General features: G+C 37.5%; 60 protein-coding genes, 1 tRNA gene, 1 pseudogene, 1 riboswitch and 1 other annotated feature (2 of these 64 cut by a window edge). Of the genes and pseudogenes, 14 read left to right on the top strand and 48 right to left on the bottom strand.

Annotation, left to right across the window (positions count from 1 at the left end; translation table 11 throughout):
* From walK to OS139_RS07080, 4 genes are all read right to left on the bottom strand, one after another.
* Positions 1-773 carry the start of a cell wall metabolism sensor histidine kinase WalK gene (gene walK, locus OS139_RS07095; protein WP_002332187.1) on the bottom strand. It extends 1,063 nt beyond the left edge of the window, so only the first 773 of its 1,836 coding nucleotides appear in the window; the start codon lies at positions 771-773; the stop codon falls past the left edge of the window.
* 4 nt (positions 774-777) lie between these two features.
* Positions 778-1,482, bottom strand: a complete 705-nt coding sequence (gene yycF, locus OS139_RS07090) for a response regulator YycF (RefSeq protein WP_002288850.1) — start codon at positions 1,480-1,482, stop codon at positions 778-780.
* Positions 1,483-1,671: 189 nt separating this feature from the next.
* Positions 1,672-2,532 (bottom strand): DegV family protein, encoded by an 861-nt coding sequence (locus OS139_RS07085; protein ID WP_002307150.1) that lies wholly within the window; start codon positions 2,530-2,532, stop codon positions 1,672-1,674.
* Positions 2,519-3,088, bottom strand: a complete 570-nt coding sequence (locus OS139_RS07080) for a DUF1836 domain-containing protein (RefSeq protein WP_002322652.1) — start codon at positions 3,086-3,088, stop codon at positions 2,519-2,521. The genes OS139_RS07085 and OS139_RS07080 overlap by 14 nt, the downstream gene beginning before the upstream one ends.
* A 380-nt stretch (positions 3,089-3,468) precedes the next feature.
* On the opposite strand from OS139_RS07080, the gene OS139_RS07075 reads away from it, so the two are divergent.
* Positions 3,469-3,541, top strand: a tRNA-Lys gene (locus OS139_RS07075).
* A gap of 496 nt (positions 3,542-4,037) precedes the next feature.
* On the opposite strand, the gene OS139_RS07070 is transcribed toward OS139_RS07075, so the two are convergent.
* The 5 genes from OS139_RS07070 to OS139_RS07050 are packed head-to-tail and all read right to left on the bottom strand — an operon-like array spanning position 4,038 to position 9,548.
* Positions 4,038-4,424 carry a DUF4064 domain-containing protein gene (locus tag OS139_RS07070; protein ID WP_002294609.1) on the bottom strand — a complete coding sequence of 129 codons (387 nt, stop codon included), beginning with the start codon at positions 4,422-4,424 and terminating at the stop codon, positions 4,038-4,040.
* Entirely contained in the window at positions 4,421-4,942 is a 522-nt protein-coding gene (locus OS139_RS07065; protein ID WP_002294608.1) for an RDD family protein, read from the bottom strand. The genes OS139_RS07070 and OS139_RS07065 overlap by 4 nt, the downstream gene beginning before the upstream one ends.
* A gap of 1 nt (position 4,943) precedes the next feature.
* Positions 4,944-5,978, bottom strand: coding sequence for a signal peptide peptidase SppA (sppA, locus tag OS139_RS07060; RefSeq protein ID WP_002332188.1), 1,035 nt, complete (start codon positions 5,976-5,978; stop codon positions 4,944-4,946).
* Between the two features lie 32 nt (positions 5,979-6,010).
* Positions 6,011-7,426 (bottom strand): HlyD family secretion protein, encoded by a 1,416-nt coding sequence (locus tag OS139_RS07055; protein WP_016628395.1) that lies wholly within the window; start codon positions 7,424-7,426, stop codon positions 6,011-6,013.
* Complete coding sequence (locus OS139_RS07050; protein WP_002307140.1) at positions 7,395-9,548, bottom strand: peptide cleavage/export ABC transporter; 2,154 nt, start codon at positions 9,546-9,548, stop codon at positions 7,395-7,397. The genes OS139_RS07055 and OS139_RS07050 overlap by 32 nt, the downstream gene beginning before the upstream one ends.
* A gap of 257 nt (positions 9,549-9,805) precedes the next feature.
* On the opposite strand from OS139_RS07050, the gene OS139_RS07045 reads away from it, so the two are divergent.
* Positions 9,806-10,024 carry a hypothetical protein gene (locus OS139_RS07045; protein ID WP_002332190.1) on the top strand — a complete coding sequence of 73 codons (219 nt, stop codon included), beginning with the start codon at positions 9,806-9,808 and terminating at the stop codon, positions 10,022-10,024.
* Between the two features lie 703 nt (positions 10,025-10,727).
* Here OS139_RS07045 and OS139_RS07040 read toward each other — a convergent pair.
* The 12 genes and pseudogenes from OS139_RS07040 to OS139_RS06985 form a co-directional block, all read right to left on the bottom strand.
* Positions 10,728-11,480, bottom strand: coding sequence for a response regulator transcription factor (locus OS139_RS07040; RefSeq protein ID WP_002307136.1), 753 nt, complete (start codon positions 11,478-11,480; stop codon positions 10,728-10,730).
* Positions 11,481-11,494: 14 nt separating this feature from the next.
* On the bottom strand, positions 11,495-11,686 hold the full coding sequence (locus OS139_RS07035) for a GHKL domain-containing protein (protein WP_256924862.1): 192 nt from the start codon (positions 11,684-11,686) through the stop codon (positions 11,495-11,497).
* Positions 11,687-11,698: 12 nt separating this feature from the next.
* A complete protein-coding gene (locus tag OS139_RS07030; RefSeq protein ID WP_002332191.1) occupies positions 11,699-12,778 on the bottom strand; it encodes a hypothetical protein in 1,080 nt (359 codons plus the stop codon).
* Positions 12,779-12,817: 39 nt separating this feature from the next.
* Positions 12,818-12,963 (bottom strand): annotated as a pseudogene (locus OS139_RS07025) (EntF family bacteriocin induction factor).
* A gap of 103 nt (positions 12,964-13,066) precedes the next feature.
* A complete protein-coding gene (locus tag OS139_RS07020; protein WP_002287810.1) occupies positions 13,067-13,378 on the bottom strand; it encodes a bacteriocin immunity protein in 312 nt (103 codons plus the stop codon).
* Between the two features lies 1 nt (position 13,379).
* The gene (locus OS139_RS07015; RefSeq protein WP_002304799.1) at positions 13,380-13,577 is read right to left on the bottom strand and encodes a class II bacteriocin; all 198 of its coding nucleotides are present in this window, start codon (positions 13,575-13,577) and stop codon (positions 13,380-13,382) included.
* 393 nt (positions 13,578-13,970) lie between these two features.
* Positions 13,971-15,698, bottom strand: coding sequence for an ABC transporter permease/substrate binding protein (locus OS139_RS07010; protein WP_002332193.1), 1,728 nt, complete (start codon positions 15,696-15,698; stop codon positions 13,971-13,973).
* Positions 15,691-16,884, bottom strand: a complete 1,194-nt coding sequence (locus tag OS139_RS07005; protein ID WP_002287805.1) for a quaternary amine ABC transporter ATP-binding protein — start codon at positions 16,882-16,884, stop codon at positions 15,691-15,693. Before OS139_RS07005 ends, OS139_RS07010 begins: the two co-directional genes overlap by 8 nt.
* A gap of 186 nt (positions 16,885-17,070) precedes the next feature.
* Positions 17,071-17,715: a GntR family transcriptional regulator gene (locus OS139_RS07000; RefSeq protein WP_002287801.1), complete on the bottom strand. Its 645-nt coding sequence runs from the start codon at positions 17,713-17,715 to the stop codon at positions 17,071-17,073.
* A gap of 93 nt (positions 17,716-17,808) precedes the next feature.
* Positions 17,809-17,943: a hypothetical protein gene (locus OS139_RS06995; protein ID WP_002290587.1), complete on the bottom strand. Its 135-nt coding sequence runs from the start codon at positions 17,941-17,943 to the stop codon at positions 17,809-17,811.
* A 1-nt stretch (position 17,944) separates the two neighbouring features.
* Positions 17,945-20,077: a ferrous iron transport protein B gene (gene feoB / locus OS139_RS06990; protein ID WP_002332194.1), complete on the bottom strand. Its 2,133-nt coding sequence runs from the start codon at positions 20,075-20,077 to the stop codon at positions 17,945-17,947.
* Positions 20,074-20,547, bottom strand: coding sequence for a FeoA family protein (locus tag OS139_RS06985; RefSeq protein WP_002287797.1), 474 nt, complete (start codon positions 20,545-20,547; stop codon positions 20,074-20,076). Before OS139_RS06985 ends, feoB begins: the two co-directional genes overlap by 4 nt.
* Positions 20,548-20,947: 400 nt before the next feature.
* On the opposite strand from OS139_RS06985, the gene nrdH reads away from it, so the two are divergent.
* The 3 genes from nrdH (at position 20,948) to nrdF (ending at position 24,505) form a co-directional block, all read left to right on the top strand.
* A complete protein-coding gene (nrdH, locus tag OS139_RS06980; RefSeq protein ID WP_002287795.1) occupies positions 20,948-21,172 on the top strand; it encodes a glutaredoxin-like protein NrdH in 225 nt (74 codons plus the stop codon).
* Between the two features lie 158 nt (positions 21,173-21,330).
* The gene (gene nrdE, locus OS139_RS06975) at positions 21,331-23,490 is read left to right on the top strand and encodes a class 1b ribonucleoside-diphosphate reductase subunit alpha (RefSeq protein WP_002319007.1); all 2,160 of its coding nucleotides are present in this window, start codon (positions 21,331-21,333) and stop codon (positions 23,488-23,490) included.
* Positions 23,491-23,539: 49 nt separating this feature from the next.
* Positions 23,540-24,505, top strand: coding sequence for a class 1b ribonucleoside-diphosphate reductase subunit beta (nrdF, locus tag OS139_RS06970; protein WP_002287792.1), 966 nt, complete (start codon positions 23,540-23,542; stop codon positions 24,503-24,505).
* Positions 24,506-24,593: 88 nt separating this feature from the next.
* Here nrdF and OS139_RS06965 read toward each other — a convergent pair whose 3' ends face one another.
* The 3 genes from OS139_RS06965 to nagB all read right to left on the bottom strand — a co-directional run bounded on the left by OS139_RS06965 (position 24,594) and on the right by nagB (position 27,711).
* A complete protein-coding gene (locus OS139_RS06965) occupies positions 24,594-25,733 on the bottom strand; it encodes an AI-2E family transporter (protein WP_002298514.1) in 1,140 nt (379 codons plus the stop codon).
* 309 nt (positions 25,734-26,042) lie between these two features.
* Positions 26,043-26,756 carry an MgtC/SapB family protein gene (locus OS139_RS06960; RefSeq protein WP_002319006.1) on the bottom strand — a complete coding sequence of 238 codons (714 nt, stop codon included), beginning with the start codon at positions 26,754-26,756 and terminating at the stop codon, positions 26,043-26,045.
* Positions 26,757-27,009: 253 nt separating this feature from the next.
* The gene (gene nagB, locus OS139_RS06955) at positions 27,010-27,711 is read right to left on the bottom strand and encodes a glucosamine-6-phosphate deaminase (RefSeq protein ID WP_002332195.1); all 702 of its coding nucleotides are present in this window, start codon (positions 27,709-27,711) and stop codon (positions 27,010-27,012) included.
* 233 nt (positions 27,712-27,944) lie between these two features.
* On the opposite strand from nagB, the gene OS139_RS06950 reads away from it, so the two are divergent.
* Positions 27,945-29,477 carry an ABC-F family ATP-binding cassette domain-containing protein gene (locus tag OS139_RS06950; protein ID WP_002290558.1) on the top strand — a complete coding sequence of 511 codons (1,533 nt, stop codon included), beginning with the start codon at positions 27,945-27,947 and terminating at the stop codon, positions 29,475-29,477.
* Positions 29,478-29,667: 190 nt separating this feature from the next.
* On the opposite strand, the gene OS139_RS06945 is transcribed toward OS139_RS06950, so the two are convergent.
* The 6 genes from OS139_RS06945 to rplK form a co-directional block, all read right to left on the bottom strand.
* Positions 29,668-30,870 (bottom strand): MFS transporter, encoded by a 1,203-nt coding sequence (locus OS139_RS06945; protein ID WP_002301341.1) that lies wholly within the window; start codon positions 30,868-30,870, stop codon positions 29,668-29,670.
* An 81-nt stretch (positions 30,871-30,951) separates the two neighbouring features.
* Positions 30,952-31,641: a TVP38/TMEM64 family protein gene (locus OS139_RS06940; RefSeq protein WP_002301342.1), complete on the bottom strand. Its 690-nt coding sequence runs from the start codon at positions 31,639-31,641 to the stop codon at positions 30,952-30,954.
* Positions 31,642-31,746: 105 nt separating this feature from the next.
* Positions 31,747-32,115, bottom strand: coding sequence for a 50S ribosomal protein L7/L12 (gene rplL / locus OS139_RS06935; protein WP_002294588.1), 369 nt, complete (start codon positions 32,113-32,115; stop codon positions 31,747-31,749).
* 52 nt (positions 32,116-32,167) lie between these two features.
* Complete coding sequence (gene rplJ, locus OS139_RS06930; protein ID WP_002291634.1) at positions 32,168-32,671, bottom strand: 50S ribosomal protein L10; 504 nt, start codon at positions 32,669-32,671, stop codon at positions 32,168-32,170.
* Positions 32,672-32,791: 120 nt separating this feature from the next.
* Positions 32,792-32,919 (bottom strand) — a sequence feature (ribosomal protein L10 leader region).
* Positions 32,920-32,997: 78 nt separating this feature from the next.
* Entirely contained in the window at positions 32,998-33,687 is a 690-nt protein-coding gene (gene rplA, locus OS139_RS06925; protein WP_002294587.1) for a 50S ribosomal protein L1, read from the bottom strand.
* A gap of 103 nt (positions 33,688-33,790) precedes the next feature.
* The gene (gene rplK, locus OS139_RS06920; RefSeq protein WP_002291638.1) at positions 33,791-34,213 is read right to left on the bottom strand and encodes a 50S ribosomal protein L11; all 423 of its coding nucleotides are present in this window, start codon (positions 34,211-34,213) and stop codon (positions 33,791-33,793) included.
* 342 nt (positions 34,214-34,555) lie between these two features.
* Here rplK and sdaAB point away from each other — a divergent pair, with 342 nt between their 5' ends.
* Together sdaAB and sdaAA are read left to right on the top strand one after the other, a co-directional pair.
* Complete coding sequence (gene sdaAB, locus OS139_RS06915; RefSeq protein WP_002307114.1) at positions 34,556-35,224, top strand: L-serine ammonia-lyase, iron-sulfur-dependent subunit beta; 669 nt, start codon at positions 34,556-34,558, stop codon at positions 35,222-35,224.
* Between the two features lie 12 nt (positions 35,225-35,236).
* Positions 35,237-36,109 carry an L-serine ammonia-lyase, iron-sulfur-dependent, subunit alpha gene (sdaAA, locus tag OS139_RS06910; protein WP_002294584.1) on the top strand — a complete coding sequence of 291 codons (873 nt, stop codon included), beginning with the start codon at positions 35,237-35,239 and terminating at the stop codon, positions 36,107-36,109.
* Between the two features lie 90 nt (positions 36,110-36,199).
* Here sdaAA and OS139_RS06905 read toward each other — a convergent pair whose 3' ends face one another.
* The 5 genes from OS139_RS06905 to rpmG form a co-directional block, all read right to left on the bottom strand.
* Positions 36,200-37,300: a lactate oxidase gene (locus tag OS139_RS06905; protein ID WP_002319574.1), complete on the bottom strand. Its 1,101-nt coding sequence runs from the start codon at positions 37,298-37,300 to the stop codon at positions 36,200-36,202.
* A 91-nt stretch (positions 37,301-37,391) separates the two neighbouring features.
* Positions 37,392-38,279, bottom strand: a complete 888-nt coding sequence (locus OS139_RS06900) for an alpha/beta fold hydrolase (RefSeq protein WP_002332197.1) — start codon at positions 38,277-38,279, stop codon at positions 37,392-37,394.
* Between the two features lie 76 nt (positions 38,280-38,355).
* Positions 38,356-38,901: a transcription termination/antitermination protein NusG gene (nusG, locus tag OS139_RS06895; RefSeq protein WP_002294580.1), complete on the bottom strand. Its 546-nt coding sequence runs from the start codon at positions 38,899-38,901 to the stop codon at positions 38,356-38,358.
* Between the two features lie 100 nt (positions 38,902-39,001).
* Positions 39,002-39,172, bottom strand: a complete 171-nt coding sequence (gene secE, locus OS139_RS06890) for a preprotein translocase subunit SecE (protein ID WP_002294579.1) — start codon at positions 39,170-39,172, stop codon at positions 39,002-39,004.
* 23 nt (positions 39,173-39,195) lie between these two features.
* Entirely contained in the window at positions 39,196-39,348 is a 153-nt protein-coding gene (gene rpmG, locus OS139_RS06885) for a 50S ribosomal protein L33 (RefSeq protein ID WP_002294578.1), read from the bottom strand.
* 161 nt (positions 39,349-39,509) lie between these two features.
* Here rpmG and cbpA point away from each other — a divergent pair, with 161 nt between their 5' ends.
* Positions 39,510-40,154 (top strand): cyclic di-AMP binding protein CbpA, encoded by a 645-nt coding sequence (cbpA, locus tag OS139_RS06880; RefSeq protein ID WP_002294577.1) that lies wholly within the window; start codon positions 39,510-39,512, stop codon positions 40,152-40,154.
* Between the two features lie 55 nt (positions 40,155-40,209).
* Here the strand turns inward: cbpA and OS139_RS06875 are convergent, their stop codons facing one another.
* Positions 40,210-40,713, bottom strand: coding sequence for a QueT transporter family protein (locus OS139_RS06875; protein ID WP_002294548.1), 504 nt, complete (start codon positions 40,711-40,713; stop codon positions 40,210-40,212).
* A gap of 12 nt (positions 40,714-40,725) precedes the next feature.
* Positions 40,726-40,772: riboswitch (PreQ1 riboswitch) on the bottom strand.
* 536 nt (positions 40,773-41,308) lie between these two features.
* Here OS139_RS06875 and OS139_RS06870 point away from each other — a divergent pair.
* Entirely contained in the window at positions 41,309-42,274 is a 966-nt protein-coding gene (locus OS139_RS06870; RefSeq protein ID WP_002294549.1) for a diacylglycerol/lipid kinase family protein, read from the top strand.
* 98 nt (positions 42,275-42,372) lie between these two features.
* Here the strand turns inward: OS139_RS06870 and OS139_RS06865 are convergent, their stop codons facing one another.
* From OS139_RS06865 to OS139_RS06855, 3 genes are read right to left on the bottom strand one after another with little or no spacing between them, the layout of a single operon-like run.
* On the bottom strand, positions 42,373-43,545 hold the full coding sequence (locus OS139_RS06865; RefSeq protein ID WP_016628387.1) for an ABC transporter permease: 1,173 nt from the start codon (positions 43,543-43,545) through the stop codon (positions 42,373-42,375).
* Positions 43,532-44,677: an ABC transporter permease gene (locus OS139_RS06860; RefSeq protein ID WP_002332199.1), complete on the bottom strand. Its 1,146-nt coding sequence runs from the start codon at positions 44,675-44,677 to the stop codon at positions 43,532-43,534. The genes OS139_RS06865 and OS139_RS06860 overlap by 14 nt, the downstream gene beginning before the upstream one ends.
* A 13-nt stretch (positions 44,678-44,690) precedes the next feature.
* Positions 44,691-45,623, bottom strand: a complete 933-nt coding sequence (locus OS139_RS06855) for an ABC transporter ATP-binding protein (protein ID WP_002332200.1) — start codon at positions 45,621-45,623, stop codon at positions 44,691-44,693.
* An 86-nt stretch (positions 45,624-45,709) separates the two neighbouring features.
* Here OS139_RS06855 and OS139_RS06850 point away from each other — a divergent pair, with 86 nt between their 5' ends.
* Positions 45,710-46,819: a sensor histidine kinase gene (locus OS139_RS06850; protein ID WP_016628386.1), complete on the top strand. Its 1,110-nt coding sequence runs from the start codon at positions 45,710-45,712 to the stop codon at positions 46,817-46,819.
* The gene (locus tag OS139_RS06845; RefSeq protein ID WP_002307099.1) at positions 46,816-47,445 is read left to right on the top strand and encodes a response regulator transcription factor; all 630 of its coding nucleotides are present in this window, start codon (positions 46,816-46,818) and stop codon (positions 47,443-47,445) included. Before OS139_RS06850 ends, OS139_RS06845 begins: the two co-directional genes overlap by 4 nt.
* A 109-nt stretch (positions 47,446-47,554) precedes the next feature.
* On the opposite strand, the gene OS139_RS06840 is transcribed toward OS139_RS06845, so the two are convergent.
* From OS139_RS06840 to OS139_RS06820, 5 genes are all read right to left on the bottom strand, one after another.
* Positions 47,555-47,782 carry a hypothetical protein gene (locus OS139_RS06840; RefSeq protein ID WP_002289596.1) on the bottom strand — a complete coding sequence of 76 codons (228 nt, stop codon included), beginning with the start codon at positions 47,780-47,782 and terminating at the stop codon, positions 47,555-47,557.
* A 102-nt stretch (positions 47,783-47,884) separates the two neighbouring features.
* Complete coding sequence (gene recD2, locus OS139_RS06835; protein ID WP_325066845.1) at positions 47,885-50,473, bottom strand: SF1B family DNA helicase RecD2; 2,589 nt, start codon at positions 50,471-50,473, stop codon at positions 47,885-47,887.
* Positions 50,474-50,492: 19 nt separating this feature from the next.
* A complete protein-coding gene (locus OS139_RS06830) occupies positions 50,493-51,152 on the bottom strand; it encodes a histidine phosphatase family protein (protein ID WP_002332203.1) in 660 nt (219 codons plus the stop codon).
* 48 nt (positions 51,153-51,200) lie between these two features.
* Complete coding sequence (gene trmL / locus OS139_RS06825; RefSeq protein ID WP_002289592.1) at positions 51,201-51,704, bottom strand: tRNA (uridine(34)/cytosine(34)/5-carboxymethylaminomethyluridine(34)-2'-O)-methyltransferase TrmL; 504 nt, start codon at positions 51,702-51,704, stop codon at positions 51,201-51,203.
* A gap of 220 nt (positions 51,705-51,924) precedes the next feature.
* Positions 51,925-52,791 carry a methyltransferase domain-containing protein gene (locus OS139_RS06820; RefSeq protein ID WP_002294559.1) on the bottom strand — a complete coding sequence of 289 codons (867 nt, stop codon included), beginning with the start codon at positions 52,789-52,791 and terminating at the stop codon, positions 51,925-51,927.
* Between the two features lie 108 nt (positions 52,792-52,899).
* Between OS139_RS06820 and OS139_RS06815 the strand changes: the two genes are divergently transcribed.
* Positions 52,900-53,541, top strand: a complete 642-nt coding sequence (locus OS139_RS06815; protein WP_002299366.1) for a copper homeostasis protein CutC — start codon at positions 52,900-52,902, stop codon at positions 53,539-53,541.
* Between the two features lie 61 nt (positions 53,542-53,602).
* Here the strand turns inward: OS139_RS06815 and mgtE are convergent, their stop codons facing one another.
* Genes mgtE through OS139_RS06795 form a run of 4 tightly spaced genes read right to left on the bottom strand, consistent with a single transcriptional unit; the run spans position 53,603 to position 57,362 of the window.
* On the bottom strand, positions 53,603-54,964 hold the full coding sequence (gene mgtE / locus OS139_RS06810; protein WP_002294561.1) for a magnesium transporter: 1,362 nt from the start codon (positions 54,962-54,964) through the stop codon (positions 53,603-53,605).
* A gap of 17 nt (positions 54,965-54,981) precedes the next feature.
* Entirely contained in the window at positions 54,982-55,881 is a 900-nt protein-coding gene (locus OS139_RS06805) for an RluA family pseudouridine synthase (RefSeq protein WP_002294562.1), read from the bottom strand.
* A gap of 1 nt (position 55,882) precedes the next feature.
* A complete protein-coding gene (locus tag OS139_RS06800; protein ID WP_002289847.1) occupies positions 55,883-56,680 on the bottom strand; it encodes an NAD kinase in 798 nt (265 codons plus the stop codon).
* Positions 56,658-57,362 carry a GTP pyrophosphokinase gene (locus OS139_RS06795; protein ID WP_002289848.1) on the bottom strand — a complete coding sequence of 235 codons (705 nt, stop codon included), beginning with the start codon at positions 57,360-57,362 and terminating at the stop codon, positions 56,658-56,660. The genes OS139_RS06800 and OS139_RS06795 overlap by 23 nt, the downstream gene beginning before the upstream one ends.
* Positions 57,363-57,498: 136 nt before the next feature.
* Here OS139_RS06795 and OS139_RS06790 point away from each other — a divergent pair, with 136 nt between their 5' ends.
* Positions 57,499-57,671, top strand: the 5' portion of a protein-coding gene (locus OS139_RS06790) for a CYTH domain-containing protein (RefSeq protein ID WP_002289849.1). 403 nt of this gene lie beyond the right edge of the window; the window shows 173 of its 576 coding nt (coding positions 1-173); the start codon lies at positions 57,499-57,501; the stop codon falls past the right edge of the window.

The raw sequence follows: 57,671 nt of genomic DNA, 5'->3' as shown, positions 1-57,671 counted from the left end.
GCTTCCATTGTATCTTGAGCTTCTTCAATACGTTCAGCTAACTGATTGAAGGTATCAGCCAGCTGTCCAAGTTCATCTTGTCCATGCACTTTGACTTTCCGACTGTAGTCTCCTCTAGCGATTCGAATGGCTTGTTCTCTCATTTCACCGATCGGCTGTGTAATCGAACGAGCAACTAAAACAGATACGATCATTGAAATAAATGCCGCAATTAGTGAGGCAGTAAAGAAAATGACTGCTGTGTTATTGATTTCCGAATATTTTTGTTCGATATTACTTTTGACGTAAAGAGCCCCGATAACGGCATCGCCGGTCGGGGACAGGATCGGTTGAACATTGATATTCACCCGTTTATCGTCGTTATCTAAAGCAACATAACGTTTAGTCGTGAAATCATTGATATCAACATAATCATTTTTCTTTCCCACAGCGCTTTGTTCATTGACGTCGGTTGTTCCTCGGATGATCCCTTTTTCGTCAATGACCCGTATTTCGATGATATCGCTAGTCGCACTGTTTTCAATAAATCTTTTGATATTCGCATTTACCTCTTCATCATCTACATTATCTTTTCGATTCAATTCCGGGCTGATTGTTGTTGCTAATGATTCCACCGTTTGATTCATATCTTTAATAAATGTATTGATCGTGGAACGTTCTAAACCACGTATAAAGTAGGCACCAATAATTTCGATCGAGATCAATAAAATCAGAATAAAGGTAATAGCGATCTTAAAATTGACTGATCGAAAAAAGCGGACTTTTCTTTTCATCCAATTACTCCTGTTCTGGGTTACGCAAATAGTAACCGACACCACGACGTGTCACTAAATAATTTGGATGGCTTGGATTATCTTCGATCTTTTCACGCAAACGACGTACAGTTACATCCACTGTTCGTACATCTCCAAAATAATCATAACCCCAAACCGTTTGTAATAAATGTTCTCTTGTCATCACTTGTCCAAGGTGCTTCGCCAAGTAAAAGAGTAGTTCGAATTCACGATGTGTTAACTCGATTGTTTCTCCTCGTTTCGTCACCATGTAAGCTTCTGGATGGATCGTCAAATCACCAATCGTCAATTCCGCAGGTGCTGCCTCTTCTGGTTCCTTCGCAGCCGTGGCACCGCGACGAAGATTTGCTTTGACACGTGCAACTAATTCTCGGTTGGAAAATGGCTTGGTCACGTAATCATCGGCGCCTAACTCTAAGCCTAGGACTTTATCAATTTCAGAATCTTTGGCTGTTACCATAATGATCGGCATATCATAAGTTTTGCGTACCTCACGAGCAACTTCTAAGCCGTCCATTTTAGGTAGCATCAAATCAAGTAAAATCAAATCAGGTTCTACCTCAGCAACTTTTTCCAAGGCTTCTTCCCCATCATATGCAGTATAAACATCATAGCCTTCTTTGGCTAAATTGAATTTGACGATATCCGAAATCGGCTTCTCATCATCGACAACTAAAACTTTTTTCATAAAGAGCCACCTCTTATATATTATTGTCATACCTTCTCATTATACCGTATTTCTGCTTTTGTTTCATCTTTGCCTATAAAACAAAAGAGAAAATTAAAATGAAAGTGCAAAATACTATATTATTTTTTGTTCTAACTTCAATAAAAAAGGAAAACACTGATTTTCACCTCAGTGTTTCCTTTTTTTGATTTATCCTTCTAAAACTTGTATACCGACACCCAATAATCCCGGACCAGTGTGGACTACTAATGCCGGAGAAATCTGGCCAAAGTAGATTTGGTTTGCTTGTGGGAACTCTCTTTTAAGTCTCGCTTCCATTTCAATTGCTTCTTCTTTCGCATCCCCATGGGCAACAGCTAAGTTGAAGACCTTTGCATTACCGATTTTTTCTTTGACGTAAGCAACCGTTTTATCCAAACTTTTTTTACGTCCCCTAGCTTTTCCTACTGTGTAATAAATCCCTTCTTCATTACATGAGATGATTGGGTTAAGTTTTAAAGCGGTTCCTACAATAGAAGAAACTAAACCGATCCGTCCACCTTTTTGAAGATATTCCAATGTCGCAACATTAAAGAAAACTTTTGTTCTTTCGACTAACTCATTCAGATTACTGATCAGTTGATCCCATTCTACTCCTTCTTCCAGCCATTTTGCTGCTTGGATCGCAGAAAAACCTGCACCAATACCAATATTTTTCGTATCTAGTACATATGCTTCCAATTCTTCTTGCTGTTGTGCAATTAAACGAACCACATTATATGTCCCGCTCAATCCACTGGAAATTGTTACCGCAAGTACCTTTTCATAACCGTCTTTTTTGATTTGCTCAAAGATTTCTGTGATCGACTCACCATCCGGCAAAGATGTACCAGGGATTTCCTCTGGCAAACGTTGATAGATCTCTTCAGGGGTAATGTCAATTTTATCTGTATATACCTGATCTTTATAAATAATTTTCAATGGGATCATATACATCTCGTATTTTTTTATCAATTCTTCTGGCACATCCGTACCTGAATCTACTAAAATTGCGATTTTATTGTTTTTCATTTGTTTTCTCCTCTTTTAAATATTCGGTTTCTAGAACAATCGTTTTTTCCGCAAGAAGTTTCATTGCAAACGATAAAGTTGCCGCTCTTACAGCAATATATTCTACAGGGGTTGCCTGGTCGAATTTTTGCGGATGAGATTTACCTTGTGCTAATTGGCTGACCATCCACACAGCTGCTTCTTGTTCATCGCAAAATAGATTATAGGCTTCACGAATTCCTACTGTTTTTCCTTGGAACAATATCCCTTCTTTGATTTCAGGAATAGTCAATACTTGTTTCAACGTAGTGATTGCAAGTAAAAATGCTACGTGTTCTTTGTTATATCTTTTTTTAACTGGTGCTGGTATCAAACCTAGTTTAACGTAATTGTTTACCATAGAAGAGGTAAGCAATGGATGCTTTTCTCCTTGTATCACAGGTGAAAGATAACGATCAACTAACGTTCTGACTTGGTCCATATAAAGTTCTAAGTCAGGGAGTTCTTCCCAGTGAGGCAGACGGAATGTTTCTAGTTCCTTCCCCCACTCCATTAATTGCTGACGCATTTTTTCCATCATAACCGCTCCTTTTTTCATTTCATAAACATGATATCAGACTTATGATAAACATTCAATCTAGTTTCTTTAACTAGGTGATTTAATTAGCGGGATTTCATGAAAACAAAAAACAAGAAGGCTAAGCCTTCTTGTCTTTTATCGTTAAGAACAGGAGACCCGCCGGGGAGACGGCGGGAAAGGAGTAAAAAATGAAAAAAGTGTTAGGGTTTGTTCTCTTGCAAGAACTTTGTTTGTTGGTATGCTTATATAATAGCGAGCAAATGTGAATAATCTATGAATGATTTCCTATAAGGAAGTAAAGATTTTTCTGATTTTCTTTAAATGTAGTCTTGCATTTTAAAATTCTTAGTGCTACTATTATTAAGTACTTTTTGTACGGGCCGTTAGCTCAGTTGGTAGAGCAGCTGACTCTTAATCAGCGGGTCGCGGGTTCGAGCCCCTCACGGCCCATTGGGTGCCAAACCCACGGAACAGGTAAATGTTGGTGCGAAAGCATTTCGAAAACATTTACGCTGTTCTTTTTTTATTTTTCAAAATAACTAGGGCTCTTTATTTTTAACTCAAAGTCCACTGTAGCCTTTTGGACTTTGAGTTAAAAAAGAAGCATAATTATGAACAGTAAAGTTTCTAATATAACAATAATTCGAGAAGCTTTGCAAAATCATGCTGCCAATGAACTCTCTAAACATATAGGATTAAATCTAAGTACTATAAAAGGTTAAAAAGTGGAGAAAATTTAATAGAAAAACTAAATTTACTTGCTGCTTTCCCCTTTTCCATTAATACAACAATCAGAGAGTGTCTTTTTTTCGAAAAAATTAGAATAAATAAAAGACACGTAGTTTTTTTATCTACATGTCTTCCATCGACTACAAGTTATCATTTCTCAAAACGTATTTAGCTTTTAATTGATTAATTCGTTTCACGTTGTCTACACATTGCCTAATTAAGACTTTCTTATTAGAAGCATCAATCCCGCAATAATACCTAAAACTCCAGGAATTACCCACAATAATGTTAAAAGAAAAAATGGAATAATAGATAAAATGAGTAAACTAATACCATAGACCACTGTTTTTTGATTTTTTCTTACTAAAAAACCTATTATGAAAATCATTATCGAAAAAACTAGGGTAATTCCTCCAAATAAAACAACATTCCCGCTTAGATTGACTAACATATCTATATCCTTACTGGTTAGTTCTGTAGTATTTAAAGTAGTTGAATCAATAGAAGATAGAAACATACCACCCATCAATGCTAAAAGACTACATAAAATCCCTGTTATTCCACTAATTAAAATCAAAATAAACTCTGTTTTTCTCTTATTCATTTAATTCTCTCCAGATTAAGTGTTTTAGAATTAGAAATTTTTTGACCATAGTTAATAGCTTCTAATGAACGAATAACAACCACTGACGTGTTAGAAAAATAATCCCCAATATGTTGTTTCTTGGGTGTGAAAGCAGCCACCAAATACCCAATTTGAAATACAAAATTTTTTAATATAAACCTACATATACACTCACGAATAAAGATAGTTTGCCAACTTAGCTCTTTTTCCTCAAAGCTCACTACTCTTATCCCAAAAATCATTTTCCCAATTGTTTGTCCTGAATTCAGCTTAGTCAAAAGTACAAAATAGGTTAAATAAATAGCTAATGACGCTATACCATAAAAAGTAATAATGGATTTGTCAGATTCCAGTCCCATGATTTTGTAAAAGAGACCTATAGTAGCATGGGTGATGATGCTAATACAAATTAAATCAATAAGAAAAGCAAAAAATCGTAACCAAAATCCCGCAAATACATAATTAGGCAAAGTTTCAATGCCACTCTTCTTATTCATTTTATAGCCCTCCATAGTAATACATTGGTTTTGGAGTATCAGAAAATCCAAGTTTTTCAAAAACTGAAATTACACGATCTGATGTAGTTGCCTTTAGCCCTTGCCATTCAGCAATCTTATTACCTAACCAAGAAGAAGCAAAGCCAGTTGTGTCATTTTTATATTCTATAACCGTCGCATCAGTTAATTTCTTCTCTTTTTTTAGGGAATCTAATGCATCTTCAGAGTAACCAATTTGATCCACCAACCCATTTTCTACTGCTTGGTTACCATCATAAATTCTTCCATCCGCAAGTTCTTTCACTGCATTAGTATCCATATTTCTTCCTTTTGCTACAACATTGACAAAACGATCATAAGCACTCATCACAAATTCCTGTATAACTTTATTCTCTTCCTCTGAAGGTTTGTGTTGAGGTGACATCATATCTTTTAATGCACCATTTTTATACGTCGCATCAGTTACGCCAAGTTTTTCTAATAAGCCAGAATAATTTAAACCAGAAATAATGACACCAATTGATCCAGTTGTTGTTTCTTCCGTAGCAAATATTTTATCTGATCCAGCAGAAATGTAGTAACCTCCACTTGCCGCTGTATTTTTAAATGCAGTATAGATAGGAATATCTAGCTTTTTAATTTTTGCCATTTCTTTAGCAATCTCAGCACTTTCATATATTCCTCCCCCAGGTGAATTTACTTCTAATAACACTCCCTTAACCGCTTTGTCTTCTTGAATTTTCTTTAGCTGTGTTAAAAAATTCTGATGGTTATATTGTTCCCTACTAAAAAGATTGCTTTCACCTGTATCTGCAATAACTCCATTGACGGATAGTTTGACAATCTTTTTATTTGATGCGCCTTCTTCTAACGTTTCTTCTGTGATTTCGTTAGATCCGTAAAAAATCTTATTTATTCCTGTTAGGGTTGTATTTGATGCTTCCTCTTTATCTTTTCCTGGAATTAGCGCGACGATAATGGATAGTAACAATAATCCGCACGCTACTCCCACAGCAATCCATCTTCTTTTATTCATATAAACTCCTCCTATATTCTTAGTAAAAATAATTATTTTTTATTTAGAAACACATCGACAATTTGTTGCCAATATGTTTTTTCTCCTACAATTAAAGACAACTCTCCAGTTAATCCATAACGAAACGGAAACGATTGAGTTGTTTTTAACGTTCCTTTCACTGCATAAAAAACACCTTTCTCAGTGGCAGTAGAATTTTCTGAAATTTCATCTAAAGTTCCGTCGATCGTAATCGGAGCTCCACCTTTTTGATCCAATTTAAAATGAACCTTCATCCCTTCTTTAATATAGTTACTTTCATTCGCAGGTAAAAGTGCTGTAAATTTCATTTTTGATTTTTCGTGGATCGGATAAATTTCTGCAAGCACTGTTCCTTTGGCTAGTTCTGCTTGTCCCTTTGTTTCTTCATTTAAATGAACCGTTCCAGATACAGGAGCTTTTAGTATTCCTTTTGAAAGTTGATCGTCCAAACTTTTGAGAACTGACTGGTTCTTCTCTTGTTTTTCATTTAGCTCTGTAACTGTTTGTTTTACAGTTGTTATTGCTTGTTCTAGCTCTTGCTTTCCTTTTTCCGTTTGACTAATTCTGTCATTCTCAGAAGTAGTTGGTTTAACTAATTTAGCTTTTTCTGACTGATACTGTTCTACTTCTTTTTTTAGTTGCTCAATTTGTTCATTTATGCTTGCTGAAATTGTCAGTTTCACTTGATTTTTTTGATCATCAGAAACATTATTTAGTTGTTCTTGCCAATTCTCATAGTTTGCCATCATTTCTTTTGAAAAATCTTTTAATGATTGATTATTACTCCAAGCTACCTGTACTTGTTGCCATTCTTGTAATTTACTATCTGAACTCTCAATTTGTTTTTCTAGTTGTCTTTTTGTCTTTTCGTATACTTCTAATTGCTTTTGATCATTTAATTCACTTTGCTTCAAAGCGTAGCGGAGTGATTCTTTTTCTGACAACATGCTCTTTAATTGATTACTGTAGCCAAAACTGTCATCCGTTGAAAATAAATTTTCTCCTTTACTTATACTTTCAATAAATAGCTGAGCCATCTTTATTTGTTGAGTAATACGTTGGTTTTCTTGTTCTATCTGAGCCTTTTCATTCTCTATTAAAGAACAATCCAATCTAACCAACACATCGTCCTTATGAACAAATTGATTTTCTTTTAGGAAGTTTTCCATTATTTTAGCTTCTAATGGCACTTGTAACTTCTCTATTTTTTCGGGGTTCAATTGAGCCGTTGTCCGAATAACAACCTCTTTTTTAGCAAAGGTTAAAAACAATCCAATAATACATAAAAAAAGAATTACAGGGTATAACACCCAACGGTAGAAACTATGATGTTGTTTAGTATAGATACTAGAATGTTCGAACCAATTATTATTCTGCATAAATTGTTTCCCTCTCCTAGATTTCCCATAATTTTTGATAGATACCATCGGCAAAACGAAGTTCATCGTGCGTTCCTTTTTCTACCAAATGCCCTTCATGGAGAACTAAAATTTGATCACATGCTTTTGCTATTGGTAAATGATGCGCAATAAAAATAATCGTTTTTTCTTTTAAATTGAGGAGATAATTCATAATTGCATGTTCTAACAAGGTATCTAATCCACTAGTTGCTTCATCTAAAATTAATATGTCCGGATTTTTTAATAAAGCCCGTGCTATGGCTAATCGTTGTCGTTGCCCTCCTGAAAGATTATTTCCACCTTCTTCCAACAATGTCTCGTAACGTAATGGCTGTTGATTAATAAATTCATTTAGTTGGACTATCTCACAAACTTCTATTATTTGTTCGAAACTTGGTGGGCTATCTAAACCGAATATAAGATTCTCAATGATTGTTCCACTAAAGAAAAATGACTCTTGAGGCAAATATGTGACTCGATCGCGTAATATCTGAAAAGGAATGTCTAAGTGATTAATGTTTCCATAATGGATCGATCCTTCTGATGCTTCATAAAAACGAACAAATAACTTTGCAAGAGTTGATTTTCCAGAACCACTAACTCCAACTATAGCCGTTTTACTGTGCGAAGGAATTGTACATGAAATTTCGTTCAACGTTGGGGCCTTCATGCTATACGAGAATGAAACGTTTTTTACAGTGATATCTTGTTGAAATAATTGTTCAGAAAGCATATATTCAAAAGACTGGTTCGATTTTTCTGAATCAATCGCGAAAATTTCATTTAAACGATTATTTGCAACTTGAGCCGTTTGCATTTTCACTTGTAAATTAATAATGTTTTGTAAAGGATCTGTGAAAAATACTAGTAAAGCATTGTATGTGATAAGTTGACCCAGACTAATTCTATTATCCATAACAAAATAAGAACCTAGCCATAAAATTAATGCACTGCTAATTAATTGAATCAAATGTTTAATTCCTTGTTGAATATTATCAAGCGTAACCGTACGAAATGATTTTTTCATTAATTTAACAAATTCATGGTCTATACGGTTATATACTTTCTCTTCACCGCTATATGCTTTAATTGTTTCTATTCCTTTAAGACTTTCTATGATACTAGAATTTACAGCTGCACCGGCTGCCATTTCTTCCCTGTTCGATTTTTCATAGCTTTTCACGAAAGCGAATATTGCAACTACATAAAAAGGCAAAGAGCATAGAGTGATTAAAAACAACGTACTATTCTGAATAGCTAACGTAACCCCAACAAGCAACACCATACCAATATCTAAAAATATTGATAACGTAGCACTTGCTAAAGCATCAATAATCTTACTGGCATCAAGAAAACGAGAAATAATTTCCCCTGATTTTCTCGTAGCAAAAAAATTCATTGGTAAAGTTAACACATGTTTGAAATACTGAAGCATAATTGCCATACTCATTCGCTGTCCTAAAATAATAAGAAGATAACTACGACTATATTCAAACAATACCCGAAATAAATAGACAGCGATCAAGCCAATGGAAATTATATTTAAAGTTGAACGTGCTTGATTAGGGATGAAAAAATCAAGAATACCTTGAAAATAATATGAGCTTCCTATGCCAAAAAACGTAATGAAAATCGATGCTAAAACGATGTGGAATACTAATCCTTTTTGTTTCCAAATTATAGGCAAAAAAGAACTTAATCCAGCTACTTTTTCTTTAATAGGAATATAAGTTTCTCTAGGCATAGGTAATAAAAGAATACCTGTCCATTCTTTTTGAAACGCTTCAATCGTTTTTCTATTTTTTCCATTAGCGGGATCTGCAATCCATAGTACGTTTCCCTTCGTTTTATAAATTACAACGTAGTGCATATAGCTGTTATCAACCAATATATGTGCAATTAATGGTAAGATAAGATCTCTTTCTTTCCAGATCTCACTATCTGCTTGAATAGCCATACAATCAAAAGACAATTTTTCAAATGTCTTTTTCAATCCAAATGCTGAAGTACCCTCTAAATCAGTCCCAGATAGGTCCCGTAATTTATGAATCGGGATATCAGTTTTAAAATATTTTAAAATCATCGAAAGGCAAGCAACACCACAATCTTTTTCATCTTGTTGCTGCACAAAAGGAAATGATTTTATCACTTATCTAACACAACTCCTTCTAAAAAATTTTTATAGAAAAATTCTCAATATAGCTTTAATACAGTGAAAATATTGTCTCATAATTCCACAAAAACTTTGAAAACAGTTCTTGAACACTAACTTTTTCATTCCTGAATCAAATTTATTTTGGAAATTTTACTATTCAAGAATAAACTTGATAAGTTTCAGGAAGATTTTTACTGTTAATCAAATACATATGTTACAGTAGCACCGTAAAAAATATTATTTAAAGAAGCGTGTTTAAACATGCAAAATGTAAAGGAACTAAGTATTGTGGAAATGCACAAACTGTTGGTGGAGGCAATAATGCTTGGGGAAAATTGGGGCAAGTTGTAGGTGGACTTACCACAGGGGCAGTAGGTGGTGCAGGTTTAGGAACAGCAATTTGTGGACCAGCTTGCGGTGTTGTTGGAGGGTTATTAGGTGCTGGATTCGGCATGTGGACCGGTGCGTAAACAATTAAAAAATATCAAACCTCAAGATTGGTTTGTGTCGATTACGAACATAGGTATGTTCTTTATCTTTTCAAAAGTTTGGAATGGACAGAACTTTTTACTAAAGCTTCTTGTGCTAGTTTTTATAATTATATTAAATTTTTATCTTTTATTAAAGTCAGATAAAAATTCTTTGGAAATGTAATGGTAGAGATATTTTTACAAAAGGACTTGGCGGCGCTGTAGTTGGTGCTGCAGGAGGACCTATTTCGGCCGTTACAGGAGGTATTGGTAATGTACTTGTCGGATGTGCATTAAAGCCTGTTCCTGCAAGTTAAATTTATAAAAACAGGAAAGTAATTATCTCAAATCCTATCAAGTACAATCATAGGATTGCACTTGACAGGATAAATTTTTTAACTAAAAAATGAAAAACACTTTCTAAAAATTAGTAGAATTTGCCAAATCTTTCGCATCTTCCACCATACATTTAATTTTAATTCCCCTTTATGGTACTTAATAAAAACAAGAAAAGAACTATTCATTTGGCCCTTTTTTGGTCCCAGACCATAGAAATATTCCTCCAGTAACTAATATTGCTGTTATGCACGTAACTAATAACAGCTATAAAAATTGGTACAACTTTAATAGGATTCAGAAAAATTTGCACTAGTGAAGGAATCTATTTTATTAGAAAAATGCAATCTCCCTAAAGAAAAAACCACTAAACAGTGCTTTCTTTCAACTTCTCCTTAATTTTTTGTGCTTTCCCTAAAGTAAAGTTTCTGGCCAACTCTGAATCAAAATATAGTGAACGTTTTTTAAAATCTATTTCTTTAACGTTAAAGATATTTACTAAACACGCTCGACTAATTCTTGTTAACATAGGATATTTCTTTTCAAGCTCACTAATTCTTCCATAAAATTCGTACTGCCCATCTTTAGTACACAATGATAATCTATGTGGTAATTTTGAAGCTTCTACAAAATAAATGTCATTTATATCAAAAGTAAATGTTTGAGAACCTATGGAAAAAACAAATGCTTGATTCGTAACCTGTTTTGTTGCATCTATCCTTTCTTGCGCTAATAACAATAACTCAACAATCTCGTTTCGATACTCATCTAGTGTTTGATCTTTTGTTACAAATCCTAACGTTTCAACTCTTCTTTTTATTGTTACGGGTAACATCTCATCATGAGTAGTTGTAAAAATGATTTTTGCTTGAACATCATATTTTCTGATTACTTCTGCTAATTCTATACCGTTAACTTCATGATTTAAATCAATATCTAAGAAATATATTCCTTGCTTTGGTCGGAATTGTTTGAGGTATTTTTTAACTTCTAACGGACTTTGTGTTTTCAATGCTATCTTAAATACTTCATCGTGAAAAAGAATGAAGTTATCAATAATTCGTTCTAACTGACTTAATTGTATAATTTGATCTTCACATAATATTATTGGATAACTCATAAATCCTCCTTCCCTCAAAACAACAAAATAACTTGAGTAGTAAATTGATACGGATCGTTTTGATAGTTCACAAACATATTGGGATTCTTTTTATTGATTTCCTCTATACTAGATAAACCTAACCCTTGATGTCCCTTTTTTGTTGTTATTCCTTTTTTCATTAGAGTATCTATAGAGAGTAGTATCTCTCTACAACTATTCGATATCGAAATTTCTATCTATTTATCATCTCGGTAAATAGCTAGAGACAGTTCTCTATCTTGACTCTCTATAGATGCTTCAATTGCATTATCGAGAATAATTCCAAGCACCCTAATACAGTCAAATATCGGAACAGGAACTTCAATAATAGTACTTGGACATTCGAATTTACAACAAATCTTATTGTTATTTGCTTGGTATAGCTTCGCTATCAACAAACTTTTCAAATATTCATTTTTTATATTTTTTAAATAACGATATTCAAACTTATTGGTTAGATAAGAATTAGAATAGATCTCTAATTCTTTTATTTCTTTTTCCAATATCGAATCATGGTTTTGATTAGCGATTTCTTTTAAACTCAGCAATAAATTTTTATAGTCATGTCTAAATCTGGCAAATTTTTCTTGATCTTTTTCCAGTGAATCAGTATATTTTTTTAGATAAACCAATTCCTTTCTTTTCAATTGCTGTTCATATTGTTCTCGTTGCCTAATAGTTATTCTAATAAATAAAAATAGAACAACAAACATTTGAATGATTAAAAATATTAAGACACCAAACACAAAATGATCAAATACTTGATATTGATGAGCAACATAAGAAACAAATAAACCAATTGTAAGTAAATAAATCATGAATATAGCAGTAAGTTTAGAACTGGACTGTTCAACAATCCTATTTATAGCTAATTTTCTATATAACCAAATAAACATCAGTAAGAACAAAGAATCAAGCATTATCTGGAATACTACATAACCATACCCTTTTATCCCTTCAAATGAAAACATATACGTCATAACCATGGAAGTAATAATAGATCTGAAATCATCAATAAGCATACATAATAGTAATTTATTTAAAAGCACTATATTAGTTTTCTTCTTTTCCTTTAATATAAAATAACTTCCGATTATAGGTATAGCTGCGGAAACATCAGTAAATAATTCAACAAAAAAAGTGAGTGGTATCAATAAACATACAAAAAAATATTTTCTTTTGTTAAGATCAGTATTAGTCATATAAAATAAGAGAAAAAAGAAAAAGTTTCCCACGAACATTCTTAATAGATAAGCTTTTGTATCGATAGTAATCAAGAGATCCCCTCCTGATTTTAGGATATCATAAAAAAAATTTTAGTTACACTTTTTAAATAATGAAAAAACACATTCCACTAAATTTGATGCCGGTTTTCCTTGAGGTTTTGTTCCAGCACCTCCTTTAATTTTTTAAGCTCTTGATCTGAACATTGTTTAGCATTTAGTCTATTTTTTTCTTCCATTACGATTCCCCCTACAAACTATAAATACTTTTATGGCACTGATTCAATATACCTATTTTTCTAATCAAAAAATTTTGAGACATATTTAATATTATAAGTATCATTAAAATTGAGATTTATCTCCATAATCTGCTCGATATAAACCATTTATTCCAGCAGTTCTTCCAATTTCACTCAAATTTCTTATTAATTCCTCTTGATATTCAGTGAATCTTATTTTATTAGTATAAGCAGTAAAATATAGATAATTCACCAATCTATTTATTAAAGGACTGGGATCTAATTCATATTTTTGTTTTTCTAATTTTAAATATACCTTTTGTAAAACCTCAAGAATATCAGAATATTTAGGATCTTTACTTATAGATATATCATTATATAATTCATGAACAATTTGCTTAGCATTTTTTTTCATTTTAGCACTTCCCTGGAATTGCTCCACCTAAAAAACCACCTATAGACATTCCTGCAATACAAGTAGTTGCCTTGGCCCAATCGACCGTACATTTATTTTTAGTGCAATACACTCCATTTCCATAATATTTTCCACTATGAGTGGTACCCCCATAGATAAGTTGTGTCTCTTTAATAGACAAAATTTTTAAATGTTTCATAATCTAATCACCCCTAAATTAATGTTTTTAGACTATTATTCTAACATTCATTAAATTTCAAAAAACAATTCCTTCTTGAAACGTAGCAAAATAATTCCTGAATAAGAATTTAATCACTTTTAAGTATATAAACTATGTATATTCTTTAATATTTTTTGAGAATGCACTTCGTACATAATAAACTTTAATCACATTAGTCTTTCATACCTACGATCGATCTCTTTGACTCGCACCCATAAATTCATAATAGTTTGTCGGCGTCTTTGGACGTTTCGAAGATGAGCTACGCATTCTCTTTTTTTATAGACAAAAAAGATAGAGACGAACATGGAGCTTCCAAATTTGGATATTTGATCCAATTTTGGAAGCTCCATTTATTTCGTGTCTGTCTTTTTATTTTTTCCAGCTTTCGACTAATTCTTGGTTCTCTTTGATCCAGTCTTTTGCTGCTTGCTGTGGATCTTTTCCATTGTTGATTTCCAACATAACTTTTTCCATATCTTTTTCTGACCAATGGAAATTGTCTAATACTTTGTAAGCTTCTGGCTGGTCTTCTTTCAATCCTTTTCGAACCATCGTATGGATCTGCTCTTCGCTTCCCATTCCGTTTTCAGGATCTTCTAAGTATTTCAGATCATATTTGGCAAACATCCAATGAGGTGTCCATCCTGTAACTACAATTGGTTCGTGTTTTTTGATCGCTTGACCTAGTGCAACGGTCATTGCTCCTGAAGAAGATGTCTCTACTTTCCAGTCTTTCAAGTTGTCATATTTTTGGATCGTGTTTTCAGCAGCCGTAACTACACCAGCTCCTGGCTCGATTCCTATGATTTTCTTACCTGCCTGATCGGTTAACTCATCGATCGAATTTACATCCATGTAGGCTGGCACTGCTAAACCAACTTTTGCTCCTGTCAAATTGGCACCTAGGTCTTCGACTTGATCTTTGTATTGTGCATATTGTGAACCATGAGTTTTAGGTAGCCAAGCTGAAACCATGGCATCTGACTCGCCATTTGAAACAGATTTCCACATGATTGAATTATCTAATGGCGTCATCGTTACATCATAGCCCATTTGTTTCAATACTTCACCGACTACATTTGTTGAAGCAACTTCTGTATCCCATTCAACATAAGATAAGTTGATACGTTTTGTTTCTTTGACAGATGAAAAACTCCCTATACCAATCGCACCTAAGATCACTACTACTACAGCACCAATGATCAGTCCTTGACGTTTTTTACTTTTCTGTGTTGTTGCTCCTGCAGCTTTTTTATTGTTTGGCTGGTTCAAATGCTGTGTAAAACGGTCAATGATGATTGCTAAGATAACTAATGCAACCCCGTTGACAAATCCATTCCCGACTTGTGCTCTTTGCAATGCTGATAATACGCCGCGTCCTAAGCCGGGTGCACCGATCATAGAGGCAATAACGACCATTGAAAGTGACAGCATTGTTGTTTGATTGATCCCTGCCATGATCGTACTTTTAGCTAAAGGCAATTCTAGTTTGAATAGTTTTTGACGACTTGTGCTCCCGAATGAATCAGAAGCTTCTACTAATTCTTTAGGAACTTGTCGAATCCCTAAATTCGTAAAACGAACGGTTGGTGGCAGAGCAAAGATGACTGAGGCAAATACCCCTGGAACCATCCCGATACCGAAAAATGCAACTGCTGGAATCAAATAAACGAATCCTGGCATTGTCTGCATAAAGTCAAGGATCGGTTTGATAATACTTTGGGCTTTACTGCTTTTTGCCATCAAGATCCCTAATGGTACCCCAATGATGATCGAGATCACACTAGATAAAAGAACAAGTGTGACAGTATTCATCAAATCATTCCATAGACCTTGGTTATAAATAAACCATAGACCGATTAATGTGAACAACGTAAGTCCTGGACGTTTCTTAGAAATAAAGAAAGCTGCTACCGTCAATAACAAGATAAACAAAGGAGCTGGAATCACTAACAGTAAATTTGTAATCCCCGACATCACTGCCTGTCCGATCGTTTGTAAAAATGAAAATAGGCCAGAAAAAGTTGTCGTAAACCATTCTGTGATATTTTCTACCCAGTTTGCCACTGGTAATTGATAGTTCAATAGATTATTCATGTTCACTCACCTCGCTTGTTTCTGCTAATGCTTCAATCACACTACCTCGGATGACGACACCTTTTAATTTTCCATCCTCTACAACTGCAAGTGGAGTCGGTGAGTCATAAATAATATTGAAAATATCACTTACCACCATGTCTTTCCCAATCACCGTCACATTTTCATCTAGGAAGTCGATCAATGGACGTTTTTGCTTCCTAGCTTCTAACGCTTGATCTGCAGTGATGATCCCTTTCAGGTGTCTCTTTCTGTCAACAGCCATCAGCATGCTGACTTCTTCATTACGCATCCTTGTCAATGCAACGTTTGGTCCATCAGATTCGATATTCGTCGTCAATGCAGGTACCATGATGTTTTGAGCCGTAAGCACTTTGGAACGATCGACTTCTTCCACAAATTCACGTACATAATCATTTGCTGGATTGGTCAATATTTCTTCACCTGTTCCGATCTGCATGATTTCGCCGTCTTTCATCAAGGCGATTCTGTCCCCAATCCGTAAAGCTTCATTCAAATCATGGGTAATGAAAATAATCGTTTTTTGAACATTGGCTTGCAGGTCCAGTAATTCGTCTTGCATTTCTCGCCGGATCAGCGGATCAAGAGCCGAGAACGCTTCGTCCATCAGCAAGATCTCAGGATCATTTGCTAAAGCTCTGGCTAGGCCAACCCGTTGTTGCATCCCACCAGATAACTGACTAGGATATTGGTCTTTAAATGAAAGCAAACTAGAATTTTCTAATGCTTTTTCTGCTTTTTCTTGTCGTTCTTCTTTAGGTACACCACGGACTTCTAACCCGTATTCTGTATTTTCCAAGATCGTTCGATGTGGAAACAGACCGAAGTTTTGGAAAACCATATTGATTTTATGACGACGGACTTCTCGCAATTCTTCTTTGCTTAACTTCGATACATCTTCTCCATCAATATAGATACTGCCCGAAGTTGGCTCAATCAGACGATTCAATAGACGGATCAATGTGGATTTCCCACTCCCGGAAAGCCCCATGATCACGAAGATTTCTCCTTCTTTTACGTCAAAATTCACGTCATACACACCAACCGTTGCACCGGTTTTCTTTAAAATCTCCGTTTTCGGCTGGTGATCATTCATCATATCTAAAGCGGCTTGTGTCTTTTTACCAAATATCTTTGTTAAATGTTTTACTTCTACTTTTACCAAACAAATTCTCCTTTTTTATGTAAATTCATTTTTCTTTCTGAAAAAAGTGACCACACTATGTTAACATCATGTAGTCACTTTGTCAAAAATGAAAGAAATTTGCTTGTCCAAACTGAAAAAAACTTGGCTAAATCTTTGTAAATAAAAGGTTTAGCCAAGTTAATATTTTTTTAATATTTCACACAATCATTCTGCAAGCTGATGCTCCGGGTAAAAAAAGTTTGTCATACGCTGTAGCGTATATTCATTTCCAATAAAATGAACGATGTCCCCTGCCGTAAATTTAGCATAGGGGCCAGGTGAAACAAGCAGTTCTTCATTATGAGAAATTGCGATAACTGTGGCGCCAGTCGCCTGCCAGATATTCAACTCGCTAATCGAACGGTCCAGATGCATTGCTTTTTCTGATAAAGATAATTCAAACGGAAGTAAAGGATTCATCTTATGTATTCGCTTCGTTTGATTGACCAGCTGATCCAATAATTGAGAAAAATGGTTCAGCTCATCTTGTTGCTTCTCCACACTTGCCATGATTTCTGCTTTTGTATCTTGGATGGATTGTACATCTTGATATTGCAATAGGAAATCTTTTGCTTTTTCCTTCGAAGCAACAAATGCCCCACTTCCATGCCGTACTTCCATGATTCCAAGATCTACCAGCACATTGATAGCCTTGCGGGTAGTCTCAGGAGAAGCATTGTACGTACTGGCAAGTGTTGAGCGGGCATGGATCTTCTCACCCACTTTATATCGGTTTTCAACGATACGTTCGGCTAAATCAACAGCAATCTGCTGGTAGCGCGGGCGGACGATTTTTTTCTTTCCAGACATTTTCTTTCCTCTTTCTTTTTTTACTTTCCCTCATCTTACTATGCTCTAGCAAAATAAGCAAAAAAGGGGAGAATAGCCTCTTGCAACGACTGATCATCGCTTGATCTGTTCCTTTTTTACTGGGCAAGCTGTTTGACAGTCATCACAATTCTTACCGGATTTTAAACGAGTATAGACAATGGCGCCTGCACTTCCAAAGATTAACACACTTAATAAGAATGTCGCCATCCTATTCCTCTCCTTCTAATGACAATATAGTATAAAACTGGTTCTTGGATTTTGGCTGACGGAACAAAACATAAACGAGTCCTATCATCAGTAAAATAGCAAGATACGTCCCTAACGCTACCTGTCCACCCTCCAATAAGTGTCCCAACTGATAAATCACAAAACTAACTAAATAAGCTAAACCGCATTGATACCCTATGGCGATCCAAGTCCATTTCTTGGCATTCATTTCCCGATGGATAGCCCCAATTGCCGCAAAACAAGGCGCACAAAGTAAATTGAAGGCTAACAATGAATAAGCTGCTGCGGGAGTATATGTGTGTTGTAGCACTTGCCAGATTTCTCTGCCATTTTCGGATACTTCCGCATGACCAAACAAAATACCAAATGTGCCAATAATATTTTCTTTAGCGACCAATCCTGTAATCGCTGCGACTGTTCCTTGCCAGTTTCCCCAACCAAGCGGCTGAAAAACAACTGCCAGGATTCGCCCGAAAAAGGCTAAGATACTTTGGTCTTCAGAAACAGGTTGAGCATAAAAATTATAAGAAGAGCTGAACCAGATCACGATACTAGAAACAAAGATAATCGTTCCTGCTTTTTTAACAAAAGACTTGCTGCGGTCATAGGTTTGTCTTAGGACCGCTGACCATTGAGGAAAATGATATGCGGGCAATTCCATGATAAAAGGAGCTGTATCTCCAGCAAACAAACGTGTTTTTTTCAAGCTGATTCCAGAGAAAATAATTGCAGTCATACCAAGAAAATAGGCAGAAGGAGCTACCCAAGATTGATGAGGAAAAAAGGCCCCTGCTACTAAGGCAATAATCGGCAACTTTGCAGAACAAGGCATGAAGGTTGTGACCATGATCGTCAAACGACGATCTTGCTCGTTTTCAATCGTGCGACTGGCCATGACGCCTGGCACTCCACATCCTGTAGCAATCAGCATAGGAATGAAGGATTTTCCTGAAAGACCGAATTTCCTGAAAAGTCGATCCATGACAAAAGCGATCCTCGCCATATATCCGCAGTCTTCCAGAAAGCTCAAGCATAAAAACAATATGATCAATTGCGGTAGAAATCCTAACACTGCTCCCACGCCTGCGATGATGCCGTTCAAGATCAGCTCCTGCATCCATCCCGCTACTTGCCATTCAGCTAACAATCTGCCAACATGTTCTGGTAACCATGTACCAAACAATGTGTCATTGATCCAATCTGTCCCCATTGTTCCTACTGTTTGAATAGCCAGATAATAGATTAGCCACATCACAAATGCGAAGATCGGCAAGGCTAACCAACGATTCGTTGCAATCTGATCGATTTTGTCACTCATCGATAATTGGAAAGAATCATTTGACACAACACAGAGTGTACATAGTTGGGTAATAAATTCATAACGTTCATTGACCAGAATCGTCTCACTATCGTCGTCCAATAGTTTCTCTGTTAACTGGATCAGTTGCTCGATCTCTTTTTGCTGAGAAACTGTTATCTCGTAATCCTCTCTTACCTTCTGATCTCGTTCAAAATATTTCATTGCATACCAGCGTTTCTTGCCGCTTTGTTCTCCTAGTACATCTTCAATTTCATGTAAAGCTGCTTCTAAACGTGGATCATATGTACAGGGAACAGGAATAGAAGGCCGCTTTTTTGCAGACTCCTGAATCTTTTCGATTAGTTTTTCGATTCCTTGCTTTTTCAATACGCTGATTGGTAAAACTGGTACACCAAGACCATAGGAAAGCTTTTCTAGATTGATTTTTTTTCCTTCTTTTTTGATGACATCCATCATATTCAGACCAATGATCATAGGAATGTCTAAATCCAATAACTGCGTAGTTAAATAAAGATTCCGTTCTAAATTGGTAGCATCAATAATGTTGATGATCAGTTCAGGCTGTTCCTGAACCAAATAATCTCTTGCAATCACTTCTTCTGGTGTATAAGGAGACAAAGAATAGATGCCGGGTAGGTCCTGAATATGAATGTTCGGATTTTTTTTCAACGATCCTTCTTTTTTTTCTACTGTTACGCCCGGCCAATTCCCTACATATTGATTCGAACCAGTCAAGAGATTGAACAAGCTAGTTTTCCCGCTGTTTGGATTTCCGACTAACGCGATATTCATTCTTTTTCCTCCCTTTGTATCAAGATTAGTTCGGCCTCTGACTTTCGTAACGTCAGTTCATACCCTCGCACTGTCAGTTCGATTGGATCTCCCAGAGGAGCTAGTTTTCGGATAACTATTTTTACATTTCGCGTCAATCCCATATCCATTAACCGTCGCTTCACTGCGCCTTGTCCGTGGATTGCTACGACGATCCCAGTCTCTCCTGCTTTTAATTGATCAAGAGAAGTCCAGCTTTCAGAGGAAGCAGTCTTTTTATTGACAAAGATTTGACCTAGTATTTCCCGACTTACTGCCACTCGATGACTTTTTACCAGTAAAATGGCATTGTTGCCTGATAAATTGACGACGACGATTTTACTTCCGGCAACGATCCCGATATTTTGCAAATGGCGTTTTGTTTTTTCTTCTGTTTCGATTCGTTCGACTTGATAAACGAAATTTTGCTTTGCCTGCGCTAAGGTCTGCATATTGATTCCTCTCTTGTGAAATAAATCATGTATTAAAATCATTCATTTTATGTTCTAATTTTCTTACGTGTTACGCAAATAAATGAGAATCATTCTCACATAGAATACTCTCGGTAATTGAGAATGTCAATTATACTTGTGATATTATGAGCGAATCTTTAGTATTGATAGATAAAAATGAGAAAAAAATATTTCTTCATAGTTTTCCACAATTTTTTCTCTATTAAATTTGCTATTTTCCCACACGATACTTGTTTTCAGCTCTTTTTTCAAAAACACAAAACTTAGTATTCCACAGTTTCCACAACACAATATGTAGTGTTTGTTGTTTGACTTTTTTACTAAGAGTTTTATACTATCTATTATAGATAATAAGAATGTGTTAGAGGAGGCACTCACCATGAACGTAAAAATCTTTTCTAAAAATAATTGTATGCAATGTAAGATGGTCAAACGGTTTTTAACAGAAAATCAAATTGCTTTTGAAGAAGTCAATATCGATGAACAGCCTGAAGCAGTAGACTGGTTGAAAGCACAAGGATTCCAAAGTGTTCCTGTCATTACTTCTGATGCAGAAACAGTTATCGGATTCCGTCCTGATCAGTTGCGTAAACTTGCCAGCTAACATGACTAAAAGAATCAAAACGTGATACATGGATTTGAAGGGCTTGAGACAGCACCAGTTTTTGTCGCAAACTTCCAAATCCTTTTTTAAAGCTTAAAAACAATGCAATGATTTGCAATCAAGCATCATCAAATACGAAATGAAGGTTGGGCGTACGTATGAGTCTTAAAAATTTACAAGATGTCAGTTATTTCAAGCTGAATAATGAAATCAATCGGCCAGTCAATGGTCAAATCCCTTTGAATAAGGATAAAGAAGCTTTAGTTGCCTTTTTTGAGGAAAATGTCAAACCAAATACGATGACTTTTCCATCTATTATGGAAAAAATCAATTACTTGATCGATCAAGAATATATAGAAGCAGAATTCATTCAATTGTATTCACCATCATTTATTGAAAAGCTATATCAATTTTTGGACGAGCAACATTTTTCTTTCAAATCTTTTATGGCTGCTTACAAATTTTATTCTCAATATGCGTTGAAAACCAACGACGGTTCCGCTTATCTGGAAACTTATGAAGATCGAGTAGCCTTCAATGCGCTTTACTTTGCGAACGGGGATGAAGAATTAGCACTTGCTCTTGCAGACGAAATGATCCATCAACGATATCAGCCAGCTACACCTTCTTTCTTGAATGCTGGACGTAAACGTCGGGGCGAATTGGTGTCTTGTTTCTTGACTCAAGTCACTGACGATATGAACTCTATCGGGCGCTCAATCAACTCTGCTTTGCAATTGTCCCGTATTGGTGGCGGCGTAGGGATTACTTTATCAAATCTTCGTGAAGCCGGCGCTCCTATCAAAGGATATGAGGGTGCTGCAAGTGGTGTCGTTCCAGTCATGAAATTATTCGAAGATAGTTTCAGCTATTCTAATCAATTAGGTCAGCGTCAAGGAGCTGGCGTGGTTTATTTGAACGTTTTCCATCCAGACATTATTGCTTTCCTTTCAGCAAAAAAAGAAAATGCAGATGAAAAGATTCGCGTAAAAACTCTTTCTCTTGGCGTGATCGTACCTGATAAATTTTATGAATTGACACGTAAAAACGAAGATATGTATTTATTTAGTCCATATAGTGTCGAAAAAGAATATGGTGTCCCATTCTCTTATGTAGATATTACAGCTGAGTATGATCATCTAGTTGCAAATCCAAACATTCGCAAACAAAAAATCAAAGCGCGTGATCTTGAAAATGAAATCTCAAAATTACAACAAGAATCTGGCTATCCTTACGTAATCAATATTGATACAGCGAACCGCGAGAATCCAATCGATGGCAAGATCATCATGAGTAATTTATGTTCAGAGATTTTACAAGTTCAAACGCCTTCTGTGATTAACGGCAAACAGGAATATGAAGTATTAGGAACAGATATCTCATGTAACTTAGGCTCGACAAATATCGTGAATTTGATGCAAAGCCCTAACTTTGGTCAATCTGTGCGTACGATGACTCGTGCATTGACATTTATTACAGATGCATCTGATATCGATGTCGTACCACCGATCCAAAACGGAAATAAGCTGAATCATACGATTGGATTAGGTGCCATGGGCTTACACACTTATCTTGCAAAAGAACAAATGGAATATGGCTCAGAGGATTCATTAGACTTTACAAATATTTACTTCATGCTGTTGAATTATTGGACACTTGTTGAAAGCAACAATATCGCTCGTGAAAGAAAACAAGTTTTCCATAATTTTGAAAAATCAGCTTATGCTGACGGCACTTATTTCGAAAAATACGTAACTGGAGAATTCCAGCCAAAATCAGAAAAAGTCAAAGCATTGTTTGAAGGCATTTTTATCCCAACTGCTGAAGATTGGAATGCTTTGAAACAAGCAGTAATGAAAGATGGACTGTATCATCAAAATCGCTTGGCAGTAGCACCAAATGGCTCAATTTCATATATCAACGATACGAGCGCAAGTATTCATCCTATCACTCGCATGATCGAAGAACGCCAAGAGAAGAAAATCGGTAAAATTTATTACCCAGCGCCTTATCTATCCAATGAGACGATTCCGTATTACACTTCTGCTTATGATATGGACATGCGTAAAGTAATCGATGTTTATGCAACGGCACAACAACACGTCGATCAAGGCATGAGTTTGACTTTATTCATGCGTTCTGAAATCCCAGAAGGCATTTATGAATGGAAGACAACAACGAAGCAAACGACACGTGATTTGAATATTTTAAGACATTACGCTTTCCATAAAGGAATCAAATCCATTTATTACGTACGTACCTTTACTGATGATGCAGAAGAAATCGGAAGCAATCAATGTGAAAGCTGCGTGATCTAATATCATAGATAGATTCGCTTATTCATATTTTAATTAAAGGAGCATTCTCATGTCAGAAACATATTATGAAGCAATAAACTGGAATGAAATTGAAGATATCATTGATAAATCCACTTGGGAGAAGCTGACAGAGCAATTTTGGCTAGATACACGTATCCCACTTTCAAATGACCTAGATGATTGGCGTACATTGTCTCAATTGGAAAAAGATACAGTAGGACATGTATTTGGCGGTTTGACACTGCTAGATACTGTCCAATCTGAAAGTGGCATGGATCAGTTGCGTAAAGATGTCCGCACTCCCCATGAAGAAGCCGTTTTGAACAATATTCAATTCATGGAATCCGTTCATGCCAAAAGTTATTCTTCTATTTTTAGTACACTGAATACGAAAAAAGAAATCGAAGAAATTTTTGACTGGACAAATACGAATCCTTATCTGCAAAAAAAAGCTGAGCGTATCAATGAAATCTACAAGCACGGTACACCGCTAGAAAAGAAAATTGCCAGCGTCTTTTTAGAAACATTCTTGTTCTATTCAGGTTTTTATACTCCTCTTTATTATTTAGGAAACAACAAATTGGCTAACGTAGCAGAGATCATCAAACTAATCATCCGAGATGAATCTGTACATGGAACCTACATCGGTTACAAATTCCAATTAGGATTCAACGAGTTACCTGAAGCAGAACAAGAAACGTTAAAAGACTGGATGTACAATCTTCTTTATGAGCTTTACGAAAACGAAGAACGTTATACAGAAGAATTATACGATCCAATCGGCTGGACAGAAGAAGTCAAGACATTCCTACGCTATAATGCCAACAAAGCATTGATGAACCTAGGGATGGATCCACTCTTTCCAGATACTGCCAATGATGTCAACCCAATCGTAATGAACGGGATTTCAACAGGCACAAGCAACCATGACTTCTTCTCACAAGTCGGAAACGGCTATTTGTTAGGTCATGTAGAAGCGATGAAAGACGACGATTATTTGATTGGATTGGAATAAGGATTTATTTTAATTCAAAAATTTTTCGAAAAATAAAAAGAGTTTAGCGTACAGATATTTTAAATGTACACTGAACTCTTTTTTATGCTTATTCACTTGTTTCTTCCAGCACTTTTGGACTGTCTAACTTTTCCGAAACATGTTCCATTCTTCTCAATAAATAGATTTTCCGAATATTTAATATTATCGTCTTAATCACTGCATAGACAGGTATGCAAATCAGCATGCCTAATATTCCTGCGACACTTCCTGCTCCAATCAATACCAAGATGATCGTCAAAGGATGGATATTCATTGATTTCCCAAATAACAACGGCTTGATCAAATTTCCATCTAATTGTTGGATCACTAAAATCGACAACGCCATATACAAAGCTTGAAATGGAGAGATAAACAAACCGACAATGATTGCTGGTACCGCTCCAATAAAAGGGCCGACATACGGGATAATATTCGTGATTCCGCAAATGACCGCAAGCAACAAGCTATAAGGCTGATCGAATATTCTCATTGCCAAAAAGCTCATTACACCAATAATCAAAGCATCTAAGATCGTACTGCTGATATAGGCAGATAATGTTTCGTTTAATTCTTTTACCGTTTGGCGTAACTCTTTACGAATCGCTTTCGGAAAGAAGTGAGACAACGCATCAATAAATTTGTGCCCATCCTTGAACATAAATAGCAAAATAAATGGAACGGTAAATAACAAAATAAAAAATTGCATCATAAATGAAATGATTTTTGAGACACTTGCAGATAAACTGACTAATATGATATTGAACAAATTACTAAGAGATAAATTTGCTGATGCTAATTGTTCTTCCAAATTGAAATTTTTAAACTCTTCCCGCTGCGCCAATTCATTTAACCATTTGCTTGTTTCATCTGCATACGTTGGCAAGCTCTGGGTCAATTGAATTGTCTGTTCCATTAACTGAGGCACTACATTCATGACAGTTAAAACAACTAAAATGATTACGACCAAAAACGTCAATAAAAAACCGAACACTCTCGGGATCCGATGCTTTTCGAGAAAAACAACGATTGGATCGAACATATAATAGATAAAACCAGCAACAAGCAATGGTAAAAAAATAGCCGAAAGCATTTTCAATATTGGACTAAAAATATTCGGCATTTGTAAAATAAAGTACACGCCGATGATCGTGAGTACTAGCTCCACTGTCCAGAAAAATAATTTTGATTGTTTAAAACGTGATTGCATACATCTCCTCCAAGGTCCTTTGATACTTCTATTCTATCATTTAACAAAGAGTTACGCGCTGAGATTTTCATTTGCTTAAAAAAAACAAAAAAAAATAAACATATTTTAATGAGTAGACGAGTACTTAAACAAAAACACGGTTTGGAGTAGTGACAAAAATTATACTGCAGTCCCTTTTTCCAAATAAACGGTGTTCAAAAGCTTGCATCTTCGTAATAAGCCCAGCCAAACGAAAAATATAAGGAACTATTTTTATTTGGCTGGGCTTATTACTTGATGTAGGACATCTATTTTACAACCTCAGATCATTTATTGCGTAATACTGACTAAATGCAGCTTTGTGATATTTTTGTGTACGGACAACTCCTCGATCACATCGGCATAAGTGAGCCCTTTTGGAAGATCAATCGTATAGATATTTTTGTACACTCGGTAGTCATCAACGAATTTTACGTCAAAATTCACATCTTCGATTACGATATTTTTCTCTTCAAAATAATCGGTAAGAAAATCTTTGGTTTCTTTTCTATGGATAAATTGGATTTCTAACTTTTTAGTCGTAGGTACATGGATCACGCGTTTCACTACTGTGAGTGCAATAGCAATCCCGATAAAACTGATGATCGCAATGGAATAGTAACCCATGCCGATGGCGATCCCTAATCCAGCAATTGCCCATAAAGAAGCGGCAGTCGTAAGTCCCGTCACCGATTGTTTCGTGACGATGATCGTTCCCGCGCCTAAGAAACCGACACCACTCACCACTTGAGCAATCAGCCTTGCTTCATCTGAACGAATCGTTCCAGCAAGCTGTGGATACTCTAAAGCATCTCTTAATGCTCCACTAGCGATCTCGACTTGGATCAATGCAATGATACATGCTCCCATACAAACTAAAATATGCGTACGCATACCTGCTGGACGATTTTTATATTGTCGCTCAAAGCCAATTGCTCCGCCAAATAGCATAGCGATCCCTAAACGTAAAATAATCTCTGGAATTGTCAATACCATATCATTCATCTAAACACCCTCCAGTCCAATATATCATGTCTGAAAGGAGCAGACAAAAAAAGTGCAATTTTTACCTTTTACGAAAAAAGGACTGTGACAAAATTTTTGTCATAGTCCTTTTTATGAATAAACGGTGTTCAATCAGCTGACCCTCGGTATTACTCAACAAACGGCAAAATATGGGGAGCTATTTTTCCTTTGTCTTCTCTAATACTCAGGTCAAAACGCTGATTTTACAACCTCTTTAGCCTACTATTGAAAATTACAACTTACTTGCTGCTTCTTCATCGATGATCACAACAACATTGTCGTGGTTTTGCAATACACTTGCTGGTAAATGATTCGTTACAGGTCCTTCAATCATCCCTTTGATTGCATCAGCTTTGCTTTCGCCAAATGCCATCAAGACGATTTCTTTACTTTTCATAATTGAACCGATTCCCATTGAAACAGCTTTTGTTGGTACATCTTCTGCTTTATCGAAGAATCGTTTGTTTGCATTGATTGTTGATTCTGTTAAGTCAACTACTGAAGTCGTTCCATCAAATGAAGCACCAGGTTCATTGAAACCGATATGTCCATTTTGCCCGATTCCTAAGATTTGGATATCGATTGGATGTACATCGATGATTTGATCATACTTTTTGCATGCTGCTTCCAGATCTTCTGCTTTTCCATCTGGTACAAACGTTTCTTTGAATGGTTTTTTATCAAATAATTGGACATCCATGAAATGACGGTAGCTTTGTTCATCTGAACCGCCTAGTCCAACGTACTCATCTAAGTTTACAGAAGTCATTTCACTGAAATCCAAATCGCTTGAAGTCATTTCTTTATATAAAGTAACTGGTGTGCTTCCTGTTGCCAATCCTAATACTTTTGCACCTTTGTTCATACCTTCTTTGATGATTTCAAATGCTTTTTTTCCGCCTTCTTCAGCGTTTTTTACACGAATGATTTCCATAGTGATTGCTCCTTTGTATTTTGGTATAGCCCAATTATAGCATTCTTTTTTTCTTTTTACAATAATTAGTATAGACCAAATTGCATTTTTTTCATTTTCTTGACAATAAATAGGAATCCGTGTTAGGTTTCATAAGATGGTTCAATCAAACAATCCATGTTGCATGAAAACCAAGCAAGTGATTCACTGTGGACGCTTTATGTCTGCAGTTTTTTTATGAAAAAGGAGTTATTATGAGTATACTGACATTAAACAACATTACCCAGCAATTTGGCGACAAAATCCTCTATGAAGGTGTCGATCTGCAATTAAATGCTGGCGAACATCTTGGGCTGATTGGACAAAACGGAGCCGGCAAAAGTACATTGATTAAAATCATCACTGGTGAGATCTTACCAGATGACGGACAGATCCATTGGCAAAAAAATATTCACAAAGGTTACCTCGATCAATATGTGGAAGTCGATGAAACATTAACAATCGAAGAATTTCTAAAAACTGCGTACGCAAAAGAATACGAAAAGGAAGAAAAAATTGCTTTTCTTTACCAAACATATAGCGAGACCTTCGATGATTCCTTGCTGGAAAAAGCTGGGAAACTCCAAACGGAATTAGACCAAGGAGTGTTTTATCAAATCGACACCTTAGTTGCTGAGATGAGCAGCGGGTTGGGGATCGATGTCTTAGGTTTAGATTCACTGTTGAAAAATCTAAGTGGTGGACAACGTTCAAAGGTGATTTTAGCAAAACTACTTTTAGAAAACCCAGATGTTCTGATCTTAGATGAACCAACCAATCACTTAGATGATCAGCATATCCAATGGCTGACGCAGTTTCTTCAGGATTTTGACGGTGCGTATATCGTGATTTCCCATGACCAAGAATTTCTTGATCAGATCACCACCCATATCGCAGACATCGAGTTTGGAAAGATTACTAAGTATACTGGCCATCTAAAACAAGCATTGAAACAAAAGGAACAAAATCGCGAAAGCTATTTGCGCCAATATCATGCTCAACAAAAACAAATCGAAAAGACCGAAGCTTATATTCGAAAATACAAAGCCGGTTCCCGATCAACGATGGCAAAAAGCCGACAAAAACAATTAGATAAAATCGAACGGCTGACGCCTCCAGCTTCAGCAAGTAAAGCTGTCTTTGATTTTCCATTCTCGCCTATTGTCACGACATTAGCAGTGGAAACAACTGATTTAGTCATCGGATATGATCGACCGCTACTTGCACCCATCAATTTGACCATCCGCTTTGGTGAAAATATTGCCATTCGAGGCTTCAACGGGATTGGAAAATCTACTTTATTAAAAACACTGATCGGTGAGATTGAAAAAATAAGTGGCGATTTCCACTTCCCAGATAACACAAAAATCAATTACTTTTCACAAGATCTGTACTGGGAAAATCCATTAGAAACACCACTACAATATTTAAGCAGTCAATTTCCAAAAGCGACTATCAAAGAATTACGTCGCCAACTAGCTAAAGCAGGGTTAGTTAATCAATTAGCAAGTGAACCTCTCACTACATTAAGTGGTGGGGAACAAACTAAGGTAAAACTTGCACAGTTGACAATGAACCAAGGCAATTTACTGATTCTCGATGAACCGACGAACCATATCGATCAAGAAACGAAAGAAAGCTTACAAGACGGGATACAGAAATTTCCAGGAACAGTAATCATCGTCTCTCATGAACAAGAATTTTATCAAGATCTTGTGCAACGAGTCATTGAGATTGAACCAAAATAAACGTTTGATTGAATAGTTGAAAAAAAGGAGCTGTGACAAAAGTTTTGTCACAACTCCTTCTTCTGAATAAATGGTGGCCAATTAGCTGACCTTCGGTATTAGCTCAAAAAACGGCAAAATATGAGGAGCTATTTTTATTTGGCTATTCTTATTACTTGATGCAGAACAACTTTTCACAACCTCTTTTCGTCTATTTTTTATTTTCGAGATTTCTCTTTCCTTTAAAAACAACTGTTTGAAAGAAGAACGCACATCCTTGAAAAACAAGCCCGCTAACCGTTACACCTAACCAGCCATACTGCTGCCACATTGTCGTCCCTAGCAATGAACCAGCCGCACCTCCAATAAAGTACATAAACATAAATACAGTATTATTTCGGTTGCTTGCTGCTTCACCTAACCCTTGTACTCGTGTTTGATTGGCGACTTGACCAAATTGATTCCCGACGTCTAATAAAATAATAGCTAAAAGCAAAATGGCCAAATGGCTTCCGCCAACCAATAAAGCAATAAAGCTTATTGTTTGCATGACAAGTCCCATATACACGATTTTTCTTTCAGAATAAGAATCTGCCAGTCGTCCCACGATAGGTGCAGCAACTGCTCCAGACAAACCAAAAATCGCTAATATCCCTGCTTCGAATGTTCCCCAATTGTAGGCGGGACTGCTAATATAAAAAATCAACGTAGACCAAAAGATCGAAAATGTTCCAAACATGAAAAATCCACTGACTGCCGCTTCTCTTAATAGACGTTGAGAAGCAACTAAATGTGGCAAACTTTTAAGTGAATCAAGGTATGAAACAGCTGTACTACTTTGCTGGACAGAACGCGGCATTTTCCAGTAAAGCAGAAGTGTAAGAATTCCGACTGCACATAAAGCAAATAAATAGATCATCCGCCAAGAAAAAAGACTTGCAACAATGCCAGATACCGTGCGAGAAAGCAAAATCCCCACGAGTAAACCGCTAAGCAATGTACCCATGACCTTCCCTCTTGCTTTTGGTCCCGCTAATACCGCACCGTAAGGAATGATGATCTGTGGTACGATCGAAAGTAACCCAATCAAGAAAGAAGCGCATGCAAATAACGTAAACGAAGGCGCAAAAAAAGCGGCCAACAGAGAGACGGCAGATAACGCTGCCATTCGAATGATCAATTTTGGACGATCCACCACGTCCCCTAAAGGAACTAAAAACAGTAACCCTAACGCATAGCCTAATTGGGTCAACATCGTCAATATCCCGACTGCACTTGTGCTAACAGATAAGCTTGCTGCTACTTTCGTTCCAATCGGCTGGATATAATACATATTGGCAACAACAACGCCACAAGTGATTGATAATAGTAAAATAAGCGAAGTTGTTAAAGGTGTTTTTTCATTACTCTTCATTGATTTCCCCCATTTCCTATCTTAGTTTACAACTTATGGAAAAGATTGGAAATAGAAAAATACAACTATTCGCCACACTTATTATTTGTGCTTTTGTTTTCCTTGTTTTTTCTTGCGATCTTTATAAATAAAGACAACTAACCCTACTAGTACAGTAACACTTGCAACCAACATAACTGCAGTTTTGTTATATCCGTGAAACAGAGCTTCTCCCCCACACGCATACAACACAGACGAAGGGATGACTCCAATCACGATCGACAATATGATTTGCTGTAGAGGCAATTTCATCGCATCTGCAGCAAAATTGACCATAGAAGATGGGATCACCGGTATCATGTAACCTAACATTACGCCTATTTTTGGATGTTTCATTTGCCGAATGGATTGCACCCAATGATTCGTTTCGGTTTTCTTATCTAAAAATTTCAATCGGTGCATCAAAAACACAGCGGAGATATTGCCCAAAGCATTCCCTAAAACATTGATACCTGCCCCAATAAACGGACCAAAGCTCAAACCAGCGATGACTCCAACTACTGAAGTAGGAATACCTGGAACAGCACACATCACCGCTGTCAATACGATCAAGAGTATCGATGCAAAAGTCCCATGCGAACGAATATGTGCGAGTAGCTCTGCCTTACTCGCTCTCGGATTTAGAAATAATTGGATGTCTGTCTGATATTCTAAATACAACCGATAGCCCACTACCAGTATCAGAATGATTCCCAACGTGATCAACATCAATCGGATTATTTTCTTTTTCATATTTCCTCCTGAAAAAAATCTATATTCATTAAATAATAGTTTAACATAAAAACAAAAAAGCACCGAAATCCAACATAGGATCTCAGTGCTTTTAAATAGTAAAAATTATTTAACAGTTACAGATGCGCCAACTTCTTCAAGTTTAGCTTTCAATTCTTCAGCTTCTTCTTTAGATACGCCTTCTTTAACTGGTGCAGGAGCGCCATCAACTACAGCTTTAGCTTCTTTCAAGCCTAAACCAGTTGCTTCACGAACTGCTTTGATAACTTTAACTTTTTGGTCTCCAGCTGCAGTTAATTCTACAGTGAATTCTGTTTGTTCTTCAGCAGCAGCAGCGCCACCAGCAGCAGCTACAGCTACAGGAGCAGCAGCAGATACGCCAAATTCTTCTTCAATAGCTTTAACTAGGTCGTTAAGTTCTAGGATAGTTGCTTCTTTTAACTCAGCAACGATGTTTTCAATGTTCAATGCCATTATAATTTCCTCCGTTTAATTGTTCTTTTTTATTTAATGCTTTATGCGGCAATTAAGCTGCATCTCCATCTTCTTTGTCTGCCACTGCTTTGACAGCGTAAGCCACGTTGCGGACTGGCGCTTGTAGTACAGATAGCAACATAGATAGAAGTCCTTCGCGATTTGGCAATTTTGCCAATGCTGTGATTTCTTCCAATGAAGAGACTTTACCTTCGATGATACCGCCTTTGATTTCTAATGCTTTTGCTTCTTTAGCAAATTCGTCCATGATTTTCGCTGGTGCGACTACATCTTCGTTACTGAATGCAACAGCTGTAGGTCCAGTGAATACTTCGTCCATGCCTTCAAGGCCAGCTTTTTTAGCTGCACGTGAAAGAATAGAATTTTTGATAACTTTCATTTCTACGTTAGCATCACGAAGTTGTTTACGTAAACGTGTTACTTCATCAACTGTTAATCCGCGGTAGTCAACGACTACTACTGATGCAGCTGCTGTAAATTTTTCGCTTACTTCATCAACGATTGCTGCTTTTTTTGCGATAATTGCTTCACTCATTTTTGAGTTTCACCTCCTGAATTTTGATGGAAGAGTTTTTTTGCACTGAAAAGGCAAATCACTTTTATAGTTACTTTGCTCAACCAGTATTGTTCATCATCTATTCACTTCGTTCATAGTGATTCACAATAAAAAACTCTATGCCACCGCAGACATAGAGGGACTATTGAATATATTCAATAAACGTCCTCGGTAGGAAATTAAGGCTTGATGCCACCTACTGTCTTCGGTACAAGTTAATTATTAACCTCAACTAGCTTAGCATGCTAAACTAGTTGAGTCAAGAATTATTTTTCAGTTGGATCAATCAACATTCTAATATTTAATTAGAAAGAAGCTTGGTCAACATGGATACCAGGTCCAAATGTTGTTGTGATCGTTACATTTTTCATGTATTGACCTTTAGCTGCTGATGGTTTAGCTTTTAGCAATACATCATGGATTGCTGCAAAGTTTTCAACTAATTTTTCATCGTCAAATGAAACTTTTCCGATTGGTACATGGATATTTCCAGCTTTGTCCACACGGTAAGTTACTTTACCAGCTTTCACTTCGTTTACTGCTTTTGTTACGTCCATTGTAACTGTACCAGTTTTAGGGTTTGGCATTAAGCCTTTTGGTCCTAATACTCGTCCTAGACGACCTACAGTAGCCATCATATCAGGTGTTGCAACAACTACGTCAAAGTCAAACCATCCGTTTTGGATTTTTTGAACCATGTCGTCGTCACCTACGAAATCTGCACCAGCTGCTTCAGCTTCTTTTGCTTTGTCTCCTTTAGCAAAAACTAAAACAGTTTGTGTTTTACCAGTTCCGTTTGGTAATACAACAGCACCACGGATTTGTTGGTCTGCTTTTTTAGGGTCTACGTTCAAACGGTATGCAACTTCAACTGTTGCATCAAATTTTGCAATGTTTGTTTCTTTTGCTAAAGCTACTGCTTCGGCAACAGGATAAACTTTACTTGAATCAACTTTTTTTAATGCATCTTGCATTTTTTTGCTCTTTTTAGCCATTTTGGTTCCTCCTTGATTGTGGTTATAACGGTTGTACCTCCCACGTGTTCTATATCTTTCAATATAGAGCCAACTGAGAAGCTGCTGTCTTAGGGTGTATAGATTATTCTACAGTGATCCCCATGCTTCGTGCAGTTCCTTCAACCATGCGCATTGCTGCTTCAACGTTAGCTGCGTTTAGGTCTTCCATTTTTAATTCAGCGATTTCTCTTACTTGATCGCTAGAAACTTTCGCAACTTTATTTTTATTTGGTTCGCCTGAACCTTTTTCGATTTTAGCTGCTTTTTTCAATAGAACAGCAGCTGGCGGTGTTTTTGTAACGAATGTGAATGAACGGTCTTCGTATACAGAAATAACAACCGGAATGATCAAACCTGCTTGATCAGCTGTACGAGCGTTGAATTCTTTTGTGAATCCCATGATATTGATACCCGCTTGACCTAGTGCAGGACCTACTGGTGGAGCTGGAGTTGCTTTACCTGCAGGAATTTGCAATTTAACGATTTTTTCTACTTTCTTTGCCACGAGACATACCTCCTTAAGTCCGTGATGTGGTTAATTGGAGATGCATATTTCTCCTCCCACGTTTTATCTGATCTGAAAAAATCCAGACAAATAATGTGCAAAACAATGCACACTGATACAGTATAGCAAATTTATTTGTTTTTTCAAGATTTTTTTCTGCTATTTTTACATTTTGCTTGAATAAACGCTAAATTTATTCTAAAAAAACAACAATTTTTCGTTCCCATTTCTTCTTTTATGTTACACTTGCGCTAGCATGGTTCAACAGATGAAAGCAAACAATAACACGGTTTTTTAGACCCTTGTACAAAGATTCCTACATAACAAAATGAGGTGGAGAAAATGAAAGATTTAAGGTATAGAAGTGTCTTTGATATTATTGGACCTGTGATGATTGGTCCAAGTAGCTCTCACACTGCCGGAGCTGCTAGAATCGGGAAAATCATACGTAGTATATTTGGCGAACAACCTGATTCTGTAGATATTTATCTATATGAATCATTTGCAAAAACCTATCGGGGGCACGGAACAGATATTGCATTAGTTGGCGGTCTGTTAGGGATGGAACCCGATGATGAACGTTTAGCTGATTCTTTGAAATTGGCATACGAAGCCGGTATGGAAGTCTTGTTTGTTCCTAAGAGTGAAAAAGCCGAACATCCAAACTCTGTAAAGATGCTTCTAAAAAAAGGAACACGAAAGCTTTCAGTCACCGGCATTTCGATCGGCGGTGGCAATATCCAGATTTCTGAATTGAATGGATTCAAAATTTCTTTAAGCATGGGTACTCCTACCTTGATCGTTGTCCACCAAGATGTTCCAGGTATGATTGCTAAAGTGACTAGTATACTTTCTGAGACCAATACAAATATCGGTACTATGACAGTGACACGAGAATCAAAAGGCGAAAGTGCCATCATGATCATTGAAGTAGATAATCCTCAAGTTGAAGAAACGGTAAAAAGACTCAAACAGCTGCCAAATATCGACAGCGTAAATTATTTCGATTAAGGAGCTAAAAAAATGTTTTTATCGATTGAAGAATTAGTAGATCAAGCAAAAGCTTATCCAAGTGTAGCAGAATTGATGATTGCAGTTGAAATGGAAATGAGTGGCCGTTCCCGTAGTCACATCATCGAGATCATGGAAAAAAACCTCTCAGTAATGGAACAATCAATCAACGAGGGAAAAGAAGGTGTTACCTCCGTCACAGGAATTACCGGTGGTGATGCAAAAAAATTAGATGATTATTTAAATGAGGCAGACTTTTTAAGTGGAGAAACAATCTTAAAAGCTGTACGCAATGCTGTAGCTGTTAATGAAGTCAATGCAAAAATGGGGTTGATTTGTGCTACACCGACTGCCGGAAGCGCGGGTGTTGTTCCTGGTGTGCTGATGGCTGTCCGAGATCGGCTTGATTTGACACATGAACAGCAATTGGAATTCTTATTTACCGCTGGCGCTTTCGGGTTAGTTATCGCAAACAACGCTTCTATCAGTGGTGCAGAAGGGGGCTGTCAAGCAGAAGTTGGTTCTGCAAGTGCAATGGCAGCAGCAGCTTTGGTTTGTGCAAAAAATGGGACTCCTCATCAAGCAGCACAAGCAGTAGCCATTACATTGAAAAATATGATGGGACTGATTTGCGATCCCGTTGCAGGCTTAGTTGAAGTCCCGTGTGTCAAACGTAATGCTTTAGGCTCTTCTCAAGCTTTTATCTCTGCTGATATGGCATTAGCGGGTATCGAAAGTGTCATTCCGCCGGATGAAGTCGTTGCTGCAATGTACCAAGTCGGACGTCAAATGCCGTCGATTTTCAAAGAAACAGCAGAAGGTGGCTTAGCTGTTACGCCAACTGCTAAACGACTTGCGGAAGAGATTTTAAATAAGAGGGCGTGATAAAGCTCCTTAATTTCGAGTATTAAGAGATTAGTTATCTTCATAACAAAAAACGAAGAGAGGACTAATTGCCCTTCTCTTCGTTTTTTATTAATCCATCAATTTCGTATTTTTTACTTCATCGATCGTTTTTGTTCCTGCAAGTTGCATCGTGATCGACAATTCTTTGTTCAGGTGTTCAAAAACAGATGTTACTCCTTCTGCCCCACCTAGATTCAACCCATAAATCACTGGTCGGCCAATCGCAACTAAGTCAGCACCACTTGCCAGAGCTTTGAAGACATGCTCTCCTCGACGGACACCAGAGTCGAAAATCACTGGTACACGTTTGTTGACTACTTCGGCAATTTTTGGCAATACTTCAAAGGAAGCAGGACCTCCATCTAATTGACGTCCACCATGATTGGATACCCAGATACCATCTGCCCCTGCAGAGATAGCGATTACTGCATCTTCTGGCGATTGTATTCCTTTTACGATAACTGGAAGATGGGTGATTTCTTTGATTGTTTTGATGTCATCTGGTGTCAAGCCTTGTTTTGCAGCTGCATAAATTTCTGCGATTCCTTTTCCTTCGCCATTACCACTTGCACTTTGTTCGCTATACGCAGCTAAGTTAGGCATTGGTAATGGAAATTGGAATTGATTGATGACGTCTTCTTCACGGTAACCACCGAGCGTTGAATCTGCCGTTAAAATGATAGCTTTAGCCCCTGCTTCTACTGCTTTGTTCAAAATGAACTCATTGAATCTGTCGTCTTTACTCATATATAATTGGAAAAACTGCGGTGCGCCTGGCGCTGCATCGGCTGCGTCTTTGATTGTCGTATTTGCATAAGTGCTGATGGAAAAGATTGATCCAGCAGCAGCTACTCCTTTAGCTGTATCAGCTTCCCCTTTTTCATGTGCCAATCCTTGGGCCGCTGATGGCGCTTGGATAATCGGTGTATCTAATTCAATTCCGAAAACAGATGTATGCAAATCGGCTGAGTCGATTCCGCGTAATATCCGTGGCATGATTTTCTTTGTATTAAAAGAAGTCGTATTTTCTTTCATCGTCCACTCATCTTCAGAACCACCGCGAATATAGCCAAAAGCTCCTGCTTCCATGCGCTCTTTTACACGACCTTCTAGTGAGGCAATGTTTACAATATCGATTGGATGTTCTTCATTACTTGTATGATAAGTCATGGTAGATCCTTCTTTCATCTTCTTGATTACATATAAATCATACTAAACTTACAAAAAGTAAGCAAACATTTACTCTCAGATACTTTTATCGCTATTCTTTCCAAATAAATCGACTTACAAGCTGATCTACTTCTTGGTTTTCATGAAGCATACTATGAGAGGCATTTTCACCTGTCACTATTTTTTCCTCTATTTCATTTCCGCGTTGCTTCAACAACGCATAGACCGCTAATGCACTGTTTAACGGTACTGTTCCATCACTCAAGTCTGTTTCATCTAGTTGACCAGCAATCAAGAAAAATCGAGTGGTTATAGGAATATTACCGATCATTTGCTGGTAATCTTGATAGCGGTTAGAAACGACAGCAGGCCCCTTTGCTAACTCATCTGTCAGAGACTGCGCACTGTCATCGACAAAATCATTAAAAGGCGCGCCAATTGCTGTTAATGTCTGAACTTGTGGCAATGACGTATCCTGTCCATACGTTCCTAAATAGCGTAGTGCACTAACTCCTCCCATGGAATGCCCCACTATGTTGACTTTATCTATGCCGTAGTTTTCTTTCAGATACAAAAGACAAGATTTGATCCATTCTGCTTGATTCCACTCGTTATTTTTATTATCTTCAAACAATACTTGGACCATCGGATTGTCTGCTTTTCCAGACAAATCTCCTGTTGCTTGTATTTGTCCATCTGTTCCTACTGTTAAAACCAATTCTTTTACTGCTTGCTGATTTTTTTCCAAACGCCGCAACATCCCTTTAAAAGAATTTTCTGTCCCGCTGTAGCCGTGGAAAAAAAGTGTTGGAATAGTGGTTTTTTCTATCACTTTACTGGATTCTGCCGTTTTTTCTTTATCAGAAACTTCAGTAGTATTTATCTTCGTCGTCTGGCAACCACTTAACGCAAACAAACTGATAAGGACTAAAGCTGCTGCAGTTGCACGTTTGCATAAATTTTTGATTGGTTCTGTCATACACCTCTTCCTTTCCATATAGAAAAAAGAAAGACTTGAAAGGCCAATCATATGATCGACATTTCAAGTCTCTTTATTAATCGATTTTATCTACTTGATCGAAATCAAGTTCTGTACTGGTTTCACGTCCAAACATATCGATGTTGACTTTCAATTTTTCTTTTTCTCCGTCAACTTCTGTTACTTGTCCTTCTAATCCAGCAAATGCGCCTTCGATGATTTTCACGACTTCGCCAACTTCTACTTCTAGATCATTTTGTCGCAGGCTCATACCGATAGAACGCAAGATATGATTGACTTCTTCTGGAAGTAATGGTGCTGGTTTGCTTCCGGCTCCGTGTGAACCAACGAATCCTGTCACACCAGGTGTGTTGCGGACAACATACCATGAAGCGTCTGTCATGATCATTTCAACAAGTACGTATCCTGGGAATGTTTTATGAACGATTTCTTTTTCTTTCCCATTTTTGACTTCAGTTTCTTTTTCTTCAGGAACAACGACACGGAAAATAAAGTCGGCCATTTTCATACTTTGCGCACGAGATTCGATATTTGCTTTTACTTTGTTTTCATATCCTGAATATGTATGCAAGACATACCAGTTTTTTTCAAAAGATTCCATTGAAGGCTCCTCATTTCATTGTAAAATAAAAAAACCTCAGTACACCCGAAGTTTTTCTTTCGCTTCATTATAGCACTAAAAGTACGTTGTGGCTAGCGAGTTATTTTAAGATCCAGCCAAATAAGCTTTGGATGGCTGTATCCATTACGTAAAACATCAATCCGAAAATAATAGAAGTTTCGATGACTACTAACGTATCTTTACGGAGTTGTTTTCTGCTTGGCCAAGTTACTTGTTTGATCTCATCTTTTACGCTTTTTAGAAATTTCATGAGACAACCTCCCTTGCTACTGTTTATTTCGTTTCTTTATGTAATGTATATTGATTACAATATTTACAAAACTTATTGATTTCCAAACGTTCGCCGCTTTTTCCTTCACTGACTGATTTTGTGTAGTTGCGAGACCCACAAACGGAACAAGCGAGTGCTGCTTTTTTCTTTGCCATTTACTTCTGCCCCCTTGCTGAGAATCAGACTTATACTTCATAACAGTATCACGTAACTTTTTACTTGTCAATTTGTGAAATAAACTATCTATTGTTTTGGATAAAATTATGATATGATTAATTTGAAATTAAGCTAAAATGAGACAATTGGAGGTATAGCGATGCTATTAAAAACACTTGTATATAAGAAAAAAGATCTGACAACCGTTACAGAGACTAGTACATTAGAAGAAGCATTAAAAATTTTAGAAACTTCCGGATACCGTTGTGTGCCGATCTTAGATTCTTCAGGTAATATTTTCCGTGGAAACATTTACAAAATGCATATCTATCGTCATAAAGCAAATGGCGGTGATATGACGCTTCCTGTCACTCATCTTTTGAAAAACGCTACAAAGTTCATTTACCTGGATACTTCTTTCTTCAAAGTATTCTTTACGATCAAAGAGCTTCCTTATATTGCTGTCCTTGACAGTGAAAATCATTTTTATGGTATTTTGACACATAGTACGTTGCTTAATATGCTCTCTCAATCTTGGAGCGTAGAACAAGGAAGCTATGTACTGACAATTGCTTCCACAGGAAAGCAAGGAGATTTGGCTGCTATTGCAAAAATCATTTCAAAACACAGCAGCATTGCCAGCTGTATTACTCTTGATATCGAAAAAGACGAATACATTCGACGTACATTGATCACGCTACCGGCTAACACTGAAGCGAAAGTATGTGAAACGATCGTCAACCACTTAGAGAAAAAGAATTATAAAGTGGTAGAAATTGAAAATTTGCAAAACCAAGAAGCATAATCAAAAAGCGAAAAAAGAAAACAGCTAATCTGCTTTCTTTTTTCGCTTTTTATAATTAGACACGCTTTTCAAAATCAAGCGCGCGATCTAAATAATACATCAATGGTGCTGAAACAGCCATGACGATAAACTCACTTAATGCAAGCGTGCCATAGGTTGTCCAAAATGCTTGGCCACCTGTTGGAACTAACATATAAGCAATCAGTCCCATGCTGATGGTAAAGAAGATCGTGTTCAATACTAAACGCATCTTTACATTTTTCACTTTGTTTTGCAATAAAGCTGTCAGGCCTAAAGAAAGCAATGTTTGGCCGCCACCAAAAACCACATCCATGATACCAAAACCAAAGAAGGCATTATAGACGATGACCCCGCCTAAAACTCCCCAAAGCAATTTACGGTTAAAGACAACTAAATGATTCAAACTTTCTGAAATACGAAACTGGATCGGCCCTGAGGATACAGGCGCAACTAAAATAGTTAACGCTAGATAAAGAGCCATGATGATGCCATTTACAACGATTACGGATAACCGTTGTCTGCTTTTCGTTTTTTGCATTTTCTCTCCTCTTTTCTCCTAGTTTTTTTAACGCGGGATGGTTGATGAACCGCGGTTATGTGAAACAAACAATAATTATAACAGACTTTTCATTTATTTCAATCCGTCTTATCTGTTTTAAAAAAGTAAAAGCTCAAACAATGTAAACGTTTGCTAAAAATCGTGGGATATGGTATAAAGTAAGTGTAAGGGGTCATAAGAATTCCCAGTAAAGCAGACGAAGTAGGATCTGCAAGAACAGAATTGTTGTGAAACTTAAATAAATAAAAAAGGATGTGGGGATTTGAGCAACCTCTTACTAGAGAACGGTCTAGCAAGCAGCTGAAGATCTAAGTGGACATGCCGAACCTTGGAACTTCTCCTTACGTAAGTAATGGATCATGCGCTTGCTAGGCTTTTTTGTGTTATTCGGTCTTCGGACCTTTTTCATTTTCCTAGACTTCTGCTATAATAACCAAGAATTAATTTTGTAACAGATTTTTTTGAAAAAACAAGTTTCTTTCATTCAAAAAATAGAAAAAGCTTGCTAATTATTGGTTAACCAGCAAACAGGAGTATTAAAATATCTTGTTTTATTGAATAGCAGGAGGAAATTATGAAATTCCATTATCATATATTGATCAATCCATCGGCAGGCAGCGGAAATGGCTATAAAGTAGCAGAAAGAATTTTACCGGTATTAAAAAATAAGCATATTGACTATACACTTCATTATAGTGAATACAAAGGACACGATGCTGAGATTGCTGAAACTTTGGCAAAAGAAACATTGATTCCTTGGATAGAAGAAGAACAGAAAACAATCGATACTTTCCCCCTTTTGATCATCGTAGGAGGTGACGGCACCTTACATCAGGTACTTGATACTTTCTATCAGATGGAAGTAGAATTCCCAGTTGCTTATATTCCAGCAGGTTCTGGAAATGATTTTGCTCGAGGGGCAGGCCTTCCAAAAAATCCCAAAAAAGGACTTCAGCTGATTTTAGCAGCTCAATCACCAGAAAAAGTCCACATAATGGCTTATGAAGAAAAAATAAGTGAAAAAAAAGGAATAGCTGTTAATAATTTCGGTATAGGATTAGATGCAGCTATCGTCCATGCGACAAATCATTCTTCCACAAAAAAGCGATTGAACAAATACAACTTAGGATCATTTTCGTATTTATTCTCTATTCTCCGTGCTTTATTCACTCAAAAAGGATTTCCAATTCTGGTAGATGCAGGAGGAAAACAATTAAGTTTTTCAAACGCATTTTTATGTACAGCAACGAAGCATCCTTTTTTTGGCGGAGGAATCGCGATTGTTCCAACTGCTGATGCGTCTAAACCAGTCATTGATTTTGTCGTGGTCGAACGAATCAATTTCTTTAAAATCTTGTGGCTCATTCTTTTACTTATACAGAAAAAACAATTGAAATCGAAATATTTCCATCACTACACAACAAACAGATTACGTATCGTTTCAACAACACCGCAACATGGTCAAGAAGATGGAGAAGAAATGGAAAAACGACCTTTTGATATCACAATAACCACAACTAAACAGTTGTTTTGGTGTTAATAAAAGAGGTTGTGTCAGAAGCTACATCTGGAACACCGTTTATTCGGAAAAAAGGACTGTGACACGACTTTTGTCACAGTCCTTTTTTTACTATGCAGTTAATTCTTTGCCCAATTGGGTTGCCATCGATAGTTTCTTTCTTTATCCAAAATAAATTGGATCATTGAAAACACCGCAGCAAAAGCAACTAAGACACAACCATTGAACCAAAAAGATTCTGCAAATGTTTGATTGTAACTGAGTGTTTCACTGATCAAGTTATTATTTTGAACAAACCAATATGTTGGTGTGAATGCCGCTATTTTGCTAACCATTTCTGGCAAGTATTCTGCTGGTACAAACACCCCACCGATAAAGCAACTGCCTGTGATAAAAATATCTTTGATCCCACCGCTGGTTTCTGAGTTTTTTACCAATGAAGTGATACAAGCCGAAAAGCTAATGACCGGCAATAAAAACAAGAAAGTATTTAAAATATGATACCATACCGTTATATCCCACGAGGTGTGGATCACTAACAGAACCATTAGAAGTAAGAAGCCACTGAACAACAGCAGCGAGTAACTAATCAAACTAAAGGTTACTTTGCGATTCAAGTTTCGTTTGGTAATGGGCGCACTCTGGTTTCGTTTACTGATCTCTTTGCGATTAAACGCTAGATTGATGACGCTGAAACCGCTAAAAATGGATAGAAACAACCCATAAGACAAGAAATTAAAGGTTGTGCCCGTCAACAGCTTTTTCATCCGCTGACTATATCCCGCACTTAGCTCAACTTCTCCAGTAACCGAGAGTGCCATTTGTGTCTGTTCCATAGCTGCATCGATTGTTTTATCTTCTTCTTGAAACAGAATCAGTGTTTGCAAAAAGGTGTTCACTTGCTGTGTAACAACTGTTTTAGAAAAGGTATCTGGGCGACTCTGTATCTTAATCGTCGGCATCTTTCCTACTTCGACTTGTTCGGTAAAGTCTGCAGGCAGATGTAAGATAATGTTTACACGATTAAAATAAAGAGCATCATCGATTTCTTTTTGTGAGGTTTCATCCAATGTAACGACTGTTTCCTTGTCATTCAAATATTTACGAAGGCCTTCGACTACAGGCGACTCTTCTTCACTAATCAAGGCGATTTTCGCATCTTGCAGAGAGGTATTTTCAACATCAATATTTTGCGCAAAAAAGAATGTGGCAACAACAGTGATAATTACACCTATCAGTAAATTCGATTTATTTGCTTTAAGCAATGTCCAAATCGTTTTATAAAGCGTCATAACGCACCCCTCTTTCCATCCAAGCATTTCCTAACGCAAAAAGGAAAATAAATCCGATCAACCATAGAAGATTGGTATAAAAACTAGCCAAATCAGTGTAGAAATAAAGTTTATACAAACTTTCGCTGATCAAGTTGACGAGATTTAATTGACCAACAATCGGAATATGAAGATCAATCCAATACTTCACTTGTTCCGACCCCATCATACCAGCAAAAAAGCTCATCGCAATCGTCACTGAAATCAAGATGCTATCCTTTTGCACCAGATTCATTTTTGGTATCAAATTACCAACCAATGTACCTAACAAAATCGCACACAACGACCCCAGAGCGGTAACAATCATCAACCATTGCCAACGGTCACCAAAGTCTACTTGATAGATAAAACGAAAGACAGCTAACATAATATAAATCTCTGTCAAAACAATCGTAAAGCTTGCTGCCAAATTAGCGATTGAAACTAACGATTGCTTTCTAGGAATCAAGGACAAGCGAATACCATTTGACGATTGATTTGCTTGCTGATCCTGTACATTGCGGACCCCCCACATCGTCCCGTAGAGAATCGCCATTCCAATCAGAGTGAAGAAATAAAAACTTTTGAAACTCATATTACGACCTGCATGAACTTCTTGAAAAGATACTTCTTGTTCAAAAACAGTCATGATGGGCGCGAGATCAACGTTCTCCACTTCTGCCACTTTACTCAAAATTATACCAATACGCTGTAAAAATTGATCCATGACGTTTTTCATCAACGTCTGACTCATTCCTGCTTGACCCACATGGAGCGAAACAGATGAACCATCAATGAGATAAAAACCAGCCAAATCATCTGCATTTAGCTTTTCATTCGCTTCTACTTCCGATAGTTCCTGTACTTCAAATAATGGTTTATCATTGACTTCGACTTGTTCTAAGACTGTGGTAAAATTTTCCGAAAGCGCTGTTTGATCCGCTTTGATTACAATTCCAGTATTAATCGTTTCGAGATTGCCACCTTGATCAATCTCGCCAAAGGCCGCCATAAACATCAATCCTAAAAGAATTGGAAAGGCCAATGTCCAAAACAACATGGATTTATTTCGCAGCAGTATTTTTGTGCGATATTTATAAAAATGCCAAAACATTATTTCCCCTCCTCTAGTCTCTCAAATCCTTGCCAGTAATCTCTAAAAAGACATCATTCAAGGACGCTTCTTTGGTTGCTATTTTTCCGTAACTGATCTTTTCTTCTTGTAAGATTGTAAGAATCGGCAACAATACTGTATTTAGTTCAGTAGTTGTTACTTGGAGCTGACCTTTTTTATAAGCGATTCCATCAGAAGCTATTGTTCGCTGAATCGCTGACAACACGTTTTCTGGGAGTAATGGGATGTCGATCGTCAAACGATCCGCCGTCCGTACCATATCTTTTAGAGATTCTTTGGTTCCTTTAGCAATCACCTGTCCTTGATCCATGATCACGACCTGGTCGCAAAGAATTTCTACTTCTTCCATGTAATGTGTTGTATAGACAATGGTTGCTCCTTGTCGATTCAGCTCCTTGATACTTTCTAAAATTTTATTCCGACTTTGGGGGTCTACAGCTACTGTCGGCTCATCTAAAAAAATTAACCGCGGCTTGTGGGCAATCCCACATGCGATGTTCAACCGACGTTTCAAGCCACCACTAAGTTCTCCTGGACGAAACGACACATATTTTTCTAATCCCACTAATTGAATCACCTCTTCAATCAAGGCTTTCCTTTTCTCTTTTTCGGAAACATATAAACCGCAAAAATAATCGATATTTTCTTGCACACTTAGTTCGTCAAAGACCGCAACGTCTTGAGGAACGACCCCAATCATTGCCTTGACAGCATAATTTTCAGGAGTCATTGTTGTCCCGAACAATTTAATGGTTCCTTTGTCATAATTTAACAAAGAAAGCATACAGTTGATGGCAGTCGATTTCCCACTGCCGTTTGGTCCTAACAGACCTAAGACTTCTCCTTCTTGTACTTGCAGATCAAAATGATTCAATGCTACAAAATCTCCATAGCGTTTGACTAATTTATCAATTTCGATAATCATCATGAAAAACTCCTTCCAAATTTCTTGTTGATCTGACTATAATAAAGTGCAAGAAAAGAAACTAGTGACGATTGGCTAAACTACACATGACATTTGTCACAATGAAGGAGTCTGCTATGCATAAATCTCGGCTACTCAACGAAACTAGCTTTCTACTGGTTATCTCATTGCTTTTGCTGGTAAGTCAAGGATTCGTTGCTATGCAAGTTATCTATTTATTGATCGCCGTTTTATTCACTGGTGTCAGTTATTTACTGCCTACAAAGCCAAATTGGATTTTCCAAGTTATTCTATTTCTTTTATGTGCCTTTTTACCTGATCTTGTCCTGTTTCTGCCAGCGACGATGCGAGTGATTGCCCCTGAAGAAAGCCACCTTGATTACTTGTTTTTGTTAGGTTTTTTGTTGATTTCGACGGTTGGTAATCATCCCCCCATCAAGGTCGCCTTTGTCGTAATTTTGCTGTTTTTTTCCTTTTACTTACGAAAAAAAGATCAACGAACGACCGATCTTGAGAAAAAGTACATTGTCTCCAAAGATACTCATTGGGAAAAACAACAAGAGTTATCGGAACAAAATAAAGCATTGGCCCTGTCACAAGAAACACAATTAGCCTTCCAAATTGTGGAAGAACGGAACCGAATTGCCCGAGACATCCATGACAATGTCGGTCATCTGCTGTCAAGTGCGATTTTACAAATTGGTGCGCTTGAAATGATCAATCAAGAACCAAAACTAAAAGAACCATTAGAAAATTTAAGTGCCACCGTTCACACTGGGATGGATCGGATTCGTCAAAGTGTCCATGACCTCCATGAGACATCGATCTCTTTTCAACACTCCTTAGAGTTTCTGATCGCTGATTTTCCTTCTTCTGTTACGATTGAAGGAAACTTGTTTGAAGGATTGAATGAAACGCAGCAAAACTGCTTCTTAATGGTCATCAAAGAAGCCTTAACCAACAGTATCAAACATAGTCATGCCAAAACCGTTGTTTTACATTTTCGAACGTTGCCGGCCTTTTATCGCTTGCAAATCACGAATGATGGCACCAGCCCACAAAAAAATTCTGCTCCCGGTATTGGTTTGAAAACGATGCGTCAACGTGTTCAAGAACAAAAGGGACAAGTCCATATTTTCCAAGAAAACCAGCAATTTCAGTTAACGATCATTTTGCCAAGGGAGGGACACCAATGATAACAGTAGTCATTATTGATGATGATCCATTTGTGACGAAATCGTTACAAACCATTTTAGAAAGCACGAAAGAGATCCGTGTATTAGGCATTGGTCATTGTGCCAAGGATGCGCTAGTCTTATACGAAACCCATCGTCCCGATGTTTTGCTGACGGACATCCGCATGCCTAAACAAACGGGCATCGATGCTGCCAAAGAAATTTTGGCTAAATTTCCCAAAGCCATCCTTTTGCTTTTGACGACATTCAAAGATGAAGAATACATCCGCGAAGCATTTTCCATCGGTGTCAAAGGGTATTTAATCAAACAGAACTTGCAAGCGATTATTCCTTCTGTCAAATCCGCTTATAATGGACAGGCCGTATTTGGTAATGAAATCATCGAGACTTTCACTCAAATGATGAAGAATAAATCGACGATTGATAGTCATGCTTATGCTTCTTTTAGTGAACGTGAGCTTGCAATCATCAAAGAAGTAGCTGCCGGGAAAAACAATAAAGAAATTGCAGATGCCTTGTACTTGAGTGACGGCACTGTTCGCAATTACATCAGCCAATTACTAGAAAAGCTAGATTTACGGGATCGCACGCAATTGGCTATCTATTTTTATCAGCATTTGCAATAAGTCTTATCTAACACAAAAAAACCTGAATGATGCTCCTTCGCATCATTCAGGTTTTTTTCACATCTTCTATTCAATTGTCCCGCAAACCATTTCCTCACGATTGAAAGAATCAAGGATTCGCAGGGCTGCCAGGATTCGTTGGATTGTTCGGCGTGTTAGGCGGAAAAATAGGCGCCTTGTCTAACGTTTTTTCTAGTTTTGATTCTTCACGATCGTCTCGTTCTACATCAGGACTTTCATTCAATTTGAATTCTTTTTCCATCTCATCTAACTTTTTAAAGTCATTGCCAGATTCTTTTGCTAATTTCGCTAATTTATCTTCGGTTTCTTTAGCCATAAAGTAACGCCCCCCTTTTGATTTCAGCTTAGCATATCACACTGAAAAAACAAAAGAAAACGCTAACCAACGATCATTTTTAGCTATTTCTCATCTTTAAAATCAAGCATTTTTTGCCGGTATAAAATCGTAGGGAGAACTGTTTTCCATACCAATCATCGGATCTACTAACTGGTTATCGATCACTTCTGCTGTAAGAACGAAATCTTTAGAAACAGCAGGTTCTACCTCTTCTTTCTTTTCCTCTACAACCGATGAAGAGAACAGATCTGGTTCCACTGTTTCTATTACTTGGTTTTTCGTTTCATTCGTCCCACTGTCATCTTCTACAGGTAGCTTTTCTTTTACAACCCGTGGCTCTTTTGTATAGTTCCCATCTTCAAATGGATCATTTCCGACCAAAGAATCTTCATAAGCTGCTAGTTTGGTCCGGAGAGTGATATTCATTTTATCATTATCTATGATCCTTGATTTCAACGTAGTCATCCGGCTTGCTGATTCATTCGCTACACAAGTGACATAGGCTTGCTCTTCCCCTAACAAAATCAACAGTTCCTTACTGCGAGTCACTGCCGTGTAGAGCAAATTACGCTGAAGCATTCGCTGATATTGATGGACCATGGGCAAAATAACCATCTTGAATTCACTGCCTTGTGATTTATGGATTGAGCAACAATAAGAAAGAGTGATTTTATTCCATTCGTTTCTTTTATAAGTGACCTCATTTGCATCAAACTGGATAACTAATTCATCCACTTTATCTTCAGAATCTTTTGCCAAGATGATACCCGTGATTTCTCCCATATCTCCATTGAATACATTCAATTCGGGAGTATTGACTAATTGGAGGACTTTGTCTCCTATCCGATAAACGGTGTCGTTCCAATGTACTTCCTTTTTTCCAGGTTTCCCTGGATTGAATATCTCCTGCATCATTTTATTTAACGCATCGATCCCTGCAGGTCCCCGATACATTGGTGCTAATACTTGGATATCTTGTGCACGGAATCCCTTATTTTTCGCTTTTTCCACAATTTTAGAGATCAAGGGTTCAATTTGATAAGCATCACTTCGGAAATAGGAACGATCTTTTTGATTCTTTGTGAAATCTTTTGGCAGACGTCCTTCTTTGATCTCATGGGCAAGAGGAATAATACTAGAACCATCACCTTGCCGATAAATCTGATTGAGTTCCATTTTGGGAATTTGTTCGATTTCCAAAAGATCATGAAGTACTTGACCAGGACCGACAGAGGGAAGCTGATCTTTGTCTCCTACTAAGATAACTTGCATATTCGTCGGAATCGCTTTGAATAATGTGTTAGCCAGCCATGTATCGACCATAGACATCTCATCAACAATCAAAAGTCCGCCTTCTAATTCTTTCGTACTGACTGAAGGTGTTTTTTCCCGTCCATTCAGCCCCAGAAGACGATGGATCGTACTGGCAGGCAGACCTGTCGTTTCGTTCATTCGTTTAGCTGCTCGGCCAGTTGGTGCTGCAAGTAGAATAGGAAAAATTTCTTGGGTATATTTTGAAGGATCCAATTCCAGTCCGTTCAACTCTGCAAAAAGATTGACGATTCCGTTGATCACAGTAGTTTTCCCCGTACCTGGTCCTCCTGTTAAAATAAATAGAGGGGAACGGATTGCTTCAGCGATAGCTTGTTCTTGCGAAGGTCCATACTGTATGCCGAATATTTTTTCGATACGCCGAATATTCTTCTGCACTTCTTTTTCAGGATAATGGATTTCTTTTTTACGACTGAGAAGGCGCTGGATCGAATTACCGATCCCCCATTCAGAAAAGTACAAACTGTTTTCGTAAAGATTAGTCTCTTCTTGTTGTATCTTTCCTTCTTCAACAAGTTGGATAATTACAGTAGCAACCTGATTAGGCTGGATTTCAATTGGGCGACTTGTTTCTAAAATACGGATCGTTTGCTGAAGCAATGTCTCCGCCGGTACGTATGTATCTCCTGTTTGAACTGCATGCTGAAAAATCTGATGCAAGATAGCTGCTCGAATTCTTCTCGGTGAATCTGCTGCAATACCGATTTGTTCGGCTAGATTATCTGCACGTTTGAACCCGATTCCTTCTATGTCTTCGACTAGCTGGTACGGATTTTCTTCGATGATATCCAAAGACTCGTTCTTATAGGCCTGGTAGATACTGAAAGCTAACTGACTACCGAACCCGTAACGATTCAGTCCCATGATCACTTGATCCATCCCGTGGTTTAGCCGAATCGTCTCAGCAAGCATTTCTCTTTTTGGCTTCGTCAAACCGGAGATTTGTTTTAATACCGAAGGATCAGCAATGATTTTTTCGATAGCATCTTCTCCCAGCAATTCTACAATTTTTTCTGCTGTTTTCTTCCCGATTCCTGGGAATTTTTCGCTGGAAAGATACGCTACGATCCCATTTGCAGTTGTTGGCTTTTCTTGCTCATATCTTTCGAGTTTAAGCTGCCTTCCGTATTTAGGATGATCCACTAATTCTCCATAAAAACGATAAGTCTCATTTTCTTGAATATCGCCGAAACTTCCGGTGACTACAATCTCTTTTTCACGGTAATCAGCTGTGGTTTCACTGATGTGTACCAAAAGCACTTTGTAAAAATTACTAGGATTTTGAAAAAAAATCGCGGCAACTGTACCAACGAAATAAGGCATTTCTTCTGGCTGCATCGGAAGCCGCCTCCTTCTTCTATAGTAAAGGTTCTGGTGCTGTTTCAGTTCCTAAAAAATCTGTTTGGTTCCATACTTTCAGTTCATATGGAAATAATCTGCAAGGCTCTTCAGTCTCTAAAATCGTCAAACTACTATTGAACAATCCACCCATTTCACGCAACTCACTTAGCTCTTTTCCTGTCATCCATTGAATGGCTGCAGTTAAAGAAGCTCCATGTCCTACGAATAAAAGTGGGCCATCTTTATGTTGGGCAACCGCATCTGCTACAACAGTTTCGATACGTGTGATTGCCGATTCAATCGTTTCTCCGTGAAAAGGAGAAGGATCATACAGATCTAAATGATTACGCAAATTCGGCAGATTATCCGGATATTTCTGGTACATTTCATCGATCGACTGACCTTCTAAAGTACCCAGCCCTAGTTCTCTTAGCTTATCTGTATAAAAAATCTCTACCGGACGAGCAAGCTCTTTGTTGATACCTTCTGCTGTATCACGTGCTCGCTTTGCTGTACTGGAATAAATTGCTTTAAAAGGAACATATTTTACCTTTTTCCCAAATGCTTTGATTTCTTCGTAACTTTGTGGCAAAAGCGGAGAATCGCCATTGCTCCCTTGAAAACGTCTTTCCTGATTCCATTGTGTCTTCCCATGTCGGGTAAAATATAGTTCCATACGCAGCAAACTCCTGTCTTTCTTTTATTTTACTCTATAATAAACTGTCTAATCCAGCTTGTCATTTTCATAGTGATGCGTCAATTCTAAATTAGGGAATCCTTGCTGGCGAAGTGCTTCATACACTATCATTGCAGCTGTATTCGATAAATTCAATGAGCGGACATGCTCATCATTCATAGGGATGCGTAAACACTTTTCTTCGTTTTCACGCATAAATGTTTCTGGCAAACCGGTTGTTTCTTTTCCAAATAAAAAGAAGTGCTCTTCTCCATCAGCAAAATTTTCGTCACTATATACTTTATGGGCAAATTTTGAGATCAAATGTAGTTTACGATTACCTAAAAATGTTAAAAAAGCTTCTAAATTACTGTGGTAAGTAATATTTACATCATTCCAATAATCCAACCCTGCCCGTTTTAGATGTTTGTCATCAGTTGAAAAACCTAGTGGCTCGATTAAATGAAGCGGAGTATTCGTGGCTGCACACGTACGGGCAATATTTCCAGTGTTTGCAGGGATTAATGGTTCAAATAAAACGATATGATTCATCAGGATCATTCCTCTCATATTTATGTTCGTTTCTATTTTCTGACAATTTGATTTTTGCATAAAAAAAAACGTATCAACTCGGTGTCAGTCACTGCGAGTCGTTACGTTAGTGAAGCTCTTCTCACTAACTTTTATCAGAACAGGAACCTGATAAAAACCAATGAAAAAACAACTTGTTGCTAATATAACACCCTCAACTTTTTTTTGCAACCTCTACTCATTAAAAACTGCTAGAAAAACGTTTTCTCTTAGTTCCTTTTAATAATTCTATGTCAATTGTAATCTTCTTCAAAGGATTCTTATATAAGTCTGCTTTGATTCGCTCTTCTACCTGCCACTCTAAAGGTGACATGGCCAAAAGGTCTTTTTGATTTTCCTCTGGTATCTCAAATTCATAGGTTACACGCTGACGTTCAGTTAATTTCATTGCTTCAGCAAACTTGGCTACTACACGTTCATTGGAATAACTCTGTTTTTCAGGTTGATTCGGATAAAAAGCCTGACGTAGTTCCTTTAAATAATTTTCTTGTGGCACCACCTTCAACACTTCTCCATCTTCTGAGAGTACACGTTGGAATTCTTGGTAATGAGAAGGCGAAAAGATATTTAAAACCGCGTTGAATGTTTGATCAGCAAACGGCAAATTGGTCAAATCAGCTACACACCAAAATGCTTCGGCAGATTGTTCTGTAGCTGCGTAGACTCCTTCTTTTGAAATATCAAATCCAACAGCATTTTGAATCTTTTTCAATTTTGAAAGTTCATTCAAGAAGCTACCTTCTCCGCAGCCAACATCTAATAGCGAGACTTCTTCAGGTAAATGCTGCGCAATAGTCTCAATAACGGGCTGATACATGCCAGATTGGATCATTCTACGCCTTGGAACGAACATTCCTTGATCGTATTCTGTTTTAACCGCATGGGATAAAAAATAAAGTGTTCCTTTTTTGGAAAGGTCAAAACGGTGATTATTTTTGCATATCAAGCCATTATCAGACTTTTTTACTTCTTCTTGGCAAACCGGACAGCGGAACAGCTGATGATTTTCTGCCAAAAACTGGCGTCCTCGGTCGATTTTTTTTAACATAGTTCCCCCTCATTTCTGTTTTATCTTACCGTTAGATGCTCACTTTGGCAACTGCTAAAAATATGATACAATGCCTAGAAGAAAGTGAAAGATAAAGGAGAAGATTAGATGATCAAAGAATTTTGCGCTGAAAACTACACATCTATTCCTCTAGCAATTTCTAGAGGAGCCGATCGGATCGAATTGTGTGACAACTTAGCGGTCGGTGGCACAACCCCGAGTACTGGTGTGATCGAAGAAACGTTAAGTTATGCTGGGGAAAAAGATATCCCCGTAATGACGATTATTCGTCCTAGAGGGGGCGACTTCGTCTATAACGATATCGAATTGAAAATCATGCATACTGATTTGATTGAAGCAAAGAAATTAGGGACGGATGGCGTAGTATTTGGTTGTCTTACTCCTTCAGGCTGGCTAGACGAAGAGGCCTTAGAACTATTGATCGAAACAGCAGAAGGGTTGCAGATCACCTTCCATATGGCTTTTGACAGTATTCCTGAAGATCGGCAATTCGAAGCAATCGATTGGCTGGTAGAACATGGTGTTGACCGTATCTTGACTCATGGCGGTCCTGCTGACAAAACTATTGTAGAAAATTTCCCACGGCTTAAAGAATTGATTGCCTATACAGATGGCCGCTTAATCATTTTGCCTGGTGGTGGTGTCACTGCAGAGAATGCAGCACATGTAGCTAAAGAATTGAACGTAAGCGAAGTACACGGAACCAAAATCGTGGATCTTCAGTTATAATCTTATAAACAAAAAAACATTTGCAACAGGCATAATGCTTATTGCAAATGTTTTTGTTTTTTTACATAAAATAGCCCATAAATAAAGAAGCAATATTGAAATAAATCAGTACACTCGTCAAATCGCTCAAAGTCGTGATAAAGGGACCGCTTGCTACTGCTGGATCAAATCCTAGACGATCCATTAGCATCGGGATTAAACTACCTGCAAGATTCGCCACTGTGATTGCAAATAGCATAGCCATCCCTATGACAAACCCCAAGATAAAATTATGTTTCCAAAAACCTACGATTAGAAAAATCGTGATCCCCGTAACAGCTCCTGTGACAACGCCGGTCAAGACTTCAGCCAAAACAAGTCGAACAAATCCATGATCTTTCTCATCAGAAATCGCAAGTCGACGAACAGCCACAGCTAGCGACTGGGTTCCAGCATTACCGGCAGTTCCTGTAATCAGCGAAATGAAGACTGCTAAAATACTCGCTTCACTTACCAAGTCTTCATAGTGACTGATTAAAGAAGCGGTCGACATACCTAAAAACAACAGAGTGATCAGCCAAGGCAAACGTCGAGACGCTGCCTTTACTGGATTTTCATTAATTTCTTCCACATTGACCCCGGCAAGTCCTGAATAATCGCTAGCAGCTTCATCATCAATAACGTCGATGATATCATCGACTGTGACGATTCCTAACAAATGATCATCATAATCGGTAACAGGAAGAGCTAAGAAGTCATAATCCCTAAATGTTTGTGCCACATCTTCTTGGTCGTCGCCTACATGAACTGAAAGCACTCGTTCGCTCATCAGATCAGAAATCATTGCGTCGTCATCATTCACGATTAGGTCGCGCAGAGAAATAACCCCTACTAGCTGACCTTCTTGATTAACGACATAGATGTAATAGATTGTTTCAGCTACATCTGCTTCGTTCTTCAGCACGTACATCGCAGAGCGAACAGTTTGATTGGCTACGATCGAAACAAATTCAGTTGTCATGATCGCGCCAGCTGTTTCATCCTCGTAATGGAGAAGTTCCTTGATTTCACTGGCATCGTCTGCCGACATCAAACTTAAATATTTAGCAATTTGCTTTTTATCCAGCGTATTAAGCAAGTCAACAGCATTATCTGTATACATCTCAGAAAGCATATCAGCTGCATAGCTAGGACGCATTTCATCTAGGTATTCTTTCATATGTTCGTTGTCTTCTTCAATCACATCGAACATATCCGCTAATTCTTTAGGCGACAGATAGGAATAGATCAGCTGCCTGTTCTCTTCTGTAAGAGATTGGTAGAATTGCCCCTGCTCATAGATATGCATCTCTAAAAAACTGTTTCTGAATGCCTGAATATTATTTTCCCTTAAATCTTGAGTCAACTGGGCAAATCTTTCCTCTAATTCTTGATTTTCATCCAAACCAATCTCACCTCGCCTTATTCTTCAAACCGTCTCACAACTGCCTCCATGTCTGCGGCTAAAGGCTGCTTGAACTCCAGCAACTCTTCTGTAAATGGATGGTAAAAACGCAGATCATAACAATGAAGGGCTTGTCTTTTTATTCCCAGATCCATTCGCCCGCCATACATATCATCACCGAGCAGGGCACAGCCAATTGCGGAAAAATGAACTCTTATTTGATGTGTCCTTCCTGTATGCAGCTGGATATCAACTAACGCGATTTCTGTTAGTCGCTTCTCTATCCAGTACTCAGTCTGTGCCGAACGTCCTTCATCAGAGACCATTCGCTTCAATAGCGAAGAATAATCTCGGGCGATCGGCAAATCGATATGTCCATGTGCCGATAAATCTGAAAGCCTTCCACTGACTAAGGCCTGATATTTTTTCACAAACTTCTTTTCACGAAGTTGCATATCTAATTTTGCGTGCGCAAATCCATGCTTTGCAAAAAGCATCAAACCAGATGTATCCCGATCTAGTCGCGTCACCACATGGATTACTTGGTTTTCGTAACCTTGTTTTTTATAATAAGCCTTTACACGATTAGCCATTGTCCCATTTGGATGGTATTGGGCAGGAATAGACGAAACGCCTGCTGGTTTATTTACTACCAGAACGTGTTCATCTTCATACACGATATCGATCGGTGTTTCATCCAAAAGTACGGTTTCATGTTCTCCTTCAGCAGGAATCACAATGGTTACCTTATCATCCTTAGCTAGAGAAAACAAGACATTTTCTACTTGATCATTAACTTTGATTTGACCGCCTTGAAATTTTATTTTCGCTAACAGACCCTTTGAGATCCCTTTTTCTTTTAAAAAATATTTTACTTGCTGAGAATGATCTTTCTCATAATCCCATGTAAACTGCATATCAATCCTCACTAATAAAGGCATCTTTCACACGATGCCAAAAATGCATATGTCGATAAGAAGCAAAATGGATCCGTTCTTCTGCTATTCGATAATAAATTGAGCGGATATTTGCTTTTGCGACATTCAATTGATCAACCGTTACAAGATAATCTTCTGTATTTTCCAATTTTATTTCTAGCCATTCATCATGGGCAATCACGATCGGAGAACCCAAAGTACGAAACACTCGATTATTCAGTGAAGCAATCTCTGCCAACTGAAAGGCATTGATACTAGGATGGATCACAGCACCGCCGACACTTTTATTATATGCTGTCGAACCAGTAGGCGTAGAAATCGTCAATCCATCTCCTCTAAAACTTTCAAACAGCTCGTTTTTGATGTATACATCGGCTACCATCGTACGATTGGCCCGTTTAATCGTTGATTCATTCAGTGCTAAAAAATGCTGGTCCGGTGTTTCATCCAAATAACTGATCCGAACATCCAGCAAGGGATAACTAACACTTTGTTCCCGGTTCGTTCGTAAGCTGTCTACTAGTTCTTCCAGCTCGTAATCCCGCCAATCCGTGTAAAACCCTAAATGACCTGTATGCACGCCCAAGAAACGCACATCATTCAGACAATGACTGTAGTGATGGAACGCCGACAATAATGTGCCGTCTCCGCCGACTGAGATGACCAATTCTGGCTCATGATCATCTCGTTGAATCCCTGCTTGTTCTAAAAGTGCGTTCAAACGTTCTGTCACTTCTATAGTCTTTGCCTCTTTATTATGAACGATCGCTACTTTCATCCCCTGCCTCCTCTCTTTCGCTTTCTTTCTTCAAAAGCGTTCGATAGTAGACATCATCTGATTTTCCTCTTCCATGGGAGAATAACCGCTGTGCTTCTTGGATTTCTTCACGGATACTGGACATCTCTTCATCCAACTGATAGGCAGCTTCTGCCGCACGCTGAAGTCGTTCACTCATTTCTTCTGGAAAAACGCCTTGATATTTATAATTCAGCGAATGCTCAATCGTTGCCCAGAAATTCATCGCAAGAGTCCGAATCTGGATTTCCGCCAAAATTTTCTTCTCACCGCTGATCAGCTGTACAGGATACTCGATCACCAGATGATAAGAACGGTAGCCACTTGCTTTTTTATTTGTGATGTAATCTCGTTCTTGGAGAACTTTCATGTCTTTTCTTTTACGGATGATCTCAACAACTTGATGGATATCTTCTACAAACTGACACATGATCCTTAACCCGGCAATATCAGACATTTCTTCTTCTAAACGTCCCATTGGAATATGCCGTAATTGTGATTTTGTTACAATACTATCGACTGGCTTGACTCTCCCAGTGACAAATTCAATCGGGACATGTCGATTTTGTTCACGGAACTGTTTGCGGATCCCCCGCAGTTTCACTTTCAATTCTGATACAGTTTGTTCATATGGTGCTAAAAATGCTTCCCAATCTCGTTCCATAGCTGATACCTCTACTTCATTAACATTCATTGTTTATTCTACCATATATGCAAAGTTTTTTCGTACTCTTGATTTATGCATTGACCAAAAAAAGAAAATTAGGCAAAATCAAAATAGACAAAAAGGAGTCGATCAAATGACACAAATGCTTGAAATCGAATATAAATCTATGCTGACAAAGCAAGAGTACGAGATATTCATCGCTCACTATCAATTAACAGATAAAGATTTCCGTGTACAGACTAATATTTATTTCGATACCGTTGATGAACAGCTGAAGAAACAAAATTGTGGCCTACGGATCCGTTT

Origin of the sequence: Enterococcus sp. E4-223, from assembly GCF_035727065.1 — a bacterium.
Lineage (GTDB): Bacteria > Bacillota > Bacilli > Lactobacillales > Enterococcaceae > Enterococcus_B > Enterococcus_B faecium.
Note: the sequence above shows the minus strand (reverse complement) of the source record. Positions and strands in the feature narration are given on the sequence as shown.

Bases quoted from the DNA above. Each gene is read 5' to 3' on its own strand.
- OS139_RS06850 (WP_016628386.1), top strand. From the start codon at position 45,710: ATGACATTTGTCACAATGAAGGAGTCTGCTATGCATAAATCTCGGCTA.
- yycF (WP_002288850.1), bottom strand. From the start codon at position 1,482: ATGAAAAAAGTTTTAGTTGTCGATGATGAGAAGCCGATTTCGGATATC.
- sdaAB (WP_002307114.1), top strand. From the start codon at position 34,556: ATGAAAGATTTAAGGTATAGAAGTGTCTTTGATATTATTGGACCTGTG.
- sdaAA (WP_002294584.1), top strand. From the start codon at position 35,237: ATGTTTTTATCGATTGAAGAATTAGTAGATCAAGCAAAAGCTTATCCA.
- OS139_RS07055 (WP_016628395.1), bottom strand. From the start codon at position 7,426: ATGGTATCTATCAAAAATTATGGGAAATCTAGGAGAGGGAAACAATTT.
- OS139_RS06905 (WP_002319574.1), bottom strand. From the start codon at position 37,300: ATGACTTATCATACAAGTAATGAAGAACATCCAATCGATATTGTAAAC.
- nrdF (WP_002287792.1), top strand. From the start codon at position 23,540: ATGTCAGAAACATATTATGAAGCAATAAACTGGAATGAAATTGAAGAT.
- recD2 (WP_325066845.1), bottom strand. From the start codon at position 50,473: ATGCAGCCAGAAGAAATGCCTTATTTCGTTGGTACAGTTGCCGCGATT.
- OS139_RS06805 (WP_002294562.1), bottom strand. From the start codon at position 55,881: ATGCAGTTTACATGGGATTATGAGAAAGATCATTCTCAGCAAGTAAAA.
- rplA (WP_002294587.1), bottom strand. From the start codon at position 33,687: ATGGCTAAAAAGAGCAAAAAAATGCAAGATGCATTAAAAAAAGTTGAT.
- OS139_RS06870 (WP_002294549.1), top strand. From the start codon at position 41,309: ATGAAATTCCATTATCATATATTGATCAATCCATCGGCAGGCAGCGGA.
- OS139_RS06940 (WP_002301342.1), bottom strand. From the start codon at position 31,641: ATGAAAAAGAAAATAATCCGATTGATGTTGATCACGTTGGGAATCATT.
- rpmG (WP_002294578.1), bottom strand. From the start codon at position 39,348: ATGGCAAAGAAAAAAGCAGCACTCGCTTGTTCCGTTTGTGGGTCTCGC.
- secE (WP_002294579.1), bottom strand. From the start codon at position 39,172: ATGAAATTTCTAAAAAGCGTAAAAGATGAGATCAAACAAGTAACTTGG.
- cbpA (WP_002294577.1), top strand. From the start codon at position 39,510: ATGCTATTAAAAACACTTGTATATAAGAAAAAAGATCTGACAACCGTT.
- OS139_RS07000 (WP_002287801.1), bottom strand. From the start codon at position 17,715: ATGTCTGGAAAGAAAAAAATCGTCCGCCCGCGCTACCAGCAGATTGCT.
- feoB (WP_002332194.1), bottom strand. From the start codon at position 20,077: ATGAATATCGCGTTAGTCGGAAATCCAAACAGCGGGAAAACTAGCTTG.
- OS139_RS06855 (WP_002332200.1), bottom strand. From the start codon at position 45,623: ATGATTATCGAAATTGATAAATTAGTCAAACGCTATGGAGATTTTGTA.
- OS139_RS07020 (WP_002287810.1), bottom strand. From the start codon at position 13,378: ATGAAAAAAAATGCTAAGCAAATTGTTCATGAATTATATAATGATATA.
- OS139_RS06800 (WP_002289847.1), bottom strand. From the start codon at position 56,680: ATGAAAGTAGCGATCGTTCATAATAAAGAGGCAAAGACTATAGAAGTG.
- OS139_RS06795 (WP_002289848.1), bottom strand. From the start codon at position 57,362: ATGGAACGAGATTGGGAAGCATTTTTAGCACCATATGAACAAACTGTA.
- OS139_RS06840 (WP_002289596.1), bottom strand. From the start codon at position 47,782: ATGGCTAAAGAAACCGAAGATAAATTAGCGAAATTAGCAAAAGAATCT.
- OS139_RS06985 (WP_002287797.1), bottom strand. From the start codon at position 20,547: ATGCAGACCTTAGCGCAGGCAAAGCAAAATTTCGTTTATCAAGTCGAA.
- nrdH (WP_002287795.1), top strand. From the start codon at position 20,948: ATGAACGTAAAAATCTTTTCTAAAAATAATTGTATGCAATGTAAGATG.
- OS139_RS06995 (WP_002290587.1), bottom strand. From the start codon at position 17,943: ATGGCGACATTCTTATTAAGTGTGTTAATCTTTGGAAGTGCAGGCGCC.
- OS139_RS06950 (WP_002290558.1), top strand. From the start codon at position 27,945: ATGAGTATACTGACATTAAACAACATTACCCAGCAATTTGGCGACAAA.
- OS139_RS06875 (WP_002294548.1), bottom strand. From the start codon at position 40,713: ATGCAAAAAACGAAAAGCAGACAACGGTTATCCGTAATCGTTGTAAAT.
- nagB (WP_002332195.1), bottom strand. From the start codon at position 27,711: ATGGAAATCATTCGTGTAAAAAACGCTGAAGAAGGCGGAAAAAAAGCA.
- OS139_RS06945 (WP_002301341.1), bottom strand. From the start codon at position 30,870: ATGAAGAGTAATGAAAAAACACCTTTAACAACTTCGCTTATTTTACTA.
- OS139_RS07040 (WP_002307136.1), bottom strand. From the start codon at position 11,480: ATGAGTTATCCAATAATATTATGTGAAGATCAAATTATACAATTAAGT.
- OS139_RS06865 (WP_016628387.1), bottom strand. From the start codon at position 43,545: ATGACGCTTTATAAAACGATTTGGACATTGCTTAAAGCAAATAAATCG.
- OS139_RS06830 (WP_002332203.1), bottom strand. From the start codon at position 51,152: ATGGAACTATATTTTACCCGACATGGGAAGACACAATGGAATCAGGAA.
- OS139_RS07085 (WP_002307150.1), bottom strand. From the start codon at position 2,532: ATGAAAAACAATAAAATCGCAATTTTAGTAGATTCAGGTACGGATGTG.
- OS139_RS06820 (WP_002294559.1), bottom strand. From the start codon at position 52,791: ATGTTAAAAAAAATCGACCGAGGACGCCAGTTTTTGGCAGAAAATCAT.
- nrdE (WP_002319007.1), top strand. From the start codon at position 21,331: ATGAGTCTTAAAAATTTACAAGATGTCAGTTATTTCAAGCTGAATAAT.
- OS139_RS07010 (WP_002332193.1), bottom strand. From the start codon at position 15,698: ATGAATAATCTATTGAACTATCAATTACCAGTGGCAAACTGGGTAGAA.
- OS139_RS07070 (WP_002294609.1), bottom strand. From the start codon at position 4,424: ATGAATAAGAGAAAAACAGAGTTTATTTTGATTTTAATTAGTGGAATA.
- OS139_RS06860 (WP_002332199.1), bottom strand. From the start codon at position 44,677: ATGTTTTGGCATTTTTATAAATATCGCACAAAAATACTGCTGCGAAAT.
- OS139_RS06965 (WP_002298514.1), bottom strand. From the start codon at position 25,733: ATGCAATCACGTTTTAAACAATCAAAATTATTTTTCTGGACAGTGGAG.
- OS139_RS06900 (WP_002332197.1), bottom strand. From the start codon at position 38,279: ATGACAGAACCAATCAAAAATTTATGCAAACGTGCAACTGCAGCAGCT.
- OS139_RS07080 (WP_002322652.1), bottom strand. From the start codon at position 3,088: ATGGAAAAAATGCGTCAGCAATTAATGGAGTGGGGGAAGGAACTAGAA.
- rplL (WP_002294588.1), bottom strand. From the start codon at position 32,115: ATGGCATTGAACATTGAAAACATCGTTGCTGAGTTAAAAGAAGCAACT.
- rplJ (WP_002291634.1), bottom strand. From the start codon at position 32,671: ATGAGTGAAGCAATTATCGCAAAAAAAGCAGCAATCGTTGATGAAGTA.
- OS139_RS06845 (WP_002307099.1), top strand. From the start codon at position 46,816: ATGATAACAGTAGTCATTATTGATGATGATCCATTTGTGACGAAATCG.
- nusG (WP_002294580.1), bottom strand. From the start codon at position 38,901: ATGGAATCTTTTGAAAAAAACTGGTATGTCTTGCATACATATTCAGGA.
- OS139_RS07015 (WP_002304799.1), bottom strand. From the start codon at position 13,577: ATGAAACATTTAAAAATTTTGTCTATTAAAGAGACACAACTTATCTAT.
- OS139_RS06815 (WP_002299366.1), top strand. From the start codon at position 52,900: ATGATCAAAGAATTTTGCGCTGAAAACTACACATCTATTCCTCTAGCA.
- sppA (WP_002332188.1), bottom strand. From the start codon at position 5,978: ATGAATAAAAGAAGATGGATTGCTGTGGGAGTAGCGTGCGGATTATTG.
- trmL (WP_002289592.1), bottom strand. From the start codon at position 51,704: ATGAATCATATCGTTTTATTTGAACCATTAATCCCTGCAAACACTGGA.
- OS139_RS07065 (WP_002294608.1), bottom strand. From the start codon at position 4,942: ATGAATAAGAAGAGTGGCATTGAAACTTTGCCTAATTATGTATTTGCG.
- OS139_RS06960 (WP_002319006.1), bottom strand. From the start codon at position 26,756: ATGAATGATATGGTATTGACAATTCCAGAGATTATTTTACGTTTAGGG.